Source organism: Flavihumibacter fluminis (assembly GCF_021491375.1).
Lineage (GTDB): Bacteria > Bacteroidota > Bacteroidia > Chitinophagales > Chitinophagaceae > Flavihumibacter > Flavihumibacter fluminis.
On the sequence record NZ_JAKEVY010000002.1, the window covers coordinates 230686 to 286978 of the forward strand.

Here is a 56293-nt window from a genome sequence, read left to right on the forward strand (position 1 = left end):
TCAGGATTGGATTGTACAAAGGTGACCAACCGATTTGAGATCTCGGCTAAAGTCACACCTGATTATGATACCATTAAAGCAGGTGATTCCCTGGTATTGGAAATTAGTGAATCCACGAGCTTTGTTGATGTAAATACTGGTCAGTCTATAAACTTCAGTAATGCAGCAAATTTGGGAACTGCCATTGGATTTCAGCGTTATGATTCATTGGCCAGGTTTTGGCATGATGCTGCTGAATCATTCCGATTTTACCTGGTTGAAGGGAAGAGCACTCCCAGTGTAAATGAACTATTATTCAGGGAGTATCTGTTTGCTGAAACCAACAACAGGTATTTATTTAAGTTGATCCTGGTTCCCACGCAAAAAGGGCAGTTCCGGTTTGTATTCAGCAATTCCAGCAATACCTACAGAAAAAATGACCCATGTCCTAAAGCGAACTTTGCCATCAATTTAAAAGAAACCTCCCATAACAGGGGCCTGGTTGGTCCAGCAGATGAAAGTACTGCGGGCGGTGATTTCTATTTCATGGTGAACTAACCGATAGATGGTTATGGCTGGTTTCTAACCTGTGTATCGTTATTGAGTTTGGACAGTCCCACACCTGATACAACCGCCAGGTTCTCCTGTGTAAGTCCAGGATTTCACGTCGCTGCCGTACCACCCGGCCAATAGTTATCAATTCTGGGGTAGGTATAAATCTGCCGATTTCGGTGGTATTCTTTTTTATTCAATTTAATTACTATTTTAAGACAGTATGGTAAGTAAAAGTATATCCAATGTAGTAATTCTGTATTTCTCAGTCCTACTGCTGACCAATGCTTCCTGCAACTGTAGCAAAGACTGTACAGCCATCTATTATAAGTTTGAATTACCAGTAAGAATATTTCCCGATACAGATACACTGCAGTTAGGCGATTCGCTCACAATAATTATAGACGAGTCCAATTCCTTTGTGGAATTGCAATCCGGTACCCTGGTTCCTTTCAAGAGGGCTGCTAATTTGGGGTCGGCTATTTCCTTTGGAAAACGGGATCTGACCAATGGTTCATTTGAGTATGCTGCCAATGATTTCGATTTCACACTCATAAAGGGGAAGGAATCCAAAGTAGAAAATCGATCCTTATATCGGGCATATTTATTTGCGGAGGAAAATAACCGCTACCGGTTTCACCTGGTCATTAAGCCTAAAAAGCCGGGACTGTATCAGATGGTGTTTAGTAATTCGAATAACACCTACCGGGAATCGGCTCCCTGTGATAAGGCAAATTTTACGATCAACTTAAAAGAGACCAGCCATAACCGGCATTTGTTAGGGTATACCGGTGAAGATCTGCCGGGAGGAGATTTTTATTTTGTAGTGAAATAAGCAATAAAATGATAACCATTTCCAGAATGAAGGAGGGATATGAATTTATTAATAGGAATAAATGAAAATAGAGGTTTACAGTAAGTTCATATTTCTTCGTTTCTTACTGTAAGGTTGTTGAAAAAAAATAATACCTGAAATGTTCAATTTGTTTAGGAGAAAACGTGTTTCAGCTCTGGAGCTGGAATTGCTGATAAGTATATTTAATGGACTTGGGGAAGAATATTCTACCTACGCCAGGCAGGTTATGGGAGGATTATTGAATCGTGTTTATTTTCAATCCGATCCGATAAAGAATTACATTGGATTTTTTTATAACCGAGATGTTGTAAATGATTATGAAGATCGGAAAGGGCCAGCTTTTAAATTATTGGGAATTAAATTTTTGAGAATTCATTAAGAAAATTCATCGAAGTAAGATGAGATAATTGAAATAAATGAATCGATTTATCATGTCCTATCCAGTTAAATTTGAACGGCAGTCCAATTTGGAAAACACAAACAGTTATCCAGGTATTAAGTTAATTCAAAATTGTGACCATGAAGAATTTTATAAGGCAGCTGTATTTATTGAAAACTTATTGAGGGTGGAATTTTTCAATAAGGTAAATGATTATGATAGCTTTTTTTTGGATTTTAGATATAAATCCTGTGTACTGACCCTGCATCATAATGTCTTTTTAGGAGTATCTATCTATCCCGCAAATTGTTGGAATTATGGTTTGGATGATGAGAAGGCTTTGGAAGAGATTTATCAAAGCTTGACAGATGTTACCAAGTAGACCTTACTCTACAAGAAATGCCATGAATATTGATTTCAAAAAATACTTTCATGATTTTTTACCTCTGCCATCAGAAGATACATCCAGTATTGAGGAGGTAATTAATAAATGTGATTTTCCCTTTCCACAAGACTATATAGATTTCCTATCTGAGGTTGGTGGTGGCGAAGGTCCGATAGGCAGGAATAATTATCTTATAATTTGGCCATCATGCGATCTACTAAATAACAATGCCGACTATGCTTCATTTTCATTTGCTATTGATTATTTTTTAATTGGGCAAGATGCTGCAGACACTGCCTACGCTATAAAGAAGTCAGATGGAATGATATATGAATTTGGATTCTTGGCGAATCTAAATACTGATCCGGCAAAGCGCTGTGGGACTAATTTTTTGGACTTTATCAGGTATCTCTATTTTACTTAATTGATGCAAAATGAGCTAATTTATGAATAAAGCAATTTTAATTATACTTATACTAGTAACTGCTTCCTTCCGTTTCTGCTGCTCAACTGCACGATTGGTTAAAAGAACATTATCCCGACTTTCCACCTACTCCTGCCAAGACAGTTTACAATTTTGTGCTGTTTCTGCGGCAGAAATATGCTATTCCCCTGGAAGCCACCCCGCGGGAGTACTTTGTGGTTGCAGAGCTTCCTTATGGCCAGCAGGCGCAGGCTGACTTTGGACAGTACACGCTGCGCAGTGCGGAGAATAAACGCAAGACGGTTCATTTTTTTGTAATGATGCTGTCCCGCTCCCGCATGAAGTTTCTGCGGTTCTCGGACATCCCTTTTACTATCCGCACGGCTATTGCAGCACACGAAGATGTGTTCCACTTTGGTATTGAACTGCAAGTATGCTGCTGGATAGTAGCGTGCTTTCAGTTTATGTTCAAGTCGATACCCGTAATTGGTTAGGGTATTACAAAAATCCTTCATGAATGTCAAAATATTCGTCCATAGACGAAAAAAATACTATTTTTGACTAAATATTCGTCTATGGAAGAAAATTTTGCTTCTTTAGAAAAGTATAATTTCTGGAATGGGAATGTACCGGAACTCGGTTTTTTGCGTAAAGAGTACACAGATAAGATTTTTGACTACACAGGTAATAAATTAATAAAAGTATTAATAGGTCAGCGCCGGGTAGGGAAAAGCTATATTCTCCGTCAGTTGGCCTACCGGCTTATCAGCGAGGGAACTAACCCTGAAAATATATTTTACATAAATAAAGAATTTACGGAGTTTGATGCTGTTCAAAACTATCAAGACCTGGAAGATTTATATAAACTTTATAAAAGCAAGCTTAAACCGTCCGGGAAAATATATCTATTCATAGATGAAATTCAAAATATAGAAGGCTGGGAGCGTTTTGTCAATTCTCATTCACAGGATTATGTAGAAGCCTCAGAACTATTTATAAGCGGATCTAATTCTAAAATGTTATCGGGAGAGCTGGCTACACTCTTGTCAGGTCGCTATGTATCTTTTGAAATATTTCCTTTTAGCTTTAATGAATATACCGGTATAACTGATAAGAATGCATCGAAGCAAAGCTATATCGAGTATATGGAAAGCGGCGCTTTGCCGGAGTTGTTTGTTTTGCCTAACGAAGAAACCAGGCGTAATTATATTAGGGCTATTAAGGATACGGTTTTGCTGCGTGATGTTATTCAAAGGCACCAGATTAAAGATCCCAAGTTGCTGGAAGATATTTTTATATACATAGTTAATAATTCGTCAAATTTATTATCTATCACTAATATTGTTAATTTCTTTAAAAGTAATAATAGAAAAACATCGTACGATACTGTTTCCAATTACCTGGGTTTTATTGAAAATACGTTTCTGATTCACCGCGCGGAGCGCTACGATATAAAAGGGAAGGAAACCATTTCCGGTAATTGCAAGTATTATATCAATGATCTATCTTTTAAAAATTACCTGTATCCTGGCTTTGGCTATGGTATTGGATATAAATTAGAAAATCTTGTTTACCTGGAATTGCGGAGGGCAGGATATGAAGTATATGTAGGCATAACGCGCAATAAGGAAATAGATTTTGTGGCTAAAAAGGCAGACCGCTTAATTTATATACAAAGCACCTATCTTCTATTAGGGGAAGATACTATCCGCCGGGAATATAATCCGCTGGAAACAATTAAGGATAGCTATGAAAAGTGGGTTATCTCCCTGGATGATATTTCCCTGCCCTCACAGCAAGGCATCCGGCATATCCGGGTGTGGGAATTGTGGCAGGAGTTGTTGTAATCTATTTTATCTAATAAATCCTCATCAAAATAAAAGTCCCAACTGCACGGCAATCTCTTCACGCGTCAAGCACTGCTCGCGGCTTAGTAGAAAGATCTTTTTCCACTGCGGAGAATTAGGAATAAATGAAAATAGAGGTTCGAAGTAAGTTCATATATGCCATAACCTTGGAGGTTTGGATTTTTACGAAAAAAAGATAGGTAGGCATCAAGAAAGGTTGTAAAACGTAAACAGCAGTTACATTCAAAATTTCTTAAACCTGTTCCAGGCAAAAAAATGGAGGCGTTTCTCATTTTTATCCACGTAGGTTTTGAAATCTTCAAACATGGTCAGGTGTTCATATACTTCATCATAATAATGAAGTTCCAGACTGCGAATGGTAGTATGCCCTTTATAAATTTTGAAAGTAAGTGTAGCCTCAACTTCAAAGGGTGTTATTTCAATTTCCGCACCACAATTTAAATAGCGCATCCAGGAATTGGTATAATTCAATGCAAATAGATCATTGAGCGTCGTAATCCTGAAACCTTCAATAAAATCAGTTATGTTTTCTTCTTCCGTGCAGATACTCATAGCCAGAGGTCCCTGGTGAAGCGTAATTACTTTGAGATCGGTCCATAATTCATCATCGGAATTAATGCCAATTTCCATGCCTTCTGCATTTTTTATCCGGTTATTATTGGAACGCAGATAGGAGATTAGTTCGGTAGCAAGATTTGTAGACATTAGAAAAATAGTATCGGCAGAATCTGCCGGTTTTGATACAAAAATGCATAAATCAGGATTAAAAACCTTGAAACAGGCAGATTCTGATGAATTGCTCGGTACATTCTCCTAAATACTCTTAGGGTTACTTATGTTAAAGCTACTGAAATATCGATAAAAAGCACTGAAATAGGCATAAATCTGCCGATTTTGGCTAATTAGAAAGGAAAGAAATTGATAATCAGATTGAGGATCATTTTCATGGAATCCCTGGTGTTTTTTGGCCAATCCGATTTTGCCAGGAATTCTCCTTTAAATCGAGGTTTCTTCTCCGTAGGTGTATGTTCAGGCATAACAGTAAGATAAGGCAAGTTTTTATAAGAGAGAAGTTAAAGAGTGAAAGGAGTTAATTATTAATTTCCAATCGCCTAAGCAATATTATCTTTCAACCTGCTTAATATACGTGGATGTTAACCTTGAAGAAAATAAGAATATTTAAAGAGTTTCGAGGTGATATAGATTCCATTTGGACGATCTGGAAGGAAAGTAGCAAATCTGGATATAGAAGAAAATGAATTCTATTTAATAGAATCATTAGTTCATGATTATTTTTTGATTTATTCAAATCTTGCTTCTCAGGAATATGGTGCTGACTTTATGAAAAAACTTGTTGAATTATGTGATCAGTCTGAAATTTCAATGGTATTAAGGGAATTTAAAAATATTAAAAGTGGTGCTTGGTAAATGAATGAATTTCAATAGTGAAATTTTAATTTATAATTTCCGAGCATTTTAAGCTTGATATTTTTTTATCTTGTTTGTTTTTTTCAATCTGTTTTAAAAATTCATCCCTATTGTTTATTGTCTTCCACATACTTTCAATCCAATCGTTCACACTTACACCACAAGCTTTAAAGTGTTTTGTGTCCCAATCTATTTTTTTGATTTCGTCAAATACATTCTGCGCATCTGCAGCACTTACATATAACGCAATTTTTAATTTCGCTTCAAGAAGAGCTGCTTGTAAATAAGAGTTGGGTGAGGCATTTAAGGGCGGTTTTTTTGAATATTCATCTACCATAGAAAGAATATTCTTTAAAGAAATATTGCCGTCAAAAGACAAAGGGGTTTGTTTTTTGATACTTTCGATAACATCGTTAAAAAAATTACTATGTTTTGTATAAGGTATTTCAAATTGAAAACCTTTATTGTTAGTATATTCTTGTAGTACTATTGGGCCAGCCAAGCATGCTTTAATATCATTTCCCATTTTGTTGCCAAAAAGTGAGTATACAACAAAGTGTGGTCTATATTCTTCTGTTCTTGATAGTTTTATTAATTCTAAGCCAATTATTATAGGCCCTACTACCTTGTAAAATTTTTCTTGTGTGTAGTTAGACAATTGAGGAAATGCATTTTGCCAATCCTCAAATACTTTCTTTTTTATTTCTTTATCTAATGCCATTTTTAAATTAGGGTCTTATTACTTGTGTTGAGATTAATTCGGTAGCAATATTTGTAGACATTAGAAAAATAGTATCGGCAAAATCTGCCGGTTTTGATACAAAAATGCATAAATCAGGATTAAAAACACTGTAACAGGCAGATTCTGATAAATTGCTCGGTACATTCTCTTAAATACTCTTAGGGTTACTTATGTTCACTGGTTTGAGAGAATAAATTTTTTTAGGTTTAGACAATCGCCATAAAGAGTAAAAATTACTGTATAATAATAACATAGGTCATATTTTGGTTTTAATGGTGGAATTTGCATTTCTCGTTAGTATTACAAATCCTGTCCTCTCGATTTTAAGTCGAATTACCTTCCTATGAATAATGCTGAAAATGTGGATAACAACGCGCCTAACATTAGTTAAAATAAATGGGTGAAAAAATTTTTTCGAAGTTAGGTGGGCATATATATTTAACGCGTTCCTGTTTCAATTTCTCATGAAACACATGTACCACATGTTGCATGGTTAGTTTACATTGAAAAAAGAAACGATATGACAATTTTTTTTTGCTGAATTTGAGGATTTTGGAGCAAATCCAGCAGGGGTAAGCACATTGAAATAATCCCCAACCTTTATCCACATATGTTGGCATTTACCGGTCGGTTTTTAATGAGGGGCGACTAAATTTGATTTACACTGCAGGCCTGTGAAAACTGGATATATCAACAAGCTGTGTACAACTAATTTATTTAGCAGACTGAAATATTAGGAAATTACAGTCTATAAGTTCTTTGTAATGGATGAAAACAACGAGGTCCCAGATTTGGGACTGGGACCTCGTATAATTTTAGGAGAGGCATAAACGCAGTACAAATATATGTACCACATCTCCCTCCTACAAATTGAGTTTTCCCCCGAATGTTAATTATTTAAGATGCAAGCCCAAGGTGGGTCAAGTCTTGAAAATAGCTGTGTATTATTCATAGCCATCTGGTGAGTACCAGGTGATTTGTTAATTACTAATACACATTGTATGACGATGAGTCAGAACACAGTGTATCAAGGTACTTGCGAATTCTGTCGCGGCACTGGATTTATTTTCCGGAAGTGCATCAACAGAAAAGGGGTGACAATATGCCACCCCACGAAGTGTTACAAGATACCTTGTCCACACTGTAATGGATAGTTCCACCTATCCCCACAATGAAGCCCCTGGGTGTTCCACCACCTGGGGGATTTCTGGAAGCCGGTTTGTTTTAGCAGCCCGCTCTCCCAAGACTATCAGGAAATCCTGGTAGTCTTTTTTATTTTAATTAGTTGAAAGATCTGAGTAGAAAACGCTATAAACAAGAGCTTTATTATAACAGAACTCCTTTTGGATAGTTGGATTATCGTTGGTTTTTCAGTGCTTAAGAAAGCCTCTTAAGGAGATTCTTGCCCAAATATAGGGGCAAAAATGATACCTGTATCAAGGTTTTTGGGAGAATTTAAGTCCTTTTTGGCTACTCCGGGCATACATTTGGCCCTATTGGTTCATTGAATTTAATTTGACAGGAGCTTAAAATTACTCTGCTCAAGCTTCTCAAAGAAGGTTTGCTCACTTGCAGGATCATACACATATGGTAGAAATACCTGCAGGGGCAAGGCCTGCTCTAACAGAATCATAGATAACTGAATCTCTACCCAATCGCATATGATCTTCCAGGAGGTTCTGGAGGCTTGCTCCTGGATGCGTTTCTTTGTATCAGGCTGAGGGCGCTTGACTTCTTTCCAGAGTACATGGAAGCAATGCTCCACACGCGCAGGAAGCTTGAAGAACATATGCTAGGTGTTGACCATAATTCGGAAAGTAATTGCTACACAGATCCCTTCATCATACTTTTTGGAGATATGGGAGGTTCCAGTTGCTTCCAGGTTCTGTCCAATCGCCCATGAAGGTGGATGCAGGAACGTTGGAGGTATAATTTTTAAGCTTTATATTATGAGTATTTTAAGGTGTGGTTGTTCTAGTAATGAATTCATAAATGTATTATTGTAATGGTCACTCCGATTTGGTCAATGATCAATTCGGGGTGGCAGAGTGGCTTAATGCGCCCGATTGAAAACCGGGTATGCTCTTCACGGGGTATCGTGGGTTCGAATCCCACCCCCGCCGCTGCCGAAAGGCAAGCCCCCCCAGATAGAAATCACTATGATTCTAACTGAGGGGGCTTTAACGGTTTTTAAACAGGAGCTGTTTAGTTTTCTCTTCAATAATTTATTTTTTAAGTTTAAATGAATGTTTTTTCATCTTCATTATTGGTAAAATTTCTGTTATGAATGAATTGACAATTAATGTGATACATCCCGTTCTTGGAGAGATAATTGTAAAAGTCCAAAAAGCGTATGGTAAATACCAACACCCAACATTTATTATATTTATTGGTTATAATTTTTTAGGTTACCTAATTAAAGATCAAAAATGGCAGTTCTTTATGACGCCAGAAAATGATGATATAAAAACTGAGGGATTTGCAGTTGCAATTGGTGAGCATATTGAAAAAAACTTCAACATAATTGAGGATAATTCTCATGAAGAATTAAACTCTGAAGAATTCAATTAGTACTTAGAAGCACCTGAGTTTGATAAAACATGGAAAAACTGGCAGAAGCGACGTATTTATTGAGAACCTAATTGAATGATTGATGTAGGCCATCTTATGCATTAAGGGCAATTCTTTTTCACAAATCCTAAAGGCTGACAGTAGGCAGACAGAATCCAAAGTCCAACTCATCACTTATTCTTTACCATTGGTAAAAGTTGCTTTTTAAAAGCCTGGTTCTATCGAAAATAGATAGTTCTTCTCGCCAGGCACCAGGTAGCTACATACCACCTTCCCATCATAACTACCACAAACTCAACATTTTTAGTATTTTGTGGCGTAAACCCTTCCACAAAATGCTCGATAAGAAAACCTTATCTGAACGGGACATTTGTACCAAGTTCATTACCCCGGCCATTGAAAAAGCTGGCTGGGATAAGATGTCCCAATATTTAGAGGAGGTATCGTTTACAGATGGAAAGATTTATGTGAGAGGCCGAATAACCGCCAGAGGAGAACAAAAAAGGGCTGATTATATCCTCTACTTTAAGCCAAATATTCCCATTGCCATTATCGAAGCCAAAGACAACCGCCACCGGGTGGGTGCAGGAATGCAGCAGGCGTTGAATTATGCCCGAATTCTGGACATCCCCTGTGTATTCAGCAGCAACGGAGATGGCTTCTTATTTCATGACAGAACAGCCACAGATGGTAATCTGGAAACCGAACTGGCACTGGATGCGTTCCCAACTCCAGAAATGCTGTGGGAGAAGTACAAGACATTTAAAGGCATTGTTACCCCGGAGGCTGAAAGGATTACCATACAGGATTACTACTTCGATGGTTCAGGTCGCAAACCAAGATACTACCAGCAAATTGCGATTAACAGGACCGTTGAAGCCATCGCAAAAAGCCAGAACAGAATTTTACTGGTTATGGCCACAGGTACGGGAAAGACGTATACAGCTTTTCAAATTATTCATAGATTATGGAAAAGCGGAGCCAAGAAAAGAATCTTGTTTCTGGCTGACCGGAATGCCCTGATTGACCAGACAAGACGAGGTGATTTCAAACACTTCAGGGATAAGATGACCGTGGTGAAACAACGGCAGGTGGATAAAAGCTATGAAATTTATCTGGCATTGTATCAGGGGCTATCCGGCTCCACAGAAGATGCCAACATCTACAAACAATTCTCTCCTGATTTCTTTGATTTGATTATCATTGATGAGTGCCACAGGGGGAGTGCCAAGGAAGATAGTGCATGGAGGGAGATTCTCAGTTATTACAAGAACGCTACACATATCGGTTTAACGGCCACACCTAAAGAAACAAAGGAAACCAGCAACATTGAATATTTTGGAGATCCTGTATATACTTATTCATTGAAACAGGGTATTGATGATGGCTTCTTAGCTCCTTACCGGGTTATCCGTATTGGGCTTGATATAGATTTGGAAGGATGGAGACCACCCAAAGGATTTAAGGATAAGAATGGCAAAGTAGTAGAGGACAGAATTTATAACCGAACGGATTTTGACACCAACCTTGTTGTAGAAGAACGAAGAAAGCTGGTGGTGAAAAAAATATCGGAGTTTCTTAAAGGGTATGATCGATTTGCCAAAACTATTGTATTCTGTTGCGATATTGAACATGCGGAAGCTATGACCAGCTTACTCAGAAATGAAAACGCTGATATAGCTGGCGAGAACTACAAATATGTAATGCAGATAACCGGTGATAATGATGAAGGTAAAAGAGAGCTCGACAACTTTATAAATCCGGAAGAAAAATACCCCGTCATTGCAACCACATCAGAATTAATGACCACCGGGGTAGATGCCCAGACCTGTAAAGTAATTGTGCTGGACAGTGAGATAAAATCAATGACCAAGTTCAAACAGATTATCGGTAGGGGAACCCGTATAAATGAAGAATATGGGAAGCTTTATTTTACCATCCTTGATTTCAGGAATGTGACCGACTTGTTTGCGGATAAAGACTTCGATGGTGATCCTATACGAGTAAAACCGGTATCTGAAGAAACTGACCTTGTAGATATTATTGATGAAGAGGAAACTGATACAACCCCGATAATAGATGAAATAACTGGAGCGGAAATAGAAATAGCCAAACCAGCACCCCGGTACCCGCAAAATGAAACCTCAAGTACTGTTCAGGAAGGTCCAAGAGAAAAGGTATTTGTGAACGGCATAAATGTCTCTGTATTGGTAAGCCGGGAAATGTATTTCGACAATCAGGGAAAGCCTATTACTACCAGTCTGAAAGATCATACCAAGAAAATCATTCACGAACAATTTGCTTCGTTGGATGAATTTCTGAGAAAGTGGAATAACATGGAAAAGAAGGAAGCCCTCATTGAAGAATTACAGAATCAGGGAGTATTGGTAGAAGCTTTATATGATGCCGTAGGAAGGGAAGTTGATTTGTTCGACCTCATTTGCCATGTAGCTTATGACCAGCCACCGCTGACAAGGAAGGAAAGAGCCAACAATATGAAAAAGCGGAATTATTTTACCAAGTACGGTGAACAGGCAAGGAAAGTGCTGGAAGCCTTATTGGATAAATACGCGGATGAAGGAATAGAAAATATTGAAAGCATGGAAGTGTTGAAGGTAAAACCACTTACCGATTACGGCTCTCCAGTGGAAATAATAAAAGAGTTTGGAAGCAGGGAAAAATATCTGGAAGCTCTAAAGGATTTGGAAAAAGAACTCTATAAATCTGCTTAAATGAAAATTCGACAAATTTTGGATAAGATTGATGAAAACCAGTTATTCGTTCCGGCCTTTCAACGTGAGTATGTTTGGAAGAGAAATGATGCAAAGAATTTAATTTCTTCTTTAATAAAGGATTACCCAACCGGAACAATGCTTACCTGGGAAACCAACAATCCTCCTGAGTTAAAGGGCAAGTACAAATACAATGAAAACAAAGGAGCTGTAAAAATTATTCTTGATGGCCAGCAACGTATTACCACCCTTTATATGTTGATGAGGGGAGAGATACCTCCTTATTATACAGAAATGGAAATAGAAAATGACGTCCGTAATCTATATGTGAATGTTGAAACTCAAGAACTGGAATATTACAAAGTAAAAGTTATGGAGAATAACCCACTTTGGGTAAACATAACTGACATATTTAAAGGGAAAGTAAGGGAGCGGGACATTACAGATGAATTGGAAAAAAGGAACAACGGCGAAAGATTACCCCGTGAACGAGAAACTACTATTTCAAATAATATTCGAGCTATAGAACGAATAGAGGATAGAGATTTTTTAGAACAGATAATTCCGGTAAAAGCTTCAATTAAAGAGGCTATTGACATTTTCTACATTGTAAATGCCAGCGGAGTTAACCTTACAGATGCAGAATTGGCATTAGCCCAGATTTCAGGGTATTGGCCGAATGCAAGGAATTTATTCAAGAAGAAACTACAGGACTTAGAAAAGCAGGGTTGGGTGTTTAAACTTGACTTTGTTGTTTATGCCTTGCTGGCCGTTACTCACAGAATTGGCTCTAAAATGGAAAAGCTTCATACTGCAGACAATAAAGAAAAACTAATTGAAGCTTGGAACAAGCTTGATAACAGCGTACTAGACTATGTTTGTAATTTATTACAAAGTCAGGCGTATATTGACCATACCGATGAAATAAATTCAGTATATGCTCTCATTCCAATAATCACATTTACATTTAACAAGCCTGACAATAAACTGAATGAGGAGGAAATTAAAAAGGCTATCAAATGGTTTTACTATTCTCAAATAAGATTCAGATATATTAGCCAATTACCACAAAAGCTGGATAAAGACATTGGGATAATTTGTGATAATCCGAATCCTTTTGACACTCTGCTTGCCTTGATTGATGAGGAACGACCATTGGAAATTAAACCATCTGAGTTTATCGGACGTGATATTCGTCACCCACTTTTTTCTTTAATGAAATGGTACTTCAAAAGTAGGGGAGCAGTTTGTCTCGGTACCGGACTATCGCTGAGAAAGAATATGGGAAAGAAATATACTTTGGAACGTGATCACATTTTTGCATATTCTGTATTGCGTGACTCTGGTATCTATGATATGGATAACCAGTTTCATTATGCTATTGCGCAAGAAGTTACTAATCGAGCTATACTTACTTCTACAGAGAATAGGGAAAAATCTGCTACATATGCAGAGGTCTATCTTAAAAGAGTAAAAAAAGAATTCCCAAATGCTTTAAAACTTCAGTGTATTCCTGAAGATGAAAACCTCTGGAAAGTTGAAAACTATGAGAAGTTTTTGGATGTAAGAAGAGAAATACTGGCAAATGAGTTGAATACATATCTAACAAACATCTCTATTGGTCAGGTTAATGTATCAACCACTATTGATTTGTTGGATATGATACAGTCAGGGGAGCATGGGTTTCTTGAGTTCAAGTCTTCAATGCGTTGGAACTGGAAAGAAAATCGTCTTGACAAAAAGATAGAAGAAATTATTCTTAAAACTATTTCAGCCTTCAGTAATGCGCAAGGTGGCAAATTATTAATTGGTGTATCCGATGAGGGAGATATATTGGGTTTAGAATCTGATTACAATACTTTCAAGGAAGCAAACAAAGACAATTTTGAACTACACCTAAGAAATATCGTGAATAAGTCCTTTGGAAAAGAATTCGGGGCATTGAATCTCACAGTAAGGTTTCCTATCGTGAATGATATTGAGATTTGTGAGATTGATATCAAGGCTGGAAAAGCTCCCATGTACTGTGATGTTAGTGATAAGAACGGTGCACTTCAGAAGAAATTCTATGTTCGTAGTGGAAACACATCTCAGGAATTGGATATAGAAGAGACTGCCTCATATATTAAAAAGCGTTTCTAAAACTTGTTGTCCGAAAGATTCCCAGCCTATTTTGGCGATGGTATCGATAATACTTGTATGACCTATGCGTGAAGTATCAGACAAACTACAAATTTGAACCTGTGCAAAGATTGACTTCGATAATGGAATATTTTATTGAGTATTAGAGCAAAACACGGAATAAGAAAAAAGCAATAAAGAATAAAAATGACTAATATCTCAGGAACATTAAAAAGTATCCGTGACATCATGTGGCAGGATACAGGATTGAATGGCGATGCACAGCGTATTGAGCAATTAGGCTGGATGCTATTTCTGAAAATTTTCTCCGACAAAGACTTTGAAATGGAGATGCTGAGTACTAAGTATAAGTCCCCTATCCCGATAGAGCTTCAATGGGCTAATTGGGCCGGAGATGATGAAGGAATGACCGGTGATGAGTTATTGGAATTTATTGATCGAAAGCTATTCCCAACCTTAAGGAATATTAATGTTCATTCTGGAAATAAAAGGGCTTTGATTGTAAGGGAGGTATTTGAAGGTAACCACAACTACATGAAGAGTGGTACCAATATTCGGAAGGTACTAAACAAGCTGAACGAAATTGATTTCAATAAGGCCAAAGACCGCCATGCTTTTGGTGAATTATATGAGAACATATTAAAAGAGCTACAAAGTGCCGGAAAAAGCGGAGAATTTTATACCCCCAGAGCCATTACACAGTTCATCACTGATATGATTGATCCCAAGCTGGGAGAAAAGATTTTAGACCCGGCCTGTGGGACAGGAGGATTTTTGACCTGTGTAATTGAACATCTGTTGAAACAGGCTAACAATGTGGAGGATAGGCAAAGCATTGGAGAGAACCTTGCCGGGTGGGAATATAAGCCATTACCCTACCTGCTGGCTACCACCAATCTTATCCTGCATGATATTGAAGTACCCAATATCACATTCCGAGATGCCTTAGACCAGCCCCTGACCAATTACACTGAAAAGCACCGAGTAAATGCCATACTGGCTAATCCGCCATTTGGGGGCATTGTAGCCAATAACAATGAAGCCAATTTCCCTCAGACCTTCCGTACAAAAGAAAGTGCTGACCTGTTCCTGATAATGATGATACACCTGCTGAAACAGGGAGGACGGGCAGGCATAGTATTACCAGATGGTAGCCTGACTGGTGAAGGGGTAAAACAAAGGGTAAGACAGAGATTGTTGGAGGAATGTAACCTGCATACCATTATTCGCCTGCCCAATTCTGTATTCCAGCCTTACGCAACCGTGGCTACCAACCTTCTTTTTTTTGAAAAGGGAAAACCTACAAAAGAAATATGGTACTATGAACACCGGATGCCGGAAGGCTACAAAGCGTATAGCAAAACAAAATCAATACAGGTAAAGGAATTTGACCCGATAAAAAAATGGTGGAAGAAAAGAAAGGAATCGGATGTATGTTGGAAGGTTAACATCCAAGCCATTAAGGACAGGGGATATGACTTAGATATTAAAAACCCCACCAAACAGGAAGAAGTACATGAGTACAGCAGTGTCGAGCTAATGGAGCTACTGCATCAGTCATTTTTGAAAAGTGACAAATTATTGAAACAGTTAAAGGAGGCAGTGAGATGAGCGTAGATTTAAAATTCATACCATTAACCTTTATTACATCAAATGAAGAAATACTAAAACAGATAAAGAATACTGTTTTATTCTCATATCTCTTGAGTAAAAATGAAGAAACTTCTTTGAACTATTATCTTGAAACTACACAGTATGGTTTCACTGCATCTGCTCTTGGATCCGGTAGTCACAAGCTCGTAAGGATAACAGATATAAATAATGGTAAGGTTGACTGGAATACTGTTCCGTTTTGTAACTGTTCAGATGATAACAAATATTTGCTAAGAGACCACGATATTCTGGTAGCAAGAACTGGCGGCACTACAGGAAAAAGTTTTATTGTCAATAGTCCTCCTAAGAATGCTGTTTTTGCTAGCTACTTAATCCGATTGAGATTAAATAAAAATGCTAACATTGATTTTATTACCTGCTTCTTGAATTCTTACTTATTCTGGAGTCAGATTATTGAAATGAAATCGGGGTCTGCAATGCCCAATGTGAACGCCGAGAAGTTAAAAACCCTGAAACTACCAAAGTGCGATATTAAAACTCAGCGGGAAATAATACTGGCTTTTCAAAATGAGCAGAATAGAAATGAATTGAGCGGCTTATATCAAAAGGTCAATTCTATTGAAATACTATTTAAGGATAGTAACGAACTTTCTTCCAATCTAAATTATCAGCAAGATTTACTCATCCAACTCCGTCAATCCTTCTTAAGTGAAGCCATGCAGGGAAAACTGGTAAAACAAGACCCTAAAGACGGCCATGCCAAAGACCTGCTGCAGAAAATAAAAGCAGAGAAAGCTAAGTCAGGTAAAAAGGAAAGAGAACTGCCACCCATAAAGCCGGAAGAAATACCATTTGAGATTCCGGGAAATTGGGTGTGGGCTAGATTGGGGGACATATGCTCAAAGATTGGTTCTGGAAGTACACCGAAAGGTAGTAATTACACAAAAACTGGAATTCCATTTTTCCGTTCTCAAAACGTGTATGATGAGGGGTTGATTTATGAAGATATAAAATACATATCAGATGAAGTACACAGTCAGATGAGTGGTACAACTGTCTTTTCGAACGACATTCTTTTGAATATCACAGGTGGTTCTTTGGGAAGATGTTCTTTAGTGCAGGAAGACTTTAAAGAAGGTAACGTAAGTCAACACGTTTGTATAATAAGACCTGTCCAATTCAGCAATAGATTTTTACATAAAGTTATCTTATCACCATTCTTTCAAAAGCTAATTTTCAAGTCTACTACCGGTGCAGGTAGGGAAGGTTTACCAAAGTACAATCTTGAACAATTCTTGGTGCCAATTCCTCCAATTCCTGAGCAAAGTCGTATTGTAAAAAAGTTGACCGAGTTAATGAATCTTTGTGATGATTTGCAGCAAAGCATACAAGACACTCGAGAACAGAACGATTTATTATTGCAGCAGGTATTGAAGGAGGCATTAATGTTAAATAAGTAACAGTACATGATAAAAATCGCCGATAACGATTATTCACTTCCGGTTGTTGAAGCCATCAGCTCGCACGAGCAGTTTACCACCGGGGCGAATAAACCTTTATTGGTTACGGCTGATGATCAAAATGGAAGCAAGGGTGATTATGTTGTAAAGCTCAGAGGAGCCGAACGAATGTCACCCGAAGCCTGTATGCGGGAATTGCTGGCAGCATTTATTGCCATGCAGATGGAAATTAAAGTGGTGAAGCCTGTTCTTGTCCATATTTCACCGGAGTTTGTTGAATTGTTAAAGGGAAGTGATGCATGGGGACTTGCCCACAAAAGCATTGGCTTTAATTATGGTTCGGAATATGTGCCGGGTTACAAAACCATTCTTGTTAATGAAGAACTGAATAATCACCAGTTACCATTTGCCCAGCAGCTATTCTGTTTTGATGTCTTTATCCAAAACTCTGACCGTACAAAGGAGAAACCGAACATGATTACCAACGGTAATGAAATGGTAATTTTTGACCATGAACTCGCTTTTGGCTTTGCATTGGATATATTTAAGAATCCGACACCATGGCAACTAAGTGCCAATGACTTAGAATGGATAAACCGGCATTGTCTGCTGCCTTTTTTAAAGGGCAGGGATTTTGACTATGCGGGATTCTCAGACAGGTTGAGTAACTTGAGCTCGGAATTCTGGCAGGCAGCAAAAGCCTTAATCCCGGAAGAGTGGCAATCCAAGCAATTTGAAACAATCAGGCAGTACCTGACTGCAATTTGTGAACACAAGGAATCGTTTATTACAGAACTCAAAAAACTGATGTTATGAAGACTTTACAGTATCAGGTTCTCCGGTATCTGCCGGACAGGGTGTCCGGTGAGTTTGTAAACTTGGGCGTAGTACTCTACGATGCTCAGGATAAAATACTGCGAGGCAAATTCATCAGCAAAATTGGCAAGATTTCTGAATTTTTCCCGGAAGTGAACAGTCGTTACCTGATTAAATGCATAAAATCCATTCAACAATCGATAGCAGAAATCTCCCGGCAATTAGAATCGGAATTTGAATTTGAGAAATGCTCTTATTTGGATGTTATTACAAAACAGGTTTTGCCGAAAGATGATAGTGCATTAATTTTCTCAGAAGTAAAAAAAACGCTGGATATAAATGCGGAGGTTGCGGTTAGTGATTTGTTTTCCCGTTTTGTCAGGATACAGGTAACCGATGAAGATGATGAAATCAGAAGGGATAAAGAAGTGTGGAATAAGGTTTATAAGAAGCATTTTGATGAATCTGGTATTACTAAACATTTCCAGCATCATAAGGTAAAGACGCAAAATGATGAACTGGAGTTTGATAAAGCCTGGAAAAACGGAGCATGGAATTGTTTTGAATCAGTCTCGTTTAATTTAAACAGACCGGATGCCATAAAAAATAAAGTTTATAAATGGGTGGGAAAACTTGATGAACTCAGCAGTGCTACAGAGCCTGTTCATATTTATCTTTTAAGCGTTTTACCTCATGAACATCCCGAGTTAAACAATTTTATCACAAAGAAAATACAGTCGAAAAGCACTGATAAAACTAAAATTGAAATTATTTCTGAAGAACAATTGGAAATGGCAGCCAAGAAGATAAAACAGGAAATAGAGCAGCACATACAATCCTGAATTTTCGGTTTCTTTGATGCCTTTGTACCATCTTCTACCGACGAAAGGTTATATTAGCCCTCATACAAAGCTTTGGAGGCAGTTTGGGCAAAACCCAACTGCAAAAGCTATTACTGCTCTATACGCAGAAGCAGGAGAAGCCGGACTATCATTTTGTGCCGTATAAATTTGGCTGTTATTCCTTTCAGGCAGCTTTGGATATTTCCACCATGCAAAAGTACGGCCAGGTACAGGTTAGTAATAAAGGTATAGAAAAGGCAGACCCGGTGGATTATGTTAGCTTGCTAAAGGAAAAAGACCGGATGGCACTAAAGCAGCTTTATATCCTGCATGGTAACAAAGATTACAAAGACCTGATACATCAGACCTATATACAGCATCCCTACTATGCCATTCATAGTGAAAGAGCAGAAAGATACCTGAATGCCGGAGAGCTTCAAAAAGTGGCTCAATATAGACCTACCGCTTCCAAAACCATTCTATATACAATCGGGTATGAAGGCATTTCATTAGAGCAATACCTGAACAAACTAATTGGAAAAGCTGTACGGGTACTGGTTGATGTACGAAACAACCCTCGGAGTATGAAGTATGGCTTTTCCAAAAGTCAACTGCTGAATGCCTGCACCAGTGTAGGAATTGAATACCTGCATTTACCGGAGGTAGGCATAATTTCGGAGCAAAGACAAGAACTAACCTGTCAGGCTGATTACGACAAGCTGTTTGCCAAATACAGAAAAGAAACATTGCCCTATACTGTTTCCACGCAGGAAAAGATATTACACCTACTAAAAGAAAAGAAACGCATTGTCCTTACTTGTTTTGAAGCCAATATTTGCCAATGCCATCGCAAACATCTGGCAGAAGCAATTATCAACTCCCCGGATGGGATTGCGAACTAATCCATTTGTAAATATCTCATCTCAAAGTATTGCTTACGTCCTGAAGAATGCATACCCATAAATCATTTCAATTATTTAAGTATATCGGCTATAATTTATTTAATATATGGCATAACTAGTTCCAACATTATCCAATAATTTCACAACATTACTACCGTTAAAATCACACGAAAATAAACTAGACCATGGGGCACTTGAAATAGTGGCTCTAAATATGATTTTTTGGTCAGTTGTTACTACGATAGCAGATCCATTTGTTTCAGGAGTTGCCTGGTTAAGACTAATTAAATAGCCACTCGGTAATGTAATATTTAATTTTTGGGGATTAGAACCATCAATATTTGCTTTCCAAATTTCATCTCCTCTAGTACCAGCAGGATTACTTCGGGAAAAGAAAATTAAGCTTGGTGCTGCGGATGTGGTGGTTTTAACTGACAATGTGCCATTGTTTGTGACATCTAAACCTTCTCCAACAATTATTCCGCCCAACCTGGATGAAGTTGCAGTGGGTAATATGTATGTACTCCCTCCAGATTGTGCATCTGAAGTCTTTTGGCAACTGACTTGAATAATGAAAATTGTTGTTGAAAAAAATAGAAGTACAATGGAGCTTTTTAGTATTTTATTCATGGGATATATTTTTTACAAAATTGAATTATTATTATCTCGGACTAACATACTTAGCTAAGTTTATTCCTTTATTTATTTCGGTGTTGTAAGAAATAGGTAGTCCGGATTGTTGAACTACTTCTCGTACACCAATTTTTTGGAGATGTTCTGCATATTTTATTCCGAATAAATGAACCATGGTTACTTGTTCATTTTTTGGTGCATTTGAGTACATTTCTTTTAATGTGCTACTAAGCTGGTTTAATGTCATTTGATAAAATTTAAATTGATTAAAATTTATAATAAAGGTTACATAATTTAAATCTATTTGATTTATTTTAGTCTATTTGGGCTCAATGCTTTTGGACAATATTTTTCAATTTAGATATTCTAGATGCTTTTATAATACGGGAAACCGGAAATCACTTCAATTGATATCCATTTTTTAGAAATTCCACCCCTTTCCTCCATTCTCCTTGCTTCCTTCCCCCTTCCTCCACACCCCCCACATGTCGTTCAGAACCACTTTTTGGTCGTTCGTCGTGGTTTTTTGTCGATTCGCGAAGTTTATTTTTTTGAGTGAAAATTGGGTTCTAATCTTGTTTTGTCATTCAGAACAAACAGAACAACTACCGGTTACGCCCGACCGCCTTATGTAGCAAAGGGAGATAAGGCCCCAATGCTGCTTCGGGATAAATCAAGTCTCATTTCAAGTTGCTTTTTCTGATGATGCACTCCGGCAATGCTGGTACTGTGTTTGGCTCGCCGGGTGATAGCCTCCCTACCCAATTCAACTAAGCATCGGTGTTATTTCCCGACTTGCCGGAACGGTTCCGGAACGATTCACTGACGGTTCCATAACGGTCAAAGAACGATCAACTAACGGTATAAGAACGGTACCGGAACGGTTGTCGGAAAATTTCGCCTGCTTTTACGAGGCTGAACCCCGCCTGCCACACCCTCCAGTCTGCCCACTCTTTAATCCGCTTCCCCTTTTTTTCATCCAATTAAAACTTAAAAAAATGGCACGTTCATCTAACAATGTCCTGACTCGTAATTACACCGGTACAGTAGCCGGACAGTATTCCCTTCGCATGAAAGGCGATCAATCCATCCTGGCGGGACTTCCAAAGCCGCGAAAAGAAAGATCCGACACTGAAAAAACAAAGGCAGTTAAACGCAAGTTTTCCCTTGCTGTGATCTATGGAAAAAAAGCAATCGCCAACCCGGAACTCAAAGCCGCCTACCAGGCAATCGCTAAGAAAAACCAGTCTGCCTATAATGCTGCGGTGCTGGATGCGCTCAAAGGTCCTGAAATCGACAACCTGCGTATAGATGGATACTCTGGTGCAGCCGGACAATCCCTCACTGTCCAGGCAACCGACAACTTCCGCGTTAACAAAGTGAGCTTTGGCCTCTTTGCTCCCGATGGTAGTCTGCTCGAAGAAGGAGATGCTGTTATGGATGATAATGGTTTCGATTGGATCTATACCACCCAATCTGAAATCCAATCTCCTGCCGGTACCATCATTCGGGTGATTGCAGAAGATGTGCCTAAAAATCGCAGCCAATTCGAGGCAGTGATCTAATCACCTGCTTCTCTTTTGAAAAACCAATTTTTTACATCATTCAATCTTCTATCATGAAACAACAGGATATCGATCAAATGAGCATTGCTCAAAGAGCCAGCGCGGAAACGCCGAAGTTTTTTCTGAAACTCAGAAATATCGGACTGGCACTTGCCGGCATCAGTGCCGCACTGCTGGCCTCTCCGGTTGCACTCCCCGCTATCATCACTACCATCGCCAGTTATATGGGTGTGGCAGCTACGGTTGCCAGTGCCGTTAGCCAGGTGGCTGTGAAAGGTTAACCCCGTTTTTAACTTCCAAAATCCTTTTCTATGGCTATTACGATTAAAGCACTGGTGGATGCTTTCCTCCAGGCTTTGAAGGAACACAAAAAAGCGAAGCGCAAAAACCATGTCTTAAACGAGGCCAATATTCGTTTTCGCAAGGCAGTTGCCTTTGCTAAGATGGTCCGCAGGGATGCTACCTGGAGCCAGTTCTATCTGGAACAGGTTCCCAACTGCAAATCAGTCTTTCACCTGGCCCTGCGCGATGCACTGGTCGGTCCCCATCTCTGTCATCCGGTTATCCATCCCTCCAAACCTTGCAAGCCCCTTATGATGGAGGTACAGGCTTCCGATAATGTCGGGGTGGCTCGGGTCTTCTTTCAATTCAAAAACAGCAAGGGTGAATTGCTGGAAGAGGGCAGGGGGATGCCTGGTGATAAGGGCAGTACCTGGAGTTACTCCACCACTGCCCGCGCGAAAGACTTCAGTGAGTGTTTCGTCACCATCACGGCCTACGACCTCGCAGGAAACAAGGCAGTCATCCATAAATCGCTCTAGCTATGGAACTGCTTTTGGAAAGAGAATATCATTCGTCAGGTACGAATGGTATCCTGAGCTGCCGCGATCAATTCATCTGCTTCACCATCGAACTTCCCTGGCGCAAAAATCAACGGATGATTTCCTGCATCCCGGAAGGACGATATCAACTGGTGCTTCGCTTCAGCGATCGCCACCAATGGCACCTCCTGGTGAAAGCAGTGCCGGACAGATCCCTGATCCTCCTGCACAAGGCTACTCATGCTTTGAAGGAGCTCAAAGGTTGTATCGCACCGGTGACTGAATTGCTGGCTCCTGGTATTGGTAAAAAATCGGTGGATGCTTTTGATTCGCTTATGTTACTGGTGCGGTCTGCACTGGAAGCAAAAGAGCGGGTATGGCTCACCGTTACCAACCTCTCAGATCGCTATGCTTCTGCTGCTGCGTAAGCATTCGATTCGTAAACCCCGGCTAGTCCTGGCTGGGGTTTTTTTTCCAAAAAAAGCGACGGTTTTGGGAATATTTTCGACGGTTTCGGGAACCTTGCTCCGAAGCGCAAATTTCCCTGCCAATTGTTTGCGAGTATGCCGAACTGTTTTTAGCATTGTATCACGTTAAATCTTCACACTTGTTACTCCCTACTTCAAACTTACAGGAATATGCAACCACCGATGGCCCTTTGCATCTTTATTCCTACGTGCAGAAGGAGGCAGTGGAGCTCAATCAGGAGCAGCCAACAGAAGCGCTGAAACTCTTGCTGGTTACAGAAGGTGCTGTTCGCTTGCGCACCAGGGAGGTGGATTGGTTACTCCAGCCTGGCAATTGCTGTTTATTTCGATCCCGCTTGTATCAACTCTGTTTGCCGGATCACGCAAAGCTGCAGTTCCTCTTGTACAACATCGAACCGCTGGTGAAACGCATGGATCTGGGTGTGTTTACAGAGGGTCGATTTCATCCCACGGCCAAATTGCAGGCCATTGTTGCAGAGATGCTGAATACCCCAGCACCGAATGCCTTTCCGGATAAATGGCTTTCTGTTCAGTTATCGCATTTGCTGTTGGCTTTGTTGGAACAGATGGAGCAGCCGGTTGCAGTGGAAGAGGATAAACAGTTGCTAAGGCACTATGCCTTACTTGCTGATAATTATATCCGGCAGCATTTGACAGAGGATTTAACCACGCTTCAGATTGCGCGGGTAGTGGGATTAAATGAGTGTACGCTGAAGCAGGTTTTCAGTGAACAGTTTGGAACGGGCATGGCGAAACGACAGAATCAGTTGCGGATTATGCTAGCAAAGGATTTACTCGTGCACACCAATAAGTCCATCCGTGAAATCATACTGGAATGTGGTTACCTGCGGGAAGCCACCTTTCGAGAAAACTTTGATAAACTAACTCAACTCACCCCGGCTCAGTTCCGGAAAATGTATAAAAAATGACTACACTTAACGATCAACTCAAACTCGCAGCTACGCAGGCAGATCTGCATCCTGTGGCTGCGCAACTGCTGCAGGATTTTTTCCTGAAGCTGGCAACGCCCCAGCAAAAAGATGCACTTGATGTATGGCTCAATGAGCGCGAAGCCAACAGCCATTTCTTTGATTTGCTGTTAGAGCTCAATAGAGAGGGGACAGGTGCTTCAACTCTGCAGGTATTGAATCAGTACAAAAGAAAGGAGAAGCGGAAAGTCAATTGGATCAAACGAATCCTGCTGTATCTCTTATACGCATTTCTGATTCTCTCTGCTGTGGATGCGTTTTTGCCTACCGGGCCATTCAAGCAGTGGTGGAGGGGAAAATCTTTTTCAGAAATTACGTGGACCCGACTCACGGTTAGTACACAGGAGCAATCAAAGATCATTTACCTGAGTGATAGTTCCCTGGTGGAATTATTGCCACACTCAACACTTATTTTTCCGGAGGAATTGGATCGCTTTCAGCGCCACGTAATCCTAAAAGGAAGTGCAAGGTTTGAAATTCGTAAACGTCCGGGTGAACCGTTCAAAGTGGAAGGCAGTAAAACATTTGCGACAACCATTGAGGGATCCTTTCTATACAAACAAATAGGAGAAGAGCAGGCAAGTCTGAGTACCAGTCGAGGGTATGTGAATTTCGGTTTCGATGCGCATAATATATGGGGATTGGAATCGGGCCAGCAGGCAACCTGGATGCCCGATATGATTTCCCTTTCAACACCCATTGAAGAATAACCCTAACCCCACTCATTATGAAAGAATTGGTATTTCGTACTGCAGGCAAATGGGAGCTGGTTCTACAGGAGGAGATCCAGTACATCGAATCCTGCAATAAGCTCTCCAAAGTAGTTACGGTGCACCGGGAGTATTTACTAAGCACGCCCTTACAAGTGCTGGCGGATCATTTGCCCCCGGATCTTTTCATCAAAGTGCATCGCAGTTTTATTGTATCCAAATTGCATATCCGCGGTATCAGTAAAGGCAGTGTGCTGGTAGCCGATAAGGAACTGCCCATTTCGCGACTGGGCCGCTCTGAGTTGAAGCAGAAATGCCGGATGTTTGTGTAGCAGGGAATTATTAGTAAATTTGAGTTATGTCTACTTCGGTAATAGATAGGGAAATGCTACTGGAAAGGTTACAAAGAAACAGTGCCCAAATAAAATCCTATGGCGTTGAACGTCTGGGGGTATTTGGTTCTTTCTTGCGCAATACCGTTACCAGGGAGAGTGATGTAGATTTATTGGTTGAATTTGAACGAGGTAAAAAGAGCTTCGATAATTTCATGGACCTTGGTATTTACCTGGAAGAACTATTAAACCGAAAAGTGGAATTGGTAACTCCGCAATCACTTAGCAAACATATCGGTCCCCATATTTTAAAGCAGGTGCAGGATGTTAAACTCTAACCTGGAATTGCTAAGTGTTATGCAGAGCCATCATTCGAAGTTTGGAAATTATTGGGGAGGCGAGTAAAAAATTGGAGGATGATTTCAAATCTGATCATCCGGAAATAGAGTGGAAAAAAATGGCTCGTACAAGGGATGGGGTAATTCATCATTATTTTGGAGTTGATTACGATATAGTTTGGGATATTATTCAATCGAAGCTCCCGGATATGCAGGAACATATTGAATTAATTCTTTCTTCTACTGATTGATTACCCATTAACGGTATTTGCTGTAGTTAGTTACTTACTCAATCGTTTGTGTAAATCATACCGCAATTTTCAGGTGAATTAACAACCTTCTTCGGAGAATAAATTGGAATCGGTTTATCGCTTTAGCAGCTAACTTGTTGTACATGAAAACAAGGTGCTTGTTATACGTTTTGTCAATAGGGTTCTGTTTGTTCTGTCCGACCAGCATGGCCTATTCCGCCGATACAACTATCGTACGTGCCACTGATTTTGGTGTTCGTCCCAATAGTTTTGAAAATGCTAGTGCTGCATTGCAAAAGGCCCTACTTTATTGTAAGGATAAACCTGGTGCCCGCCTTGAATTACCTGCCGGCAGAATTGATCTTTGGCCTGAGTTTGCTTCGAAACGGGAACTTTATATAAGTAATGGGACAGAGAATGATACCTTATCCAAAGTAAAATCGATTGGTTTGCTGCTCGAAGGCTTTCGCCAGTTGCATATTCGGGGAGAACAAACACTGATTGTTTTACATGGAAAGATGCTGTCTTTTGCACTGCTCGATTGCCGGGGTATCACGATCGAGGGTGTACGCTTTGATTATGAACGTCCCACTATGTCAGAGCTCACTATTCAATTCATTACTTCAACTTCCGCCAATTTCCAGGTTCATCCGGATTCCAGGTACCAGGTACTAAACGAGCAATTAATCTGGTACGGAGAAGGATGGAGTGCAAAGAATTTACACACCATTCTGGTTGACCCGCAAACCGGGATGATGCGCTATAGTAATTTTCGTTCCGTTCAGCAGGGTAAGGTTCGGGAACTTGCTCCGAATCAACTGGAAGTGACGGGTGATTTCAGTAAAACAGGTTGGAAAAAAGGAGATCACCTGACCATGCGGGATCCGTATCGCGACAATTCAGGCGCTTTGATTTCACACTCTGTGAATACCAGTCTGAAGGATATCAGCATGCACTACATGCACGGATTAGGAATTGTTTCCCAGTTTTCTGAAAACCTGCGGTTTGAAAGGGTAAAAGTGGCACCGGCTGAAGGTTCTGATCGGATCATTGCATCTTTTGCTGATTGCTTTCATTTCTCCGGATGTAAGGGCAGTATTGTAATCGATCAGTGTTATACATCAGGTGCACATGATGATCCTATCAATGTTCATGGAACGCATCTGAAGGTGAAGGAGAAAATCAATACCCATACGATTAGGGTAGAATTCATGCATCATCAAACCTATGGATTCGAGGCCTTTTTCCAGGGTGATACGGTTGCCTTTGTAAAAAGTGCAACACTCTTGTCTCATGGATTGGGAAAGGTAAAAAGAGCGGTATTGCTGAACAAGCGATTTATGGAACTGGAAATGGAAACTGCCATCCCGGAAGAAGTAAATCAGGATTTTGTCTTAGAGAATATTAGTTGGACGCCTGAAGTAACGATTCAAAACTCTCATTTTGAGCGTACGAATACACGGGGTATACTGGTGACAACCAGGAAAAAAGTTCGTATTGAAAACAATCGATTTGTTCGAACGGGTATGCATGCCATTCTAATTGCCAATGATGCCAGCAGTTGGTATGAATCTGGTCCCGTTGCCGATGTATTGATTCAGAACAACCGGTTTGAAGAATGCGGTTATAATTCAGAGCCGGGAAATGCTGTTATTTCCATCGCTCCTGAGAATCATGAATTGGTGCCGAATCAATATGTACACCGTAACATTCGAATACGGAATAATTATTTCAAGGTTTATGATGAACCGCTCGTACAGGCACGTTCTACTATGGGCCTCGACTTTAGCGCCAATACCATTGAAGCCTCTTCACTCTTGCCAAAAAAAGGGGACAAAGCAGCGCTGCAGCTAACGGCCTGTGCAAATGTGACCGTCCTGAAGAATACCTTCCAGGTACCCTGGGAACCAATACTCCAGTTTGATAAAATGGAGAAAAAGACCATTCGCTCAAAAGGATTGAAGCTGGTTGTCCAGCATCCGTAGGCATTCTTATTTAAGTAGTGAAACTCGATACGTTAAATGATTTTCAAACGACTCGTCATTATAACCTGAGAATGTTCGTATTAGTTGATTGTTTTTAAAAACCAGTTCATACGGGAATCCATATTCATTTTGTATCTTTTCGTTGAAGCTGCTGTCGAAATTATACAGGAATTGAACCTTGTTCTTCAATTTGCTTTCCCTTGCATATTGTTTGAATTGTTCAAAACTGGAAATCCTTCCTTCGCAGATAAATACGGTTTGAAATTTTTGGGAGGGGGTACGCTTGTATAATTCCAGGAACATTTCTTCTTTCTTTTCGCAGGGTGCACAGCCAACAAAAAATAGTTCCATAAATATAATTTCACTGCCGCTGGAACCTATTCCTACTGTATCTCTATTCAGATCTAAAAACCGGGTAGATAATATAGAAGGATCAAGCTTTTTATTATCTACTATTTGATCGGTAAAAATGATGGAAGGAATGAAGTATTTCCAACTTAAAAAGGAATAGATCAGGAAGAATAGAAGCAGACCATAAAATGCACTACTTTTTTTGATCAGCACTAATCCGGATACGATTCCGATTAACAAAAATGTGGTAGAAAACGGAAATCTTAGTGGAACCAAAGCCGGATTGGTAATAACTGTGCTTGCATCTATCAGAAAGGGAACAATTGCAAGTGAAATAGCAATATGGTATTGGTTGATTTCTTTCAACCATTTTGCCAGGAATAAATAAAAAAGAAAATAGGATGCACCGATCAGCATATACTTTACTGCAAACTGCTGAATACCGAGATTGTAAAGAATAGCCGTAAATACAAACCCAAATGCTGCAGCAGCCAGGATCATTGTTGTATATCGCTTCAAGGAGGTTCCCATTGCCTCATAAGATACTGTTTTGGCTTGAAACAAAAAAGGAAGTACCTGATGTACTTCCTTTAGAAACTTGTTTTTCCTTACTGGTAAATTGCCAAAGTCGGATCATCTTTTTCCTTACGCGCTGGCTTGACTGCAATCATCCGCTTCTGCAGTAGATAATCAACCGAATATTTGCCTGCTCCTGCAAAAAACAATACCAGGTAGGTTGTCAGGTACAACAAAGCAGGCTCTTTTGCAGATAAGGGATCCGCTGAATGTATCAGCAGGGCTGCCACCAGCATGGTGCCGATTAATGGAATTACTGCCAATCGGGTGAATAATCCAGCTAAGAGGAAGATGGATCCAAACACTTCAGCCAGTACTGTGAGGACTAATGAAAATTCAGCGCTCATCCCAAATACCGGTGGGAACTGTACAGGGCTTTCTGAGAACAGCATCAACAATTTCGGAATTCCATGTGTCAGCATCAGCGCTGCTATGCCAACCCGTGCGATTAATAATGCGATATCGATCTTTTTCATGTTTACTTGGTTTCAGGTTGAATGAATTCTCCATCCGCTTTGATCCGAACCTCATCACTGATTACGGCTGCAGGGAAACCCGGACCAACATTAAAATCAGAACGTTTGATGGTACCTGTGAGTTGGAATCCGGCTGTTTGCTTTTTGCTCATGGGATTTTCTACAGTGCCTTTATAAAGCAGGTCCATGGTTACTGGTTTGGTCACGCCATGAATGGTTAAATCTCCTGTCAGTTTGAATTTGTTCTTACCTGCTTTTTTGATTCCGGTACTCTTGAAATTCAGTGTGGGGAATTTCTCTGCATCAAAGAAATCGGCACTTTTCAGGTGATTGTTCCTGGCTTCCACCCTTGTGTCAATAGAGGCTGCTTTGGCTGTTAACTCAAAACTTGCGTCACTGAAATCGGGCTTGTTTGCTTTTACAAATACATCGATGTCATTGAAGGTGCCGCTCACATCCACCAGTCCCAGGTGCGTTACGGTAAAACCTAACTGCGAATGCGCGTCATCGTTCGACCAGGTAGTGCTTAGAGTTGTGAAGGCGGTTAATGCTACGAATGCACTCAGAATTACGATTAACTTTTTCATATGTTCTATTTATTGTTTTGAATGATGGATTGAATTGTTTCTGTGCTTGCTTTGACCAGTTTTGAATGGGGTAATAGTTGTTGCAAGGCTTCAACGGGATGATGAATTGTGATCACCAGCTTCTGATTGGCTACTTCCCTGATTTTTTCAGCGATCTCTTTTTCTGAATCGCAGGGTACCGCCAAAACGATTACATCTGCTTCCCAGGAAGCATCTGTTGGGCATTCCAGCACTTCCACTTCTGCGGATTCAGTGCCGGTTGTGATTTCATTAGCTAAGACCTTCACCTTTTCTTTATCACTGGCGAAGAGTAATAGCCTGTTATTTCCCGTAGCCAGCTTTTTGCAAATCGCAGCACCCTTCTTATCGGATGCCCCAATTACTGCTATGGTTTGTTTTGTGCTCATTTTCTTCAGTTGAGAACACAAAGCTACCACGGGAGGAGCCCCTGCTCCATTACGTTGGAGCAAGAAATTCCCTTGCGTTTGGACAAGTAGATTCCTTGATTTTGATCAATGCCTTAGAGCAGGCTGTTTATTTTCTGCCGGTTACACGTCCGCGTACTCTGCTAAGTGTTTCCGGCGTGAGGCCCATATAGGAGGCGATCATGTGTTGCGGTACACGTTGAACGATAGTGGGATAGAGGGTGGTAAGGTTTTTATAACGTTCTTCTATAGGCAGACTGATAATCGACGTAAGTCTTCTTTGCAACGCGATATACGCACCGGTTATTTGCAGGCGGATATAGGTTTCATATTTTGGTACTTGCTGAAGCAGTTCTTCATGTGCTGCTTTACTGATTAATACCAGTTCGGCATCTTCTATCGCATCTATAAGATAGGTGGCGGGTTCGCCCGTGAGAAAACTATACAGATCAGAAATAGTCCATCCTTCCAGGGCAAACTGCGTGATCCGTTCTGTTCCTGCTTCATCTATGACATAGGATTTCAGTGCTCCTTTTTCAACAAAAGCGATGTATTTGCATATATCTCCTTCCTGCAGCAGGTATTGTTTCTTCCGTAATTTCTTTGGGGTGAGAAAGGTTTTAATTGTTTCCTGCTCCTCTGCTGTTAAAGGAACTTTTTCATTGAATTGCTGGAAGAAGAGTTCGTACATGATCAGCAGTTCTTATACTTTTTTATTATCAATAAATACCAGCGCGCCGGATGGGCACCTCTTTACCTGTTCTTCCACCCTTTCCTTATCCGCTCCATCCGGTTCAATCCATTTTTTCTGTGTAGGCTTAAACACCTGGGGCAACTGTTTCCAGCAGCGGGTGGAGTGCTGACACAATTCCGGTTTCCATTCCACAGTTACATCTTCCGTGCTGTAGCGGATGGTTTTGGTCTCGGGTTCCCGGAAGGCAAACATGCGGACTTTTACTTCGCCCTGCAGGAGTTTACTAACCGGACAATTCTTTGCGATCTCCTGCAGGCGCACACGCTGGTCATCCGGTACCCCGGCAGGAAAAATCAGATCACAATCAATATAACTGGTTGTTAGTTCATTTTTGGTTTCCTGGTATAGGTTGGCGTTAATCGTAAGTTCTGGAATATCCCATTGCTTACGATCGATATACATGCGAAGCGTTATCAGCTTGCAGGAAATCAATGAAGATAACAACAAGCTGTAGGGATCCGGGCCCGTATCTTTTCCTCCCAATGATGCCGGCTCATCCGCAATGATTTGTCCGTTCCGCCATTCAATCGTACACTGGTATTTTTCGGTTTCGATAGTGCCCTTTACGGGCTTCTCCATTTTGTATTGCATGGTCACTTATTTCACACATAAAGTAACCCTTTTTATCCATAATTTTATTCTATGGAACAGGTGCTTTTTGATTTTATAGAGCGTTATATGGAACTTTCGCAGGATGAAAAACAGCTTATCCGCGAGCTGAGTATCATTAAATCATTCAAAAAAGGTGCAATTCTCTTAAAAGAAGGCAAGGTTTCCTATGATAGTTATTTTGTTTTGGAAGGCTGCCTCAGAACCTTCTGCCTGAAGAACAACGAAGAGAAAACTACTGAATTTTATACCGAAAGGGAGGTGTTATCCGCTGCTTCTGCTCTTGATGGATCCCCTTCACTGTATTCCATTTCCTGCGTAGAAGATACCGTGGTTTGCATCTCGAATCCAGAACTTGAACAAGCAGCTTTTGACAGATTCCCCCGTTTTGAAATGATGTGCAGGGTACTTTCCGAACAACTAGTTGCTAAAGCAAGAATGGAGTTAGATAAGTTTAAAACCTCCTCTGCGGAAGAGCGCTACCTGGCACTGATAGAATCGCGGCCAGATTTGTTTCAACGGGTCCCTCAACATCAGTTAGCCAGTTATCTCGGCATTACGCCTGAATCGCTGAGCCGATTAAGAGGCAGGCTGGTTAAACGACAACAATCTTACCAATAGTTAAGAAATTGATGCATACTGGCACCTTATAATTGCAGATGCATACAATGAAAGCTGCCATTTGTAAAAGATATGGTGGACCAGAACAGTTGGAGATCACGGAGGTGCCCAAGCTTGTCTGCAAAGACAATGAAATAGTAGTGCGCATTATGGCTGCGTCTGTAAATTCAGGCGATGTAAAACTGCGCAGTTTGGCTGTTAGTGGGTTTCAAAAAATTATCATGAAGATCATCTTTGGTTTTTATAAACCCCGCAGATCTATTCTGGGTACTGTGTTTGCTGGCATAGTGGAAGAAACAGGAAACAAAACTACCCGTTTTAAAAAGGGAGACCAGGTTTTCGGTATGACCGGTTTTCGTTTTGGTACCTATGCCGAATACATTGCCCTAAATGAAACAGGAGTTATTGCCCATATGCCTGTCAATGCAAGTTTTGAAGAAGCTGCTGCCCTTCCTTTCGGATGGCATACTGCGATTTATTTTTTGGAGAAAGCAGGCATCCGGAAATATGAACGTCCCAACATACTTATTTATGGGGCTACTGGATCAGTAGGTAGCGCAGCTATTCAGGTAGCCAGCTTTTATGGTGCAACCGTGACAGCTGTTTGCAGCAGTGCAGGTCAGGAATTAATGGAGCAACTCAACGTAGAAAAGGTAGTTTATTACGACCAACAGGAATTTACGCTGCTGAATGAAAAATTTGATATCATATTGGATGCCGTTGGTTACACTACAAAAAAAAGCTGCCAGCCTCTTTTAAAAAAGGGTGGCAACTTTGTAACTGTCAATGGAATGGATATGGCTACTGAAAAATTAGAGCATTTGCAGCTTATCTGCGATTTGTTTGAGAAAGGGAAATGCAAGGCTGTTATTGATAAAGTATTCCCCTTCAACGAAATCGTTGCCGCCCACCGATATGTTGATGCCGGAAAAAAGAAAGGTAATGTGGTTGTAACGATTGGCGATTTACCCCGATAAATTAATCAGGTGTAGTATTTGTTTCTCAGCCAGAAAGCCACATTCACCAATGCTATCAATGCAGGTACTTCCACCAGTGGGCCAATTACACCTGCAAATGCCTGTCCGCTGTTGATGCCAAATACCCCAATTGCTACTGCAATGGCCAGTTCAAAATTGTTGCCGGCTGCAGTAAATGCGATGGAGGTATTGGTGGAATAATCCGCCCCCATTTTTTTACCCAGGAAAAAACTCACCAGGAACATGATCGCGAAATAGATAACTAGCGGGATGGCTATTCTCACTACATCCATTGGAATCTGCACAATCAGTTCGCCTTTCAGACTAAACATAAGCACAATCGTGAAGAGCAATGCAATTAGGGTGATAGGAGAGATGAAGGGAATGAATGTGTTGGTGTACCATTCATCGCCTTTTACTTTGCGTAGTATCATACGGGTTAATAATCCTGCAGCGAAGGGAATTCCTAAATAGATGGCTACACTTTCAGCTATTTCACCAATGGTGATGTTTACTTCAGAACCGGAAACACCAAAGAGTGGAGGTAATACCGTTACAAACACATACGCATAAACGCTGTACAGTAATACCTGGAAGATACTGTTGAGGGCAACCAGTCCGGCTGCATATTCCCTGCTTCCTTCTGCCAGCTCATTCCATACAATGACCATGGCAATACATCGCGCGAGACCAATGAGTATGAGTCCCACCATGTATTCAGGATAGTCATGCACAAACACAATGGCCAGGATAAACATCAGAACCGGACCAATCACCCAGTTCAGCAGAAGCGACATACCCAATACTTTCGTGTTCCTGAATACTTCTTTCAGTTGCTCATAGCGAACCTTCGCAAAGGGCGGATACATCATCAGTATCAGGCCAATCGCCAATGGAATATTGGTGGTGCCGGAAGAGAAGGAATTGATAAATCCGGGGGATTCAGGCAGAAAGTAGCCAATCGCTACGCCTAATCCCATTGCTAAAAAAATCCAAAGGGTTAGATACCTGTCTAAAAAACTCAAGCGTTTTCTTTTATGTGCAGGTGCACAGTCGTTTGCAGACATACTGTTTACTTTCCGTACTTTATGATAATTGCTAACTGCCCTGCGTGGTAGGCAGTATGGGTTATGATGCGTCCCAGCGCTTCCATTTTTGTCTTGGTACCAAATTCTTTGGTGGTGATGGTCTCCTCCCACGCACTATCCGGCTGGCTGAGCAATACAGCTCTTAGTGCTTCGTATGCTGTTTGCTGATAGGATAGCAATTCCGCCAGGTTGGTCCATTCGCCTGTATCTTTTTGGGCAATCACTGTTTTGGCATGTACCTGCAGTCCTTCTGCTTTAAATACATTTTTGGTGAAGAGGAGTTCTACATCCGCAATATGGCGGATCAGAAACCCTGCTGAATTCGGAGCATCTCCTAATCGTTTAGTCAGATCCGCTTCGGTGATGGAAGAAAGCTGATTGGTGAATCGGGTTCTTCCTTCTGTCCAGAGTTGTACGAGGTTGTTGGCTTCCATACTATATATGATTTAGGGGGTGTTTTCAATCCCTGCCAGATAAATCATAAAGATAGGCCGCGGCTTCTATATCGGCTGTGTTTCCATCCGGGTCAGGAATATAACCTATCTGTTTTCCAATTACAGTCCCCATATAGGCTTTGATTGTATCCGGGAAGGGTTGCTTGCGAGTCCACTGGGTAAAGAAAAACCAGACCCGGTTGCGGCCTTTGAATGAATCTATTTCTCTGAGTATGGAGTCTGCTGTTGCATAACCACGACCTGCTACATAGTTGGTGATTCCTTCCTCCGGTCCATAAAACCGCATGGCATAATTTGATTTGAAATAGACATAAACTATATCATCCGGTTGCAGTTGTTTTTTGAGTTCTCTTAATACCGGCTGGGCCGACTGGCTATTATAGGGTGGGTGTAAGGACGGAACACCAATCAATAGTAGTCCGATTGGCAAGGATACCAGTAGCGTTAAACCAGCTGATATGCCGGGTGATACGATTTTGGGTGCCCATTGTGTGAGTGCAACGATTCCTGCCAGACCTGTTACTAAAAAAGGCCAGGTTGCATAAATGGATACCCTGCCATCAAAAGGTAAAATCCGGAAAATAGCCAATGCCAACGCTACAATAACTGGTGCCAGTAGCATTGTTGTGGCCACACCAAACTGCTTTTGTAGATAAAAAATGCCTGGTACTGATAGTATCAAGAGTGCCCAGGCTATAAAGTTCAATTGCGGAATTTCATCTGTTGCAAACCAGGCTAATGAAAAGCTTAACTCCTTGTGCAGTTTGACTGGTATCCAAAGGAGAAAATCAGGTACACTGGTAAGTGGTGCAAATCCTCTCGACCAGTAATCACTCATGGCCTCTTGTGTGCCAGTACTGATAACAAATTTGGCGTAGTAGCTTAGTAACAAACAGGCAAAAGCCCAACTCGCAGCGATAAACGCAAATTGCCGGATGGGTAAAGCTGTTTTCTTTTTTACCAGTTGGAGCAACACCATGCCCAGTACAAAAGGCGCAAGCACTACCGCCGGCATGGAGCAGAAGATGAGTAGAAATCCGCCGATGCATAGCACCCATAGTTGTGAAGGTTTCAGTTCTCCTTTAATTAATTGAAGACTACTCCAAACCAGGAACAGTGCTGCGGTTACATCTCCGGAATATTGTTTGGATTCACCACCATAGAAAACCATCGCTATACTAAATGCAAATAGGGCAAAAGCCCCCAGCAGGGGTAAGCCTTTGAGGAAGTTTTTACAGATGGATAAAAACAATACCAACGAGAGCAAGGATAACACAAAGGAAAAGAAGCGATAAGCATGATCATTCACACCAAAAAGGAGTGTAGCTGTTTTTTGAAGCCATAAAAAACCCAGTGGGGCCACCTGGTTGAAATCCAGGCTTTCTGTTGCTAATTGGTAAAAACTTCGTTCACTAATGTTAAAAGCGGAGGCCAATTCATCCAGCCACATGGATGACCTGCCAAAATAATGGACGCCACGCAGTAATACAGCTACCAGAAAGACTACCAGCAACCAAAAATGAAGCGTCCTGGGGCTATAGTCTTTTCTCATAGCTGAATTTAAATTAATTCCGGCTTCAAAACTTACCCTATGTTAATTTCCTGGGCTTTTTTCCTGTCTAGCTTCGTTTCATGAAACCTAAGAATCACCTAATCCTACTGGTACTCCTCTTTTGTAGTTTTTTGGATCTCAGGGCACAAATCATTCCTGAGTTCAATGATAAACCGGCTTTCTACGATTCGAAAACCAAAGCCCTGGTGGAACTGGAAAAATCACAGTACAACACCATGGCTAAAGCGAAAAGCCTGTTTAAAGCAGAAGCGGGTTTCTATTTAAATGGAAGCTCCTCTCCGGTCAAAATTGAAAAGCAACAGGAATTGTCCTTTATTGTGAAGGTGCAACCAGGTACCGATCCCACTTCTGTTTTTGATTTGGTTCAGTTTGATGTGAAAAATGACAAACGGGTTTTTATTACTTCCAAAGCAACTGTTGCCGGCAGTTCCAATTCCTTTACTAAAATCGATTACCAGGTTAAAAAAATCAAAGAGGGGGTTTACTACCTCATCGTTACGAACCTCCAGGCAGGAGAATATTTCTTCGGTTCCAACGATTTTATGTTTGCATTCAGTATAAAAGGATCTTAATCAGGTTATGAAAGTGGTTGCGGGTATTTTGATTCCTTCCGTTGCTATTATATTATACCTTCTTGGTAATACCTGGGTCAAGAGTTTCTCTTTTGAATTCGTGGGCAATCCGTTGGTCAATCAGTTGATCAAGTTTCAGGTATACGGACTACTACTGAGTCTTTTAACCCTGGGTCTTACGCTTCTCTTATCCCCCGATAGTAAGCAATTCCTGCGTTTTGGTGACCTCTCCGCAGTTGCAGCGCCGGTTAAAATCCTGGGCATTAAAGCAGGAGATTCCTGGTATAAAACAGGTGGCTCTTTCCTGGTTGTGATTACCCTGGTTACGGCCTTGTTTATGTATGCAGGATTGGGTAAAACGGCCGACTGGAGTCGCATCCGGGAGATGCTGCCGTTTATCCTGCTGTTCTCTGCTACCAATGCTTTCAATGAAGAAATCATTACCAGATTTTCTGTTGTGGGATTACTTGATGGGGTGGTTAGTCCCCTTCAGATTATCTGGACTGCAGCCCTCATTTTTGGGTTGGTGCATTATTTCGGAAATCCTGGCGGTCCGGCTGGTGTCCTCATGGCTGGTTGCCTCGGCTGGATTTTAGCCAAATCCGTTATTGAAACAGGTGGTATTGGCACCGCCTGGATCATCCATTTTGTACAGGATATTGTTATTTACACACTGCTTTTAATTTCAACACAAAAACCATGAGAAACTTTCATTTGTCTTACGTTCTGATTGCCCTTGTAACGCTTTTGAGCTGTAAAGAAGCGCAGGAAGAGAAAACAATAAAGCCGATTGACAACTCGGAAATTGAACAGCTTTTCCTCAAGGATATTGAACTGCGTGAGCTCGATGCCAGAACCGATACCGTAATCCTGGAGAACTATGATAAAGTGCATCGCAACCGGATTTTTGAGTTGCTGGCTACCGGCGAAGTGAAGTCGCCACTTGATAAATTCCGCGCAGCCCTGATCCTGCAACATACTGCCGGTAAACTCTGCGAGGGTGAACTGGGCAGTGTGAGTCCGGAGAATTATTTATTGGCCTACCATCTTTCAAGTGCTGCCCTGAAGGAATTGCAGGCAGTGAATGATACCGCCTCCCTGAATAAGGAAAACTTCCCCCGGATGGTTGCCCTGAACTACGATCGTTTCCTCCTGTATACGGAAGGGTATCAGAAATATGGCACCCAATTCGTGTTTGATGCTGCTACAGGCGCCTCCCTGCTGGCGCCCATCGATACCACCCTGGCTACCGACGAGGAAAGAAAAAAACTGAATGTGGAGCCCCTTCATGAATTGCTTTCCAAATACAAAATGAAACCGATGCCAGCCAACTAAAAAAAATCTTTCTGTTTACCCAACCCTTTTGTTCCTTGCAGAGGTATATGAATAAACAACTAATCAGATCATAAAAAAAGGATATGAAAAATTGTGTTTTATTCGTACTCGTCTCCATGCTTCTTGCCTGCGGAACTCCCAACATGCAGATTGCCATTCCCAACCGGTTCAAAGAGCATGCGATCCAGTATCCCGTGAAAATTGCTGGTACCGGAGAAGGCAGGAAGCCTGTCCAGTTAGGACCCTATTCAACTTCCCGAATCAAACGCGGATTGATCACCACCAGGGGCCGGTATAACAGGAATGAACAATCGCTGTTACAGGAAAATCTCCTGAACCTGTTTCAGATTGAATTGGGCACCCTGCGCTCCGTGCAGCGGGATAAATTTGAGTATAGTTTTACGGATGGGAAGCAGTCTGTTCAGGTACTCGCACAGGAACAGGAAATCTCGGAAGGTGCCAGGTTTAAATCTAATACCCGTTGGGTGAGTGAGGTGTACCGGGAGCAGGCTTTTCAATATGCTTTCTCTGCCAGGTTTATTCCGCAGAACACAGCAGAGCGCGATGAATGGAACCTGGTGATGTACAGCAACCACGACTGGTCAGTTAAACAACCTTTCCAGGCTGCCGATTTTAATGAGGGTGGTTTGCTGGTTGCCGCCGGTGATACACTTACCATTACAACTGTACGTGTGCAACGTGTGATTGATAAACATGGGCAGGAACATGCCATGCCTTTTGCCATCCCTTTCGCTTATGAATTCAGAATCGGCGATGAAGTTTGCGCCATCATTGATACCTGGGGCAAAAACTTATGGCTCTATAAGGAGTTGGATGAATCCACCCGGTCCGCCATTGCTGCAGCAACCACCGCCATCCTCTCCAGGAGAATTCAGAACAGGGTAGGAGCAGGTTAACCCTTCTCACGTCTCACATCTGACGTCTCACTTCTTCCCCATATCAGCCGCCAAATGAATAGCTTCCCGTATTCTCAGATAGGTTCCGCAGCGACAGATATTTCCAGCCATCGCAGCATCTATGTCTTTATCTGTTGGATTGCTGTTTTTTCTTAGCAAGGCTGCAGCAGACATGATCTGACCGGTTTGGCAATAACCACATTGCGCTACATCCAATTCCAGCCAGGCCTTTTGCAGCGGATGTTCATTTGTTTCCGATAATCCTTCTATGGTTACTACTTTTTTGCCAGCCGCCTGGCTCACTCTTGTTACACAGGAGCGTACCGCTTCACCATTCAGATGCACAGTGCAGGCCCCGCATTGCGCCATGCCACAACCATATTTGGTTCCAACCAGATCCAGGTGGTCTCTGAGTACCCACAACAATGGTGTAGCAGGATCTACATCCAGGTTGTAAGTTTTGTTATTGATAGTTAAGGAGATCATTGTCGTGATAATTTTGTTGTTAGAAAGCTCTTTTCGCGCTGTTTAATTGAGGACCATAAGGCTGATCATAATAACGTTTCCCGGTTGCTCTATACAGCGCATTGGCAACCGCCCCAAATACAGGAGGGAAAGGTGGTTCACCTAATCCGGTTGGATCAATATCATTTTGCACAAAATGCACATCGATCTGCCTGGGCGTTTCATTCATCCGGATCATTTTATACCGATGGAAATTATTCTGTTCAGCAGCTCCTTCCTTATGTGTGAGCGCACCATAGAGTGCATTCCCAATTCCATCAATTACTGCTCCCTCTACCATATTGCTTGCTGCATCGGGATTCACAACAATACCACAATCCACAGCACTGAAGACCCTTTCTACTGTTGGTTTGCCTTCTTTGTTAATGAAATCAATGACATGGGCTGCGTAAGAATTGTGACAGAAATAAGCTGCCACACCGCGACTGTATTTTTTATTTTCTTCCTTGTTCCAGCCGGATTTTTCTTTCACCAGTTGTAATACGCCGGCATAACGGTCAGCATCATACTCATTGTTTTTACCAACCGGATTTTCTTTTGCACGCTTTAATAATTCCAGTCTGAAATCAATAGGATCCTTGCCCATTGCTTCCGCCAGTTCATCCAAAAAAGATTGCTCCGCGGCTGCATTGAAATTGGACCGGGGAGCTCTGAATGCTCCGATGGTAATATTGGATGGTATCTCCCAGGCTTCCGCCAGGTAGTTGTCTACTGCCCCGGCTGGGAATCTATTAGCGTGAATCGCATGTTCGGGTATACCACCCCCTTTTACATGAAAACCAATCAGGTTTTTATTGGCATCCAATGCAGCCCGGTAAGTAGCTGTGTACATGGGACGATAAATACCATAGGTCATATCATCTTCCCTGGTATAAATCAGTTTTACCGGAGCCTTTACTTTTTTTGATATAAGGGCTGCCTCTGCCAGGTAATGCCCATAAGCGCGGCGACCAAATCCTCCGCCCATCCGGGTCATTTGTATTTCGATTTTATCCGCCGGGAGACCTAATACTTTTGAAAGCAGGGGTTCTGTCCAGGCAGGTGCCTGCAGTGGCCCTACCAGCAAGGCTTTATCAGCTTCAACATGCGCGAAAAAATTCATCGGCTCCATACAGTTGTGAGCCAAAAAGGGTGCATTGTAGGTACGCTCGATAATTTGTGCGGCATTTTTAAACGCTGCTTCCGGATCGCCATCTTTTCGAAGTTGCTGGGCTGGCCGATTTGCATACTCCTGCATTAATTTCCGCTGTTCACTGGTGGTTTCCAATTTACCAGGAACGACTACTTCTTTTTTACCGGTTCTGCCATTGATGATATCTTTTGTTTCACCTGCCGGCTCCCAGTTTACTTTTAGTTTTTTCCGGGCATTCATCACTTCCCAGGTAGTCTTTCCAACAACCACTAACAACTCATTAAAAGTTCGCGTATCAAAACCTCCCTGCTCCATGCCGGCCTCATAAAGAGTTTGTCTGAATACATCGGTAATGCCAGGCATTTTCAGCGCTTCGGTTGCATCGAATGATTTTAACTTCATGCCAAATGCCGGCGGATGTTCAATCATCGCGATCAACATTCCCTCCTGTTTATAATCGATTCCAAAAAGTGGTTTGCCGGATACAATTTTTTGTCCTTCCACATTCTTTTGTGAATTGCGGACCAGCTTAAAGTTCTTAGCTTCTTTAAGCTTCATTCCTTTGGGAATGGCTATGGCGGCTGCTTTGGAAGCAAATTCCCCATAGGTGCCGGATTTGCCGGATTTTTCATGATAGATCATCCCTGCTTTCGCTGTCAGTTCTTCCACTGGCAGATTCCAGGTTTGAGCAGCACCTAAGAGCAGCATCTGACGCGCGGCAGCTCCTGCTTCCCGAAGAGGTTTCCAGTACATGCGTACAGAATTGCTGCCTCCGGTAAACTGGGGTCCTAGTTTTACATTATCATGCGGCCCCATCTCCACTATAATTTTTGTCCAGTCCACTTCCAGTTCCTCCGCCACGATCATGGGAAGTGATGTCATTACATTTTGCCCAAACTCGGGGTTGGGATTCAATATTTTGATTTTATTATCCGGCGTGATTTTAATGTAACCGGTTATTTCATACCATTGGTCTTCGGCTTCCAGGTCTGCGGGCAGCTCTCCTTTTTTGAAAGCTGACAGGAAGGTGAAGCTGAGTAAGAGTCCGCCTCCGGCAAGTGCGGACGACTTCAGAAAAGTTCGCCGGTTAACGGAGTTGTTGGGTTGGCTCATGGTCATTTATTTTGCTGTAAGTTACCTGAAATAGATTTTTAAAGATCCTATTGTTTAGGATTGCCGGAAGTATACAAATTCCTGATTTTCCTACCAGTATTGCGGTTTTGGTCTGGCGGTTCAGTGTTAACTGGTTGAAGGCAGGTTAAACATATTCAGGCCAGATGCAGGGTTCTATATTAAATGCTGAAAACCTTGCAGGAAATCCCGGGCCTACCGGACTGCAGGCATATACGCCTACGTTAATGGTGCCGGGAATATGATGCAGGTGAAAGATGCGCATCTGCGTGTAGGTATTACCGTCTTTGCTTTGCTCTATTAAAAAGTCCTTACCTCTTCTTTATAACCTGAAATGAATTTGTTGTAAACCGGTAGGAATATCAGTAGTTGCCCAATCTGAATAACCCAGGTTAGTGACTACACTTCCCAGGCGGGATATAGATGCATTCTGGTTGATGTAACCATTGCCATTGCTTCAGGTTGATCGGTTTTACATACTGCAAAGATGTTGGATTTTCACATCTCACATCTCACGTCTCACATCTCACATCACACTCCGTACCTGCACCCTTACCCTGGGTGAATAGGTTACCGTTCCATCCTTTTGCACCTGCTTAATACGAATGATGACCTGTTTCTGTCCGGTTTGTACTGGTTCGGCAGTTTCCTTCGCGCAGGAACTGAGCAGGAATAATGCACTGAAAAAGAATAGTGTTGTTGCTATAGTTGTTTTCATAACGGGCGGGCTTAAGTGAAATCGTGATTAAAATCCTACATGAACTTTCTGTTGATATCGTTTATCGCCTTTTTCTCCTTTGGCAGGTACGATTTCTATGGTTCGGAAATTGATATTGTCTTCTGATACCTGGATCTCATAACTTTCTGTTTCCTCTGTTTCAGGTGCCGTCCATTCCAGCAGGAATTGATTATTGGTTTGTGGGCGCGCCTGGAATTTCTCAAAGGATACCGGTAACAAATCCAAACAAGGATTATTCGCTGTCGGATTCATGTAGGCACCTCCCCAGTTGGCATTGATTGCCGGGCCCGTATAATACACCCCAACTGCATTGCTGGTGGTTAACTGATGGCCTGTCCAGCCTGCATTTCTTCCATTGGCAAAACTCTGCGAAACTACCAGGAAGCCATTTCCGGATACGGTATTGGGACTCCGAATATCCAGGTTTGAGGTGCGAAGCTCCCCACATCCTGTAAATGCCAGGTTGCCATTGTTGATCCGGGTGTTCTGGTTCGCTACCAGCAATCCGGCTATAGTATTGGTTCCATTAAAAACGAAATTATTGGCGTTGATTCTTCCACCGTCCAACACAGTGATACCTCCTGAATTGGATGTTACTGTTCCCGAAACATCCAGCAGCCCATCATTCCCCACTTCAACAGGGCCGGTTGATTGTGTGAAATTTCCATTGACCGTTACCGTTGCCTGGTTGATTCGCAAACTGGCACCTCCATGGTTGATCACAAGGTTGCCATTTACAATCAATCTGGCGCCCGGCCGTAAGGTGATATTTCCATTGGCCGACAGCCCATTTGATTGGATGGTCAGGGTAGCATTTTCTTCGATTACCAGGTTGCCTCCTGCAAAATTGGTATTGCCGGTAAAACGAACCGTGCTATTTGCTGCAATGGTGAGGGTTTGATTCCAGCCGGTATTGGGATAAATCCCGCTGGTTAGTGTAGTGTTGGAGCTGTACCAGGCTGCAACAGCCACGGACAACAGAAAAAGCGAAAGGAGTGTTATGGATACCTTTTTCATTGTTTTCTAAGGGTTCTACTTACGATCAATAAGCAAAACTACCTAGATCTAACGGTATCCACCTAGTATTAGTATAAGTGTTTTATTTATTTTAGATCAATAGACTTTTATTTCCGTTAATTGGTGCACCGGTCAAGCTCCCAGCCATTTTTTAAAGTCCGTCACCCGCTCCCGGCTCACCAGCATTTCCTCCTCCAGCGGAATCTTCAATTCTAGTTTGATCTTCCCCTTAAACCAGGGATAAATCGTTTCAATAGCTCCAATATGTAAGATGGTTTGGCGGTTGATGCGAAAGAAATCCCCCGGTTCCAGCATGTTTTCCAGCTCATCCAGGGTGTAATCCACTATATATTTATTTTTCGCATAGGTATGCAGGTAAGTTAGTTTCTGCTTCGATTCAAAGCAGGCAATCTCACTGGTTAATATGGTCAGGTATTGCTGCCCTTTTTTGACCAGGAACCGGTTCTTTACCTGGCTCTCACCCTGCAACTGGCTGAGTAGGCGACTTGATTTTTCAGTTGAAGGACTTATCTGCTGGTTGCCGTAAAGCTCGCGGTATTTTTCAAACGCCCCCTTCAATTCTTTTGGTTCAATCGGCTTTAACAGGTAATCTATGCTGTTTACTTTAAAGGCTTTCAGCGTGTGTTCATCATAGGCTGTGGTAAAGATGACCGGTGCGGTTACTTTTACTTCCTGGAAGATCTCAAAGCACTGTCCGTCGCCCAATTCAATATCCATCAGGATCAGATCAGGTGATTCATTTTCTTTCAGAAAAGCAATCGTTGATGCCACACTGTTAGTCCGGCTCATGATCTCAGCATCCGGCTCCAGTTCCTTTACCATTTTGGTGAGCTGACTCGCCAGCAAATTCTCATCTTCCACTATCAGCAAGCGCATAGTTTTCTTTTTTGATTAAAGGGATGGTTACCTTAAATAGTGAGGACGTTTCCTCCACCAGCACGGTGCCTTCATGCAACAGCTCATATTTTTTTCGCAAATTGGATAAGCCTATTTTTTCTGACCCGATCAGCACCAGCTTCGGCTGGCGATTGTTTTCCATCACCAGCTTGCCATCCTTCGTGGTATAGAGCTTCACCAGCAATGGCTTATTCGGCAAAATGCTGTTGTGTTTGATCACATTCTCCAGCAATACCTGCAGCGTGAGCGGAGGTAACTGCCATTTGCCATATTGTTCCGAAATATGAATCTCCAGTTCAATGCCATCTTCAAACCTGGTTTTCAGGAGACGAAAATAATGTTCCAGAAAATCCAGTTCCATATGCAGTGGCACCAAATGATTTTCATTGGCCTTTAATACATACCGATACACAGATGATAACTGTCGCACGAATTCAACTGCCCGCTCCTGGTCTTCTGTAATCAGCGATGCCAGTGAGCCCAGGTTGTTAAACAAAAAATGCGGATTGATCTGTGCTTTTAGTGATTCCAGTTGTATGGTGAGCGATGCCCGTTCCAATGCTTCCTTCTCTTCAAACGTGCGCTTCCATTCCCTGAAATAATAAAAGCCTTCATAAATGCCCACCACAATCACTACATAGAGCAAAGCGATCAGGATATTGTAGAGATAGCCTTCCGGCGGAAAGAGATAACCCCAGAACAAGGTCTTATCATAGAACCAGATATTCAGATAGCGCACCAATATGGTTACTAACATACAACCGATCAAAATACCTATGATACGCTTGATTCCATCTTTCCCTTCCGGATAGCGTTTGTGGAAATAGAGTAACACCAGTCGGTTGGTTTCCCAAAGCAGTACAGCTTCAGCCAGACTGATTAGAAAGATCTGCCAGAAACCGAATAGCTCTTCTTCATAATGTTGTTCATTGAAAAAAATGATATGAGATGTAAAGGCGATCAGCGGAATGCCTATAAAGCGGATCCAGTTATCTTTCAACCGATAAGTTGCGGTATGTTTTTTTGCACTCATTAATGGCTTGTATTGATTTTGTTCAGCACAAACGCTGCAACCGGATCTTTCCTGCTTAGGATATCAGTTATGGTGGTGGGCACTTTATAATCAGGCACTACTCCTCTTCCATTCACCGGATCGCTGTTCATATAAAAGGAGGCCAGGGGTATGCCCACTTGCAGTTTGGAATGAGGCAATCGCAGGATGGCAAACAATCCACTGTTGTTCACGTATCCGTTACCACCTGTTTCTTCCCCAACGATGATGGCTCTCTTGTTCTGTTTTACTACCGCGGCCAGTTCGGAAGTTACTGAAAAGCTGCGACCATTTACTAAGAGGTAAACAGTTCCGGTAAAGCGATTTTGCTGTGCAGGCAGTTCTTTCAGATAGGTTTGCAGCGGCCAGTAAAACTTACCATCTTTTTCCTGGATCAGGTTGCGGGCCTGGTGATAAAAAGGAGGAAGCCAGGCATACCGTTGAAAACTGAAACTGTCTTTTTTGTTGACCAGTATGCGGTCGTAATACCGGAAATTGGTATCAGCCAGGTAGGAGTAGAGATATCCTCCCCAGTCTTCTATGCCACCTTCATTATCGCGACAATCAATCACCAGGTTACTGGTTTGTTTTGCTTTTAATTCATTGAATACGCTGTCTGCAAATTTCTCAAAGGGGAATTGTTCTTTATCCGCCATGAAGGTCCGGATGGTTAACCAGGCAGTGCTGCCTTTCCACTCCAGTTCGAAGGGCTTTTGTGCAGCAGTTGTTTGTGTTGCAATTGCCTGCTCAATGATTTCAGCAGTTATCCCTTTTACTGCTGCACGATGCTTTTTGCCCTTGTATTCATAAGCAATTGTATAAACTGGTGATTCACCCATAAATACTGCATACAACGAATTGAAGGATCGGTTGAGCGTTGCTGTTATACCTGTTTGCATGACTCCGTCTGCGGGCAGTAAAGAACTCAGTTTTTTTCTGATTTTCTGCATGGAAACTCCATTGATGCGGGTAATGCGCGCTCCGGCTGGGATGCCTTTTTCTTCACCATAACTTTCCAGCGCATATACTTCCTGCTCCTCAAAATATAAACGCAGCGGAAAAGCATTAGTCGCCGGGTATAGGAATTTTCCTTCCTGGTAGGCAGCAGGCAGGAGTTTGGTATGCCCACAACTGATTTGTGCAATCAGCGGCTGTAACCTCACTAAGAATTCTTTTTCTGTCAGGGGTGCTGTCAGTCCGTTTGCTATAGAACGCACCAACTGCGTATAGGCGGCCTGTTTAGTATACCGAAAGAGTCCGGGATGCGCTTCCTGCAATGCCTTATCCGCAAGTGCCAGGTCTTCTTTCAGTTGAGCTGCTGATATTTTTTGCTGGGCCTTTAACCCGGTGAATAAGAGGCAGCCAATCAGCAGCTGCCAGATCATAGATAGGTTCATAATGCTAAGTTTGAAACCCAAAATTCAGGTCTGGCAGGCGCAGCCACCAGCCAATTCTGCCGATCCCGCATTTTTCTTCACTGAACCTGCTTTGGCTATGGATGAATCGGAAAAAAGAAGCAGTTTTGAGCCATGCTTAGCATTACCTGTAAAACCGGCATACGCGCAGTGCTTTTTCTGGCAACCCGACTAAAAACCGGGGATAAATACTCCATCCAGGAAATCGCTTCCGGGGTGGAAGGCAATGAACATACCCTGGGTAAACTCCTGCAAATGCTGGTGAAAAAAGGGGTAATCAGCAGCAGCAAGGGGCCCAGTGGCGGTTTTTTCATGACCCCTGATCAGGTGAAAGCGCCTGTGCTGCAGGTGGTCCTGGCCCTGGACGGGGATGAGCTCTTTACTGCATGCGGACTCGGATTACCGCATTGTTCTGCCGCCAAGCCCTGCCCCCTGCATTATGCCTATGCGAAAGTGCGGGATCAACTGGAGCATATCTTTCGTACCAATTCTATTGAAGCAATTAGCAAGGATATTTCAAAGGGTGCGGCTTTTCTTTCTTAATTTTTCACTGGAAAATACAGCATGGATTCAATCACACATTTCGCATTAGGTGCCTGTATCGGGGAAGCTTTCCTGGATAAGAAAATCGGTAAGAAGGCATTGCTCTGGGGCGGATTGGCGCAAAGCATTCCGGATGCGGATTTTGTGGCTGGTTTCTGGATGCCCCTTTCAGAGGAATTACTCGCGCACCGTGGCTTTACGCATTCGATATTATTCCTGGTATTGATAACGCCCCTGATGGCGCTGCTGGGCAGAGCGCTGCACCGGGATCTTCCTATTTCACTGAATCGCTGGATGTTTTTTTTCGGGATCGAAATCATGGTGCACATTTTCCTGGATGGATTCAACAACTATGGCACCGGCTGGCTCGAACCTTTTAGTCACTGCCGCTTTTCTTTCAATACCATCTATGTGGCAGACCCCTTCTTTTCTTTCTGGCCTGCCCTGGCGGCGATTGCCCTGCTGCTGATTCCCATTATGAGTCCAAAGCGTCCCTTCTGGATTAAACTGGGTATTATTCTGCCCATCGTTTACCTGGGGTATGCGACCCTGAATAAACTAAAGATTGATCGTGATACCCGCACTATTCTGGCTAAAAGAGAAATACCCTATACCAGGTATTTCACAACCCCGGCTCCTTTGAATAACTGGCTATGGTATGTGGTGGCAGGCAATGACTCCGGCTATCATGTTGGATTCCGATCACTCTTTGATCCTCCCGGTACCCTGCATTTTGAATATTTTCCCCGGCAGGATGAATTGCTGGATACAATACGAGATCACCCCGAAGTAAAAGACCTCATCCGCTTTTCACAGGAATTCTATACGGTTGAAAAATATGGCGATAGCCTGGTGTTCAACGACCTGCGCTTTGGCCAGATCATCGGCTGGAAAGATCCGCGGGAGAAATTTGTGTTCCACTATTACCTGCAGCATCCCGAAAGCAATGAACTGGTAGTGCAGCGGGGTCGTTTTGCCAGGTGGGATAAAGAAATAGCCCTTGCTTTGTTAAGAAGGGCTATTGGAAAAGATGCGCGGGACTAGCTTAGCTGGAAAATTCTTCCACACGGTCGCGGATGGTATTCCGCATACCTGCCAGCTTTTCTTTTCCCTGGTTCATTTTATCCTTAATGGAGTCAGAGAGTTTCTTCCCACCTTCAGCAATTTTGTTCCTGGTATTTTCGCCCTTATCAGGAGCAAACAGCACCCCTAATACTCCACCTACGATAACGCCTGTTGCCAATGCTGTCAAAATCTTGTTTGTGTTTGTCATAACGAATGGTTGTAGAATGAGGTAATCTTGTTTCATCCTAAAGTTACCAAATACAGTGCCAGCATCCCCTGATACAGGTTGTTAAAGATTATGATAAAAATCAGTTGCTCTTCTCTTTGGCGGCCTTTTTCTCCTTCTTGCGGAAATACCCTCTGAACAGAAAATTATGCTGCAGGGCAGTCATGTTTTCATTAAAGGTGGCAGTGCTTTTTTCGATATTGCTCAGGCTGCGATGCAGGCTGCCCGTCATGCTGGTGTCTGATAGGATGGCATTCGCCGGACCCTTGCCTTCTTTGATCTCATTTTGCACCCCGGAGATCAGGTCGTTCACTTTTTGGGTCATGGTTACTGTTTGCTGACTCGTTTGTTCCAGCTGTGCCAGGGTTCTCTCCAGTTGGCCACTCATCACGGTATCATAGATCAGGTGTTGTACCAGTCCGCGTTCCTGTTTCAGGTCATGAATTACCTGGTTCAATTCTGCTGTCAGTTGCTTTGTTGAAACAGATGCCTGCTCAATATTGTTGAGGCTTGCTTTTATGGATACCGCCAGGCTGCTGTCCTCCAGTAATTTCCAGACCGCACTGCTGTTGTTAAACCGGCTGATGGTTTGCACAAGTTCAGCAGATAATACGGCTGCATTCTGATTCGTGACAGATAAGGTCTCCAGCATGGCATCCGTATCCAGGTTTTTTTTGGTAGCAATTTCATCTCCTTCCTGGATAGGTTCAGCCGGACCATCACCCGGTAGCAGATTTACTACCCGGTTGCCGATCAGTCCTTCTGTTCCTATAGAAGCCAGTGAATTTTTCAGGATATGTTTGGATGCTTCTTTATCAATCAATAATTCAAGCTGGATGGTAGTATCATTGATCAGCTTCACTGATTTCACTGTGCCTGCCTGGATACCTGCATACCTCACATTGTTTCCGGGCACTACTCCACCTGCATGACGGAAATAGGTTTTAACCAGTATGGAAGCGCGAAACAGTTGTTGATTTCTGCCAATAAGATAGAGGGACAGCACGAGGAATAGCAGTCCGCTGATGGTGAAGAGTCCGAGTTTGATCAGGTTGGTTCTTTTGTTCTGCATGGGTTTCTTGGCTTATTCAAAATACGGTAAAATAACCGGATCGGTGGATGCTTTTAAAGTGTCAAATTCGCCTTCCGCATAGGCAATACCATCCACCAGCAGGATCATCCGGTCGGCGGTGCGCTGGATACAATTCATATCATGCGAAATGATGATGGACGAGGTATTGTATTTTTTCTGCAGGGCATTCATCAGGTCGCTGATTTCTTTGGAAGTGATGGGATCCAATCCCGTGGTAGGTTCATCGTACAGGATGATTTCCGGTTTCAGGATCAGGGTGCGCGCCAGCGCGATACGCTTCCTCATTCCACCAGATAACTCTACCGGCATTAAATCTACCGTATGTGCGAGCCCCACATTCTCCAGTGATTCCATCACCAGGTCATTGGTTTCTTTATCACTGATTTCCATCCAGTGCCGGCGTAATGGGAACTCCAGGTTTTCGCGAACCGTCATGGAATCATAGAGTGCATTCGACTGAAAGAGGAAGCCAATTTTCACGCGCAGGTGATCCATCTCATCCTGGTTGAGGGATCTGATGGATTCGCCCAACACAGTGATTTCTCCTTCATCCGGTTGCATGAGCCCGATAATGCATTTGATCAGGACAGACTTGCCGCTGCCGGATTTGCCCAACACCGCCAGGTTTTCTCCTTTGTTCAACCGGAGGTTAAATCCTTTCAATACCTGGTTCGATCCAAAGCCTTTGTAAAGATTCTCTATGAGGATAGCTGCTTCCGTGTTTGACATACTGTTTTCTTTTAATTAAGTCCGAGTATATCTGTTACCTGCACAGCAAGCAAATCGATAATAAAAACCATCAGGCTGCCCAGCACTACCGCACTGTTCGCACTCCGGCCCACACCCTCTGTACCTTTGCTGGAATTAAATCCTTTAAAGCAGCCTATAATACCGATGGCAAATCCAAAGAAAAAGGATTTTATAAAGGCAGGCAGCACATCGCCAAAGCTGAGGTTGTTAAATACCTGGGTATAATACAAACTGAAACTGGTAGTGGCTTTGATGTTCACACCAAGATAAGCGCCATACAGGGAGATGGCATCGCCGAGTAACACCAGGATCGGCAACATAAATGTGGTAGCCAGTACGCGGGTTACTACCAGGTATTTAAAAGGATTCGTACCACTTACTTCCATGGCGTCAATCTGTTCGGTCACTTTCATACTGCCCAGTTCTGCACCAATGCTGCTACCAATTTTGCCGGCAAAAATCAGGGCTGTAATAACCGGACCAATTTCCCGCACGATGGCAATTCCCACCATGGCAGGTAATTCACTTTCTACACCATAGTCAATTAAGGAGGGGCGCAATTGCATCGTGAGTACGAGGCCCATGATAAAACCAGTGAGACCAACCAGGGGCAGTGACTTATATCCGATCATATAACACTGATGAATAAACGCAGCCCATTCGTACCGGGGACGAAATACTTCCCGAAAAAATCTTCCCGTGAATTGTGAAATGGCTCCTGCTTCTTCCAGGAATCGTTTGGTATTGGGTGGTAGTGTCATAATTGGGTAATCAAAAATTACAAAACTTATCGGATAAAGCCCGGTAATTCGCGCAGACGGGTTGCATCTGCGGGGTTCAGTATCAGTTCCGATACTGCCAGCAGGAGTGATTTTTTAGCCGTATACAACTCCCTGTTATAGTTTACCAGAGTAGATAGTTCGATATCTGTCAATTCCTTGCTTCGGTTTTTACCATAGAGCTCCATAATGGAATGCTGATATTGATCTGCCAGCTCCGCAAATGCTTTCTTCAGCTCTTCACTGGTAGCTGGTTTTTCTCCCGTAAGAAAAGGAGTTAGTTCCAGTAGGAATTCTCCCATGCGCTGTCTGCTCATCTGGTAATAACTAAACTTACTATCGTTGGAAGAATTGCGCAGTTGCTCTGCATCCAGCCTCGCATCTTTCAGGCTTTTGGCTCCATACATGCCATTGCGAAGTGCAGCTACCAACTGGTCCAGCAAAACAGTATCCTCTTTATCGGTAATGGATGCCTGCAGTTGTACATAGTATTGCTGGATATCACCATGTACATCTTTCAGGTAATCGTAGCGATCCTCTGCATTCGTAAACAGGTGACTGGGTTTCCAGGCCGTTACCGGTAACTGAAAGTTGTTGATACCAATTGCTTCCACTGCATACTGGATGGTATGATACATAAAATGTTTGATCTCTTCCTGGGCAGCCATCAGAGCGAGCTCGGGCTCCTTAATTGACACTTTATGAATGAAACTGGTATCCTGCTGGTTGTTGCTGTAGAGGTTTTGCAGGAAGCGGCCAAATAGCTGCAGGAAAGGAAAAAACAGGAGGATACCTAATAAATTCACAAGGGTCTGGAAAAAGGCAAGTGAGGTAAGCTCATCTTTTACACCGATCCAGTCCTGTATGATATAAAGCAGGGGTCCGATAGCAGCAAATGCAAGTATGGAGGAAATGGTATTGAATAAAAAATTGCCCAGTGCCACTCGTTTTTTATCAACCAGTTTGCCTTGTGCAAGGATCAGCAGTTTGGATGTGGTGCCGATTTCCGCTCCCAATATAATGGCAGCTGCAGCTTCCAGGCTGATCCCACCGGCATGCAGAACCGAAAGTGTTAATGCAATCGTAGCAGAACTGGCCTGCACGATGGTAGTGATCACTGCTCCCAATAATAGAAATACAATCAGTGGAAAGCGATTGAACTGCAGCAGATCAATATGCTCAAGGCTGGAGGCAACCCCGGTTTGCATGAAGTACAATCCCAACAGCAGGAAACCAAATCCCAGCAGAAATTGTATCCAGGAATAAAAGCGGTTATGCGGTGAGAGCATGGTCCAGATTAATCCCGCGATTCCTGTTAAAGGCCAGGCAAGTGCTTCAATATTGATTTTGAATCCAACCAATGCAATGATCCAGCTGGTAAAAGTGGTGCCGAGGTTGGAACCCAGCATCAGGGCGAGAGCATTTTCCATTTGTAACACTTTCGCCCCCACGAAGGCAAGTACCATGATATTCACTACCGAACTGCTTTGCAGGAGAGCGGTAACCATGGCTCCTCCGAGTATGCCTTTTACCTTGTTGCTGGTTTGTTTTTTCAGGAACAGTTTGAACGACCGGCCCGCAATTCTTTTCAAGGCATCCTCCAGCCAATGCATGCCGATGATGAAAATCACCACTCCTGCTAATAATTCCCAAACCTGGTTCATACTTCTATAGCTATTCCTAAATGTACTATATTAACAGTAGGATGAAAAAGCCGAATCCATTAAAAGGGTATACCTCACGCAACCGGGTTGATCTGGTAAGGGGTGGTAAAGCTTATTTCGAAACATTGATTCGTCTGCTGGATGATGCTACACATTCCATCCATTTCCAGATGTATATTCTCGATGAAGATGAAACCGGTGGTGAAGTGCTGGAACATCTTTGTCGCGCTGCAGAAAGAGGCGTCAAAGTCTATATGCTTGTGGATGGTTATGCGTCGCTACACCTCACCAAAAAACGAATCCGCGAGATACGGGGTCGCGGTGTGCATTTCAGATGGTTTGAACCATTACTGAGAGCCCGCAAGTTTTATTTTGGTCGCAGACTGCACCAGAAAGTTTGTGTTGTGGATGCGGATACTGCTTTGGTAGGAGGGGTGAATGTGAGTAACCGCTACAATGATTTACCCGGACAAACTGCCTGGCTCGATTGGGCGGTGCTGGTGGAAGGGGAAGCCGTAGAGAAATTATACCAGGTATGCCTGGAACTCTGGAACAAAGCGGGCTGGGGGAAATCCAAACAGATTCAGTTCAAATTGCCTCCACATCGAAAAGCTTTGCCGGAGGAGAACTGCCTGGTTCGGGTGAGGCGGCAGGACTGGGTACGCTTTCGCACTGAAATATCCAGCAGTTACATGCGTATGATGCAGGATGCAAAGCAGGAAGTGTATATGTTATCTAGTTATTTCCTGCCCGGTCGGCAAATGCGCAAGGCGATGGAAAATGCTGTCAAACGGGGAGTAAAAATTTATGTGATTGCCGCAGGAAAATCAGATGTGTGGATGGCCAAAGAAGCTGAACGGTATCTCTACAGATGGTTGTTGAAAAATAAAATCTCCTTATTCGAATACCAGTCGAATGTATTGCATGGCAAGATCAGTTGTTCAGATGGAAAATGGGCCACAGTAGGTTCCTTTAATATCAATTTCATCAGTGCTTATGCCAGCATTGAACTCAACCTGGAAATACTCGATGAACAATTTGCTGCGAAGGTGAAACAGGAGTTGCTGGAAATTATAGAGCAGGAATCTGTTCCGGTAACCGAATCTGAGTCGCAGCAGAAATATGGATGGGCTGCACGTGCCTGGCAGAAGACCTGTTATACCAGCATCCGATTGATTTTTGTGCTGTTTACTTTCTATTTTAAACAGCGGCGCAACTGAATTTACAATTCACATTGATCATCAATACATCTGCGCGGACGAATAAATCCGGTAATAAAAATAATGCCGCCAAAAATATACATCGGCCAGGCATCTTTGTAAAAAAATGCGATGCCAATAAAGAGTCCGCCCAGGCCGAAGCGAAGGATGCGGTGAAACCAGACGGGATTGATTTTCTCTAACATGATGACGGATTTAAAAAGTGTAGTTTAAGATAAGATTGTAATTTGACATATTGACTTTGTTCACGAGGTATTTGGCTGCATAGGATTCATCACCCAATACCGATTTATGAACAAATAAAAACTGGATATCCATTCCTTTCAGGAAAGCCTGGAAATCGTATTTCCAGCTCAGGTTTAGTTGCTGATAAGAGGGGGTTGCATATTTATTGAATGCGGCATTCTCCACATCCGGCAGGTAATAATGTCCGTACCCAAGAAAGAGTTTGGAATGCAGTTTATCCAACTTGTAATTTGCTTTGAATGCAATGGCATTCACATCTGCATAACCATCATTTCGTTCTCTCTGCAGAAAGGTATAAAAAGGATCCTTACCCCATTCCCTTGGCATCAGGTACCTGCCATCTTTGGTGATGCGGGTATAATTCAGTGATATATTCCAGGGTTGATGTTCCAGTCCGATACTTCCCCCAAGAACAAGTGATTTGCCGCCTTTGGTAAAATAGGTTTTGGATGGGTCTTCATTGCCGCCATCATTGATTGCATCCTGGCGGATTACTTGCAATCCTCCGGTTAGGGTGTTCTTATTTCCAACCGGTTTGCGAAGTTCTGCCTGCACCATGGCGGTATTAAAAATATTTTCCACAAACTGATTCCATACCTGGATGCTGAGGTTAGGATGGATTTGCTGCTGGATGCTGGTTACCACAACACCCTTGCTTTTGAGTGCGTCTTTGTAGTTGGAAGGTTTGCCATCCGGACCTAAGCCCGCTGGGTAAATTCCAATCGATTCACCAATAGAAAACCACCTCACGGTGCTTCGGGGAGAGATCTGCCAGAGATAAGCAGCTTGTAAGGCCGTATTTTTTCCAGGTTTCCAGTGTAACTGCAAACCATCGATGCCAGTAGCCCTCATTCGTCCATCCTGCTGGTTGATAAAAGGCATATCGGGTAATTGTTTTCCGATGGTGGCTTTGAATGTTTTGTGTTTGTATTGCAGGTATAATTCTTCCAGGCGATTGATATCATTTTTGTTGGAAACATCCTGAATATCAAACAGCCCGATTTCATAACGGTTGGCCGCATTGGTCAGGGGATCCGGTTTGGCCAGGTTGGAGGAAGCGAGGTCATAAATAAAATAGCCTCCGATTCCCAACGTGAATCCATGAAAGGAGCCTGTTTTATAGCGTAATCCGCCCCCGATGGCAGTAGCTGCATAGTCGCGGATGCCAGTTGCATTATCCGTTGCCATCGTAAAGAGACGCGCGTGGCCATTGATCGTACCTGACTTAAACACATGCAACAGGGAACTGGTATCCCTGGTGGTTTCCGGTTCAGGCAGGTTTTGTGCGCTTGCGGCGCTGATCAGGGTTAGTTGTACTAAAAGTATGATAAGAATCCGGTTCATAATGGTGGTGCAAAGCTGGAAAAAGAGGGGCAGCATTTCTGTGATAAGCATCACGCAGGGGAGAAGGGCCGGAACAAAAAAGGGCTATTTTTGTTAAAATTCTAAAAGCAGTTATGGGCATCATGCGTCAGATAGCAGAATATCTGTATATCAAGAAAAAGGACCCCAATACACCGGAGACGAAATGGCTCAAGTACATGCACGGGATCAACCGGATTTCCATCCTGATGTTTCTTGCTGCCCTCATCTTCCTGTTTATCAAACTGGTATTCCTCAAAAAGTAAGTACTTCCGGCTTCCTATATTTGTTGCATGA

General features: G+C 42.3%; 63 protein-coding genes, 1 tRNA gene and 1 pseudogene (2 of these 65 running past the window's edge). 36 read left to right on the forward strand and 29 right to left on the reverse strand.

Translation table 11 applies throughout. The features are described from left to right. From L0U88_RS07185 to L0U88_RS07210, 6 genes are all read left to right on the forward strand, one after another. Nucleotides 1-537, forward strand: partial view of a hypothetical protein gene (locus L0U88_RS07185; RefSeq protein ID WP_234865057.1) — the 3' portion only. Its footprint begins 81 nt before the window's first position; only the last 537 of its 618 coding nucleotides appear in the window; the start codon falls outside the window, past its left edge; it ends in the stop codon at nt 535-537. A gap of 217 nt (nt 538-754) precedes the next feature. After that, on the forward strand, nt 755-1366 hold the full coding sequence (locus L0U88_RS07190) for a hypothetical protein (protein ID WP_234865059.1): 612 nt from the start codon (nt 755-757) through the stop codon (nt 1364-1366). Nucleotides 1367-1803: 437 nt separating this feature from the next. Beyond that, nucleotides 1804-2148 carry a hypothetical protein gene (locus tag L0U88_RS07195; RefSeq protein ID WP_234865061.1) on the forward strand — a complete coding sequence of 115 codons (345 nt, stop codon included), beginning with the start codon at nt 1804-1806 and terminating at the stop codon, nt 2146-2148. Then, nucleotides 2135-2575, forward strand: a complete 441-nt coding sequence (locus L0U88_RS07200; RefSeq protein WP_234865063.1) for an SMI1/KNR4 family protein — start codon at nt 2135-2137, stop codon at nt 2573-2575. Before L0U88_RS07195 ends, L0U88_RS07200 begins: the two co-directional genes overlap by 14 nt. A 155-nt stretch (nt 2576-2730) precedes the next feature. Beyond that, complete coding sequence (locus L0U88_RS07205) at nt 2731-3069, forward strand: hypothetical protein (RefSeq protein ID WP_234865064.1); 339 nt, start codon at nt 2731-2733, stop codon at nt 3067-3069. An 81-nt stretch (nt 3070-3150) separates the two neighbouring features. Next, nucleotides 3151-4422: an ATP-binding protein gene (locus L0U88_RS07210; protein WP_234865065.1), complete on the forward strand. Its 1272-nt coding sequence runs from the start codon at nt 3151-3153 to the stop codon at nt 4420-4422. Between the two features lie 243 nt (nt 4423-4665). Here L0U88_RS07210 and L0U88_RS07215 read toward each other — a convergent pair whose 3' ends face one another. The 3 genes from L0U88_RS07215 to L0U88_RS07225 all read right to left on the reverse strand — a co-directional run bounded on the left by L0U88_RS07215 (nt 4666) and on the right by L0U88_RS07225 (nt 8402). Then, nucleotides 4666-5148, reverse strand: a complete 483-nt coding sequence (locus tag L0U88_RS07215) for a hypothetical protein (RefSeq protein ID WP_234865066.1) — start codon at nt 5146-5148, stop codon at nt 4666-4668. 748 nt (nt 5149-5896) lie between these two features. Next, nucleotides 5897-6592 (reverse strand): hypothetical protein, encoded by a 696-nt coding sequence (locus L0U88_RS07220; protein WP_234865067.1) that lies wholly within the window; start codon nt 6590-6592, stop codon nt 5897-5899. A 1531-nt stretch (nt 6593-8123) separates the two neighbouring features. Further along, the gene (locus L0U88_RS07225) at nt 8124-8402 is read right to left on the reverse strand and encodes a hypothetical protein (RefSeq protein ID WP_234865069.1); all 279 of its coding nucleotides are present in this window, start codon (nt 8400-8402) and stop codon (nt 8124-8126) included. A gap of 247 nt (nt 8403-8649) precedes the next feature. Between L0U88_RS07225 and L0U88_RS07230 the strand changes: the two genes are divergently transcribed. From L0U88_RS07230 to L0U88_RS07270, 9 genes are all read left to right on the forward strand, one after another. Continuing rightward, a tRNA-Phe gene (locus L0U88_RS07230) sits at nt 8650-8736 on the forward strand. A 160-nt stretch (nt 8737-8896) separates the two neighbouring features. Then, nucleotides 8897-9184: a hypothetical protein gene (locus L0U88_RS07235; protein ID WP_234865071.1), complete on the forward strand. Its 288-nt coding sequence runs from the start codon at nt 8897-8899 to the stop codon at nt 9182-9184. A gap of 335 nt (nt 9185-9519) precedes the next feature. Beyond that, nucleotides 9520-11916 (forward strand): EcoAI/FtnUII family type I restriction enzme subunit R, encoded by a 2397-nt coding sequence (gene hsdR, locus L0U88_RS07240; RefSeq protein ID WP_234865073.1) that lies wholly within the window; start codon nt 9520-9522, stop codon nt 11914-11916. Continuing rightward, nucleotides 11917-14058 carry a GmrSD restriction endonuclease domain-containing protein gene (locus L0U88_RS07245; RefSeq protein ID WP_234865075.1) on the forward strand — a complete coding sequence of 714 codons (2142 nt, stop codon included), beginning with the start codon at nt 11917-11919 and terminating at the stop codon, nt 14056-14058. Between the two features lie 186 nt (nt 14059-14244). After that, nucleotides 14245-15669 carry a class I SAM-dependent DNA methyltransferase gene (locus L0U88_RS07250; protein ID WP_234865077.1) on the forward strand — a complete coding sequence of 475 codons (1425 nt, stop codon included), beginning with the start codon at nt 14245-14247 and terminating at the stop codon, nt 15667-15669. Then, entirely contained in the window at nt 15666-17132 is a 1467-nt protein-coding gene (locus tag L0U88_RS07255) for a restriction endonuclease subunit S (RefSeq protein ID WP_234865079.1), read from the forward strand. The genes L0U88_RS07250 and L0U88_RS07255 overlap by 4 nt, the downstream gene beginning before the upstream one ends. 6 nt (nt 17133-17138) lie before the next feature. Continuing rightward, on the forward strand, nt 17139-17948 hold the full coding sequence (locus L0U88_RS07260) for a HipA family kinase (RefSeq protein ID WP_234865082.1): 810 nt from the start codon (nt 17139-17141) through the stop codon (nt 17946-17948). Continuing rightward, nucleotides 17945-18790, forward strand: coding sequence for a DUF3037 domain-containing protein (locus L0U88_RS07265; protein WP_255722995.1), 846 nt, complete (start codon nt 17945-17947; stop codon nt 18788-18790). Before L0U88_RS07260 ends, L0U88_RS07265 begins: the two co-directional genes overlap by 4 nt. 83 nt (nt 18791-18873) lie before the next feature. After that, on the forward strand, nt 18874-19692 hold the full coding sequence (locus L0U88_RS07270; protein WP_234865086.1) for a DUF488 domain-containing protein: 819 nt from the start codon (nt 18874-18876) through the stop codon (nt 19690-19692). Between the two features lie 99 nt (nt 19693-19791). Here the strand turns inward: L0U88_RS07270 and L0U88_RS07275 are convergent, their stop codons facing one another. Then, complete coding sequence (locus tag L0U88_RS07275) at nt 19792-20322, reverse strand: hypothetical protein (RefSeq protein WP_234865088.1); 531 nt, start codon at nt 20320-20322, stop codon at nt 19792-19794. A 31-nt stretch (nt 20323-20353) separates the two neighbouring features. Next, on the reverse strand, nt 20354-20572 hold the full coding sequence (locus tag L0U88_RS07280; protein WP_234865090.1) for an HTH-like domain-containing protein: 219 nt from the start codon (nt 20570-20572) through the stop codon (nt 20354-20356). A gap of 751 nt (nt 20573-21323) precedes the next feature. On the opposite strand from L0U88_RS07280, the gene L0U88_RS07285 reads away from it, so the two are divergent. The 10 genes from L0U88_RS07285 (at nt 21324) to L0U88_RS07330 (ending at nt 27804) form a co-directional block, all read left to right on the forward strand. Beyond that, nucleotides 21324-21890: a hypothetical protein gene (locus L0U88_RS07285; protein WP_234865092.1), complete on the forward strand. Its 567-nt coding sequence runs from the start codon at nt 21324-21326 to the stop codon at nt 21888-21890. Nucleotides 21891-21943: 53 nt separating this feature from the next. Next, on the forward strand, nt 21944-22171 hold the full coding sequence (locus tag L0U88_RS07290) for a hypothetical protein (RefSeq protein ID WP_234865094.1): 228 nt from the start codon (nt 21944-21946) through the stop codon (nt 22169-22171). 30 nt (nt 22172-22201) lie between these two features. Further along, on the forward strand, nt 22202-22711 hold the full coding sequence (locus L0U88_RS07295) for a hypothetical protein (protein ID WP_234865096.1): 510 nt from the start codon (nt 22202-22204) through the stop codon (nt 22709-22711). A 2-nt stretch (nt 22712-22713) separates the two neighbouring features. After that, nucleotides 22714-23139 carry a DUF5675 family protein gene (locus L0U88_RS07300; protein WP_234865097.1) on the forward strand — a complete coding sequence of 142 codons (426 nt, stop codon included), beginning with the start codon at nt 22714-22716 and terminating at the stop codon, nt 23137-23139. 179 nt (nt 23140-23318) lie between these two features. Further along, nucleotides 23319-24128: an AraC family transcriptional regulator gene (locus L0U88_RS07305; RefSeq protein WP_234865099.1), complete on the forward strand. Its 810-nt coding sequence runs from the start codon at nt 23319-23321 to the stop codon at nt 24126-24128. Next, nucleotides 24125-24898 carry a FecR domain-containing protein gene (locus tag L0U88_RS07310; protein ID WP_234865101.1) on the forward strand — a complete coding sequence of 258 codons (774 nt, stop codon included), beginning with the start codon at nt 24125-24127 and terminating at the stop codon, nt 24896-24898. The genes L0U88_RS07305 and L0U88_RS07310 overlap by 4 nt, the downstream gene beginning before the upstream one ends. A 17-nt stretch (nt 24899-24915) precedes the next feature. Beyond that, complete coding sequence (locus tag L0U88_RS07315; protein ID WP_234865103.1) at nt 24916-25230, forward strand: LytR/AlgR family response regulator transcription factor; 315 nt, start codon at nt 24916-24918, stop codon at nt 25228-25230. A gap of 26 nt (nt 25231-25256) precedes the next feature. Continuing rightward, nucleotides 25257-25568, forward strand: a complete 312-nt coding sequence (locus L0U88_RS07320) for a nucleotidyltransferase family protein (RefSeq protein WP_234865105.1) — start codon at nt 25257-25259, stop codon at nt 25566-25568. 14 nt (nt 25569-25582) lie between these two features. Beyond that, nucleotides 25583-25819 (forward strand): HepT-like ribonuclease domain-containing protein, encoded by a 237-nt coding sequence (locus L0U88_RS07325; RefSeq protein ID WP_234865107.1) that lies wholly within the window; start codon nt 25583-25585, stop codon nt 25817-25819. Between the two features lie 143 nt (nt 25820-25962). Continuing rightward, nucleotides 25963-27804, forward strand: a complete 1842-nt coding sequence (locus L0U88_RS07330; protein WP_234865109.1) for an alpha-1,3-galactosidase-related protein — start codon at nt 25963-25965, stop codon at nt 27802-27804. A gap of 6 nt (nt 27805-27810) precedes the next feature. Here the strand turns inward: L0U88_RS07330 and L0U88_RS07335 are convergent, their stop codons facing one another. From L0U88_RS07335 to L0U88_RS07360, 6 genes are all read right to left on the reverse strand, one after another. Next, a complete protein-coding gene (locus L0U88_RS07335; RefSeq protein WP_234865111.1) occupies nt 27811-28686 on the reverse strand; it encodes a hypothetical protein in 876 nt (291 codons plus the stop codon). Nucleotides 28687-28763: 77 nt separating this feature from the next. After that, nucleotides 28764-29207, reverse strand: coding sequence for a DoxX family protein (locus tag L0U88_RS07340; protein WP_234865113.1), 444 nt, complete (start codon nt 29205-29207; stop codon nt 28764-28766). 2 nt (nt 29208-29209) lie between these two features. Then, complete coding sequence (locus tag L0U88_RS07345; RefSeq protein WP_234865115.1) at nt 29210-29794, reverse strand: YceI family protein; 585 nt, start codon at nt 29792-29794, stop codon at nt 29210-29212. Between the two features lie 5 nt (nt 29795-29799). Next, nucleotides 29800-30201, reverse strand: coding sequence for an NAD(P)-binding domain-containing protein (locus L0U88_RS07350; protein ID WP_234865116.1), 402 nt, complete (start codon nt 30199-30201; stop codon nt 29800-29802). Nucleotides 30202-30328: 127 nt separating this feature from the next. Continuing rightward, a complete protein-coding gene (locus tag L0U88_RS07355; protein ID WP_234865117.1) occupies nt 30329-30910 on the reverse strand; it encodes a Crp/Fnr family transcriptional regulator in 582 nt (193 codons plus the stop codon). Between the two features lie 12 nt (nt 30911-30922). Beyond that, nucleotides 30923-31564: a (4Fe-4S)-binding protein gene (locus L0U88_RS07360; RefSeq protein WP_234865118.1), complete on the reverse strand. Its 642-nt coding sequence runs from the start codon at nt 31562-31564 to the stop codon at nt 30923-30925. Nucleotides 31565-31615: 51 nt separating this feature from the next. On the opposite strand from L0U88_RS07360, the gene L0U88_RS07365 reads away from it, so the two are divergent. Further along, the gene (locus L0U88_RS07365; protein ID WP_234865120.1) at nt 31616-32203 is read left to right on the forward strand and encodes a Crp/Fnr family transcriptional regulator; all 588 of its coding nucleotides are present in this window, start codon (nt 31616-31618) and stop codon (nt 32201-32203) included. Nucleotides 32204-32250: 47 nt separating this feature from the next. Beyond that, nucleotides 32251-33180 carry an NAD(P)-dependent alcohol dehydrogenase gene (locus tag L0U88_RS07370; RefSeq protein WP_234865122.1) on the forward strand — a complete coding sequence of 310 codons (930 nt, stop codon included), beginning with the start codon at nt 32251-32253 and terminating at the stop codon, nt 33178-33180. A 5-nt stretch (nt 33181-33185) separates the two neighbouring features. Here the strand turns inward: L0U88_RS07370 and arsB are convergent, their stop codons facing one another. From arsB to L0U88_RS07385, 3 genes are read right to left on the reverse strand one after another with little or no spacing between them, the layout of a single operon-like run. Continuing rightward, nucleotides 33186-34247, reverse strand: coding sequence for an ACR3 family arsenite efflux transporter (gene arsB, locus L0U88_RS07375; protein WP_234865124.1), 1062 nt, complete (start codon nt 34245-34247; stop codon nt 33186-33188). Nucleotides 34248-34252: 5 nt separating this feature from the next. Further along, complete coding sequence (locus tag L0U88_RS07380) at nt 34253-34702, reverse strand: DinB family protein (RefSeq protein WP_234865126.1); 450 nt, start codon at nt 34700-34702, stop codon at nt 34253-34255. A gap of 25 nt (nt 34703-34727) precedes the next feature. Further along, nucleotides 34728-36275 (reverse strand): glycosyltransferase family protein, encoded by a 1548-nt coding sequence (locus L0U88_RS07385; RefSeq protein ID WP_234865129.1) that lies wholly within the window; start codon nt 36273-36275, stop codon nt 34728-34730. 80 nt (nt 36276-36355) lie between these two features. Between L0U88_RS07385 and L0U88_RS07390 the strand changes: the two genes are divergently transcribed. The 4 genes from L0U88_RS07390 to L0U88_RS07405 all read left to right on the forward strand — a co-directional run bounded on the left by L0U88_RS07390 (nt 36356) and on the right by L0U88_RS07405 (nt 39120). Beyond that, a complete protein-coding gene (locus tag L0U88_RS07390; protein ID WP_234865131.1) occupies nt 36356-36868 on the forward strand; it encodes a hypothetical protein in 513 nt (170 codons plus the stop codon). A 7-nt stretch (nt 36869-36875) separates the two neighbouring features. Further along, a complete protein-coding gene (locus L0U88_RS07395; protein WP_234865133.1) occupies nt 36876-37571 on the forward strand; it encodes a CPBP family intramembrane glutamic endopeptidase in 696 nt (231 codons plus the stop codon). Further along, entirely contained in the window at nt 37568-38203 is a 636-nt protein-coding gene (locus L0U88_RS07400; RefSeq protein ID WP_234865135.1) for a hypothetical protein, read from the forward strand. The genes L0U88_RS07395 and L0U88_RS07400 overlap by 4 nt, the downstream gene beginning before the upstream one ends. 83 nt (nt 38204-38286) lie before the next feature. Then, nucleotides 38287-39120, forward strand: coding sequence for a hypothetical protein (locus tag L0U88_RS07405; RefSeq protein WP_234865137.1), 834 nt, complete (start codon nt 38287-38289; stop codon nt 39118-39120). Nucleotides 39121-39147: 27 nt separating this feature from the next. Here L0U88_RS07405 and L0U88_RS07410 read toward each other — a convergent pair whose 3' ends face one another. From L0U88_RS07410 to L0U88_RS07440, 8 genes and pseudogenes are all read right to left on the reverse strand, one after another. Beyond that, the gene (locus L0U88_RS07410; RefSeq protein ID WP_234865139.1) at nt 39148-39606 is read right to left on the reverse strand and encodes a (2Fe-2S)-binding protein; all 459 of its coding nucleotides are present in this window, start codon (nt 39604-39606) and stop codon (nt 39148-39150) included. Nucleotides 39607-39625: 19 nt separating this feature from the next. Beyond that, the gene (locus L0U88_RS07415) at nt 39626-41890 is read right to left on the reverse strand and encodes a xanthine dehydrogenase family protein molybdopterin-binding subunit (protein ID WP_234865141.1); all 2265 of its coding nucleotides are present in this window, start codon (nt 41888-41890) and stop codon (nt 39626-39628) included. Between the two features lie 145 nt (nt 41891-42035). Beyond that, nucleotides 42036-42218 (reverse strand): annotated as a pseudogene (locus tag L0U88_RS21045) (DUF1349 domain-containing protein); the annotation flags it as partial. Between the two features lie 216 nt (nt 42219-42434). After that, nucleotides 42435-42626: a hypothetical protein gene (locus L0U88_RS07420; protein ID WP_234865143.1), complete on the reverse strand. Its 192-nt coding sequence runs from the start codon at nt 42624-42626 to the stop codon at nt 42435-42437. Between the two features lie 27 nt (nt 42627-42653). Then, nucleotides 42654-43664, reverse strand: a complete 1011-nt coding sequence (locus tag L0U88_RS07425; RefSeq protein ID WP_234865145.1) for a hypothetical protein — start codon at nt 43662-43664, stop codon at nt 42654-42656. A 132-nt stretch (nt 43665-43796) separates the two neighbouring features. Continuing rightward, nucleotides 43797-44561, reverse strand: coding sequence for a LytR/AlgR family response regulator transcription factor (locus tag L0U88_RS07430; RefSeq protein WP_234865147.1), 765 nt, complete (start codon nt 44559-44561; stop codon nt 43797-43799). Continuing rightward, on the reverse strand, nt 44536-45615 hold the full coding sequence (locus tag L0U88_RS07435) for a sensor histidine kinase (protein ID WP_234865149.1): 1080 nt from the start codon (nt 45613-45615) through the stop codon (nt 44536-44538). Before L0U88_RS07435 ends, L0U88_RS07430 begins: the two co-directional genes overlap by 26 nt. Then, nucleotides 45615-47030, reverse strand: a complete 1416-nt coding sequence (locus tag L0U88_RS07440; protein ID WP_234865150.1) for a S41 family peptidase — start codon at nt 47028-47030, stop codon at nt 45615-45617. Before L0U88_RS07440 ends, L0U88_RS07435 begins: the two co-directional genes overlap by 1 nt. Before the next feature lie 132 nt (nt 47031-47162). Here L0U88_RS07440 and L0U88_RS07445 point away from each other — a divergent pair, with 132 nt between their 5' ends. Then, the gene (locus L0U88_RS07445; protein ID WP_234865152.1) at nt 47163-47591 is read left to right on the forward strand and encodes an RrF2 family transcriptional regulator; all 429 of its coding nucleotides are present in this window, start codon (nt 47163-47165) and stop codon (nt 47589-47591) included. Nucleotides 47592-47612: 21 nt separating this feature from the next. Then, on the forward strand, nt 47613-48635 hold the full coding sequence (locus tag L0U88_RS07450) for a metal-dependent hydrolase (protein ID WP_234865154.1): 1023 nt from the start codon (nt 47613-47615) through the stop codon (nt 48633-48635). A 1-nt stretch (nt 48636) separates the two neighbouring features. On the opposite strand, the gene L0U88_RS07455 is transcribed toward L0U88_RS07450, so the two are convergent. The 5 genes from L0U88_RS07455 to L0U88_RS07475 form a co-directional block, all read right to left on the reverse strand. Continuing rightward, entirely contained in the window at nt 48637-48864 is a 228-nt protein-coding gene (locus L0U88_RS07455) for a YtxH domain-containing protein (protein WP_234865156.1), read from the reverse strand. Nucleotides 48865-48964: 100 nt separating this feature from the next. Further along, on the reverse strand, nt 48965-49954 hold the full coding sequence (locus L0U88_RS07460) for an MlaD family protein (protein WP_234865158.1): 990 nt from the start codon (nt 49952-49954) through the stop codon (nt 48965-48967). Nucleotides 49955-49966: 12 nt separating this feature from the next. After that, the gene (locus tag L0U88_RS07465; protein WP_234865161.1) at nt 49967-50704 is read right to left on the reverse strand and encodes an ABC transporter ATP-binding protein; all 738 of its coding nucleotides are present in this window, start codon (nt 50702-50704) and stop codon (nt 49967-49969) included. An 11-nt stretch (nt 50705-50715) separates the two neighbouring features. Beyond that, complete coding sequence (locus tag L0U88_RS07470) at nt 50716-51486, reverse strand: MlaE family ABC transporter permease (RefSeq protein ID WP_234865163.1); 771 nt, start codon at nt 51484-51486, stop codon at nt 50716-50718. A 26-nt stretch (nt 51487-51512) separates the two neighbouring features. Further along, on the reverse strand, nt 51513-53168 hold the full coding sequence (locus L0U88_RS07475) for a Na/Pi cotransporter family protein (RefSeq protein WP_234865165.1): 1656 nt from the start codon (nt 53166-53168) through the stop codon (nt 51513-51515). Between the two features lie 41 nt (nt 53169-53209). Here L0U88_RS07475 and L0U88_RS07480 point away from each other — a divergent pair, with 41 nt between their 5' ends. Then, on the forward strand, nt 53210-54388 hold the full coding sequence (locus tag L0U88_RS07480) for a phospholipase D-like domain-containing protein (RefSeq protein ID WP_234865167.1): 1179 nt from the start codon (nt 53210-53212) through the stop codon (nt 54386-54388). Nucleotides 54389-54390: 2 nt separating this feature from the next. Here L0U88_RS07480 and L0U88_RS07485 read toward each other — a convergent pair whose 3' ends face one another. Next, the gene (locus tag L0U88_RS07485; RefSeq protein ID WP_234865169.1) at nt 54391-54573 is read right to left on the reverse strand and encodes a hypothetical protein; all 183 of its coding nucleotides are present in this window, start codon (nt 54571-54573) and stop codon (nt 54391-54393) included. A gap of 10 nt (nt 54574-54583) precedes the next feature. Next, the gene (locus L0U88_RS07490; protein ID WP_234866129.1) at nt 54584-56029 is read right to left on the reverse strand and encodes an OprD family outer membrane porin; all 1446 of its coding nucleotides are present in this window, start codon (nt 56027-56029) and stop codon (nt 54584-54586) included. 71 nt (nt 56030-56100) lie between these two features. Here L0U88_RS07490 and L0U88_RS07495 point away from each other — a divergent pair, with 71 nt between their 5' ends. Both L0U88_RS07495 and lpxB read left to right on the forward strand, forming a co-directional pair. Further along, on the forward strand, nt 56101-56262 hold the full coding sequence (locus tag L0U88_RS07495; protein WP_234865171.1) for a DUF6728 family protein: 162 nt from the start codon (nt 56101-56103) through the stop codon (nt 56260-56262). Between the two features lie 27 nt (nt 56263-56289). After that, a protein-coding gene (gene lpxB, locus L0U88_RS07500; protein WP_234865173.1) for a lipid-A-disaccharide synthase crosses the window boundary here: on the forward strand, nt 56290-56293 show its start. 1124 nt of this gene lie beyond the right edge of the window; only the first 4 of its 1128 coding nucleotides appear in the window; its start codon is at nt 56290-56292; the stop codon falls past the right edge of the window.

What these genes read in the sequence shown, in the direction of transcription:
- L0U88_RS07190 (WP_234865059.1), top strand. Translation starts at nt 755, where the DNA reads ATGGTAAGTAAAAGTATATCCAATGTAGTAATTCTGTATTTCTCAGTC.
- L0U88_RS07195 (WP_234865061.1), top strand. Translation starts at nt 1,804, where the DNA reads ATGAATCGATTTATCATGTCCTATCCAGTTAAATTTGAACGGCAGTCC.
- L0U88_RS07200 (WP_234865063.1), top strand. Translation starts at nt 2,135, where the DNA reads ATGTTACCAAGTAGACCTTACTCTACAAGAAATGCCATGAATATTGAT.
- L0U88_RS07210 (WP_234865065.1), top strand. Translation starts at nt 3,151, where the DNA reads ATGGAAGAAAATTTTGCTTCTTTAGAAAAGTATAATTTCTGGAATGGG.
- L0U88_RS07215 (WP_234865066.1), bottom strand. Translation starts at nt 5,148, where the DNA reads ATGTCTACAAATCTTGCTACCGAACTAATCTCCTATCTGCGTTCCAAT.
- L0U88_RS07220 (WP_234865067.1), bottom strand. Translation starts at nt 6,592, where the DNA reads ATGGCATTAGATAAAGAAATAAAAAAGAAAGTATTTGAGGATTGGCAA.
- L0U88_RS07225 (WP_234865069.1), bottom strand. Translation starts at nt 8,402, where the DNA reads ATGTTCTTCAAGCTTCCTGCGCGTGTGGAGCATTGCTTCCATGTACTC.
- L0U88_RS07235 (WP_234865071.1), top strand. Translation starts at nt 8,897, where the DNA reads ATGAATGAATTGACAATTAATGTGATACATCCCGTTCTTGGAGAGATA.
- hsdR (WP_234865073.1), top strand. Translation starts at nt 9,520, where the DNA reads ATGCTCGATAAGAAAACCTTATCTGAACGGGACATTTGTACCAAGTTC.
- L0U88_RS07245 (WP_234865075.1), top strand. Translation starts at nt 11,917, where the DNA reads ATGAAAATTCGACAAATTTTGGATAAGATTGATGAAAACCAGTTATTC.
- L0U88_RS07250 (WP_234865077.1), top strand. Translation starts at nt 14,245, where the DNA reads ATGACTAATATCTCAGGAACATTAAAAAGTATCCGTGACATCATGTGG.
- L0U88_RS07255 (WP_234865079.1), top strand. Translation starts at nt 15,666, where the DNA reads ATGAGCGTAGATTTAAAATTCATACCATTAACCTTTATTACATCAAAT.
- L0U88_RS07260 (WP_234865082.1), top strand. Translation starts at nt 17,139, where the DNA reads ATGATAAAAATCGCCGATAACGATTATTCACTTCCGGTTGTTGAAGCC.
- L0U88_RS07265 (WP_255722995.1), top strand. Translation starts at nt 17,945, where the DNA reads ATGAAGACTTTACAGTATCAGGTTCTCCGGTATCTGCCGGACAGGGTG.
- L0U88_RS07275 (WP_234865088.1), bottom strand. Translation starts at nt 20,322, where the DNA reads ATGAATAAAATACTAAAAAGCTCCATTGTACTTCTATTTTTTTCAACA.
- L0U88_RS07280 (WP_234865090.1), bottom strand. Translation starts at nt 20,572, where the DNA reads ATGACATTAAACCAGCTTAGTAGCACATTAAAAGAAATGTACTCAAAT.
- L0U88_RS07285 (WP_234865092.1), top strand. Translation starts at nt 21,324, where the DNA reads ATGGCACGTTCATCTAACAATGTCCTGACTCGTAATTACACCGGTACA.
- L0U88_RS07290 (WP_234865094.1), top strand. Translation starts at nt 21,944, where the DNA reads ATGAAACAACAGGATATCGATCAAATGAGCATTGCTCAAAGAGCCAGC.
- L0U88_RS07295 (WP_234865096.1), top strand. Translation starts at nt 22,202, where the DNA reads ATGGCTATTACGATTAAAGCACTGGTGGATGCTTTCCTCCAGGCTTTG.
- L0U88_RS07300 (WP_234865097.1), top strand. Translation starts at nt 22,714, where the DNA reads ATGGAACTGCTTTTGGAAAGAGAATATCATTCGTCAGGTACGAATGGT.
- L0U88_RS07310 (WP_234865101.1), top strand. Translation starts at nt 24,125, where the DNA reads ATGACTACACTTAACGATCAACTCAAACTCGCAGCTACGCAGGCAGAT.
- L0U88_RS07315 (WP_234865103.1), top strand. Translation starts at nt 24,916, where the DNA reads ATGAAAGAATTGGTATTTCGTACTGCAGGCAAATGGGAGCTGGTTCTA.
- L0U88_RS07320 (WP_234865105.1), top strand. Translation starts at nt 25,257, where the DNA reads ATGTCTACTTCGGTAATAGATAGGGAAATGCTACTGGAAAGGTTACAA.
- L0U88_RS07330 (WP_234865109.1), top strand. Translation starts at nt 25,963, where the DNA reads ATGAAAACAAGGTGCTTGTTATACGTTTTGTCAATAGGGTTCTGTTTG.
- L0U88_RS07335 (WP_234865111.1), bottom strand. Translation starts at nt 28,686, where the DNA reads ATGGGAACCTCCTTGAAGCGATATACAACAATGATCCTGGCTGCTGCA.
- L0U88_RS07340 (WP_234865113.1), bottom strand. Translation starts at nt 29,207, where the DNA reads ATGAAAAAGATCGATATCGCATTATTAATCGCACGGGTTGGCATAGCA.
- L0U88_RS07345 (WP_234865115.1), bottom strand. Translation starts at nt 29,794, where the DNA reads ATGAAAAAGTTAATCGTAATTCTGAGTGCATTCGTAGCATTAACCGCC.
- L0U88_RS07350 (WP_234865116.1), bottom strand. Translation starts at nt 30,201, where the DNA reads ATGAGCACAAAACAAACCATAGCAGTAATTGGGGCATCCGATAAGAAG.
- L0U88_RS07355 (WP_234865117.1), bottom strand. Translation starts at nt 30,910, where the DNA reads ATGTACGAACTCTTCTTCCAGCAATTCAATGAAAAAGTTCCTTTAACA.
- L0U88_RS07360 (WP_234865118.1), bottom strand. Translation starts at nt 31,564, where the DNA reads ATGCAATACAAAATGGAGAAGCCCGTAAAGGGCACTATCGAAACCGAA.
- L0U88_RS07365 (WP_234865120.1), top strand. Translation starts at nt 31,616, where the DNA reads ATGGAACAGGTGCTTTTTGATTTTATAGAGCGTTATATGGAACTTTCG.
- L0U88_RS07370 (WP_234865122.1), top strand. Translation starts at nt 32,251, where the DNA reads ATGAAAGCTGCCATTTGTAAAAGATATGGTGGACCAGAACAGTTGGAG.
- arsB (WP_234865124.1), bottom strand. Translation starts at nt 34,247, where the DNA reads ATGTCTGCAAACGACTGTGCACCTGCACATAAAAGAAAACGCTTGAGT.
- L0U88_RS07380 (WP_234865126.1), bottom strand. Translation starts at nt 34,702, where the DNA reads ATGGAAGCCAACAACCTCGTACAACTCTGGACAGAAGGAAGAACCCGA.
- L0U88_RS07385 (WP_234865129.1), bottom strand. Translation starts at nt 36,275, where the DNA reads ATGAGAAAAGACTATAGCCCCAGGACGCTTCATTTTTGGTTGCTGGTA.
- L0U88_RS07390 (WP_234865131.1), top strand. Translation starts at nt 36,356, where the DNA reads ATGAAACCTAAGAATCACCTAATCCTACTGGTACTCCTCTTTTGTAGT.
- L0U88_RS07395 (WP_234865133.1), top strand. Translation starts at nt 36,876, where the DNA reads ATGAAAGTGGTTGCGGGTATTTTGATTCCTTCCGTTGCTATTATATTA.
- L0U88_RS07400 (WP_234865135.1), top strand. Translation starts at nt 37,568, where the DNA reads ATGAGAAACTTTCATTTGTCTTACGTTCTGATTGCCCTTGTAACGCTT.
- L0U88_RS07405 (WP_234865137.1), top strand. Translation starts at nt 38,287, where the DNA reads ATGAAAAATTGTGTTTTATTCGTACTCGTCTCCATGCTTCTTGCCTGC.
- L0U88_RS07410 (WP_234865139.1), bottom strand. Translation starts at nt 39,606, where the DNA reads ATGATCTCCTTAACTATCAATAACAAAACTTACAACCTGGATGTAGAT.
- L0U88_RS07415 (WP_234865141.1), bottom strand. Translation starts at nt 41,890, where the DNA reads ATGAGCCAACCCAACAACTCCGTTAACCGGCGAACTTTTCTGAAGTCG.
- L0U88_RS07420 (WP_234865143.1), bottom strand. Translation starts at nt 42,626, where the DNA reads ATGAAAACAACTATAGCAACAACACTATTCTTTTTCAGTGCATTATTC.
- L0U88_RS07425 (WP_234865145.1), bottom strand. Translation starts at nt 43,664, where the DNA reads ATGAAAAAGGTATCCATAACACTCCTTTCGCTTTTTCTGTTGTCCGTG.
- L0U88_RS07430 (WP_234865147.1), bottom strand. Translation starts at nt 44,561, where the DNA reads ATGCGCTTGCTGATAGTGGAAGATGAGAATTTGCTGGCGAGTCAGCTC.
- L0U88_RS07435 (WP_234865149.1), bottom strand. Translation starts at nt 45,615, where the DNA reads ATGAGTGCAAAAAAACATACCGCAACTTATCGGTTGAAAGATAACTGG.
- L0U88_RS07440 (WP_234865150.1), bottom strand. Translation starts at nt 47,030, where the DNA reads ATGAACCTATCTATGATCTGGCAGCTGCTGATTGGCTGCCTCTTATTC.
- L0U88_RS07445 (WP_234865152.1), top strand. Translation starts at nt 47,163, where the DNA reads ATGCTTAGCATTACCTGTAAAACCGGCATACGCGCAGTGCTTTTTCTG.
- L0U88_RS07450 (WP_234865154.1), top strand. Translation starts at nt 47,613, where the DNA reads ATGGATTCAATCACACATTTCGCATTAGGTGCCTGTATCGGGGAAGCT.
- L0U88_RS07455 (WP_234865156.1), bottom strand. Translation starts at nt 48,864, where the DNA reads ATGACAAACACAAACAAGATTTTGACAGCATTGGCAACAGGCGTTATC.
- L0U88_RS07460 (WP_234865158.1), bottom strand. Translation starts at nt 49,954, where the DNA reads ATGCAGAACAAAAGAACCAACCTGATCAAACTCGGACTCTTCACCATC.
- L0U88_RS07465 (WP_234865161.1), bottom strand. Translation starts at nt 50,704, where the DNA reads ATGTCAAACACGGAAGCAGCTATCCTCATAGAGAATCTTTACAAAGGC.
- L0U88_RS07470 (WP_234865163.1), bottom strand. Translation starts at nt 51,486, where the DNA reads ATGACACTACCACCCAATACCAAACGATTCCTGGAAGAAGCAGGAGCC.
- L0U88_RS07475 (WP_234865165.1), bottom strand. Translation starts at nt 53,168, where the DNA reads ATGAACCAGGTTTGGGAATTATTAGCAGGAGTGGTGATTTTCATCATC.
- L0U88_RS07480 (WP_234865167.1), top strand. Translation starts at nt 53,210, where the DNA reads ATGAAAAAGCCGAATCCATTAAAAGGGTATACCTCACGCAACCGGGTT.
- L0U88_RS07485 (WP_234865169.1), bottom strand. Translation starts at nt 54,573, where the DNA reads ATGTTAGAGAAAATCAATCCCGTCTGGTTTCACCGCATCCTTCGCTTC.
- L0U88_RS07490 (WP_234866129.1), bottom strand. Translation starts at nt 56,029, where the DNA reads ATGCTTATCACAGAAATGCTGCCCCTCTTTTTCCAGCTTTGCACCACC.
- L0U88_RS07495 (WP_234865171.1), top strand. Translation starts at nt 56,101, where the DNA reads ATGCGTCAGATAGCAGAATATCTGTATATCAAGAAAAAGGACCCCAAT.